At 42.7% G+C, this 57671-nt stretch carries 42 protein-coding genes, 2 tRNA genes and 1 pseudogene (2 of these 45 cut by a window edge); 40 read left to right on the forward strand and 5 right to left on the reverse strand.

Features of this window, described 5'->3' with window-relative positions; translation table 11 throughout:
* The 8 genes from LIQ05_RS09630 to LIQ05_RS09670 form a co-directional block, all read left to right on the forward strand.
* Window positions 1–200 carry the end of a glycoside hydrolase family 2 TIM barrel-domain containing protein gene (locus LIQ05_RS09630; protein ID WP_226820290.1) on the forward strand. Its footprint begins 2425 nt before the window's first position, so the window shows 200 of its 2625 coding nt (coding positions 2426–2625); the start codon falls outside the window, past its left edge; it ends in the stop codon at window positions 198–200.
* Between the two features lie 42 nt (window positions 201–242).
* The gene (locus LIQ05_RS09635; RefSeq protein ID WP_226820292.1) at window positions 243–1283 is read left to right on the forward strand and encodes an alpha/beta hydrolase; all 1041 of its coding nucleotides are present in this window, start codon (window positions 243–245) and stop codon (window positions 1281–1283) included.
* A gap of 327 nt (window positions 1284–1610) precedes the next feature.
* Window positions 1611–4988 carry an EAL domain-containing protein gene (locus tag LIQ05_RS09640; protein ID WP_226820294.1) on the forward strand — a complete coding sequence of 1126 codons (3378 nt, stop codon included), beginning with the start codon at window positions 1611–1613 and terminating at the stop codon, window positions 4986–4988.
* 308 nt (window positions 4989–5296) lie between these two features.
* Window positions 5297–5584, forward strand: coding sequence for a nucleotidyltransferase family protein (locus LIQ05_RS09645; RefSeq protein WP_226820296.1), 288 nt, complete (start codon window positions 5297–5299; stop codon window positions 5582–5584).
* Entirely contained in the window at window positions 5556–5960 is a 405-nt protein-coding gene (locus LIQ05_RS09650) for an HI0074 family nucleotidyltransferase substrate-binding subunit (RefSeq protein ID WP_226820298.1), read from the forward strand. Before LIQ05_RS09645 ends, LIQ05_RS09650 begins: the two co-directional genes overlap by 29 nt.
* Window positions 5961–6011: 51 nt before the next feature.
* A complete protein-coding gene (locus LIQ05_RS09655; protein WP_226820300.1) occupies window positions 6012–6254 on the forward strand; it encodes a 2Fe-2S iron-sulfur cluster-binding protein in 243 nt (80 codons plus the stop codon).
* A gap of 55 nt (window positions 6255–6309) precedes the next feature.
* Window positions 6310–6702 carry a hypothetical protein gene (locus LIQ05_RS19875; protein ID WP_226820302.1) on the forward strand — a complete coding sequence of 131 codons (393 nt, stop codon included), beginning with the start codon at window positions 6310–6312 and terminating at the stop codon, window positions 6700–6702.
* A 486-nt stretch (window positions 6703–7188) separates the two neighbouring features.
* Entirely contained in the window at window positions 7189–8490 is a 1302-nt protein-coding gene (locus LIQ05_RS09670; RefSeq protein WP_226820304.1) for an alpha/beta hydrolase-fold protein, read from the forward strand.
* Here the strand turns inward: LIQ05_RS09670 and LIQ05_RS20630 are convergent.
* On the reverse strand, window positions 8438–8566 hold the full coding sequence (locus tag LIQ05_RS20630; RefSeq protein ID WP_416385992.1) for a DUF6783 domain-containing protein: 129 nt from the start codon (window positions 8564–8566) through the stop codon (window positions 8438–8440). The genes LIQ05_RS09670 and LIQ05_RS20630 overlap by 53 nt on opposite strands.
* 202 nt (window positions 8567–8768) lie before the next feature.
* On the opposite strand from LIQ05_RS20630, the gene LIQ05_RS09675 reads away from it, so the two are divergent.
* From LIQ05_RS09675 to LIQ05_RS09720, 10 genes are all read left to right on the forward strand, one after another.
* On the forward strand, window positions 8769–11195 hold the full coding sequence (locus tag LIQ05_RS09675) for a glycoside hydrolase family 2 TIM barrel-domain containing protein (RefSeq protein ID WP_226820305.1): 2427 nt from the start codon (window positions 8769–8771) through the stop codon (window positions 11193–11195).
* Between the two features lie 81 nt (window positions 11196–11276).
* Entirely contained in the window at window positions 11277–11972 is a 696-nt protein-coding gene (locus LIQ05_RS09680; RefSeq protein ID WP_226820307.1) for a LytR/AlgR family response regulator transcription factor, read from the forward strand.
* Window position 11973: 1 nt separating this feature from the next.
* On the forward strand, window positions 11974–13248 hold the full coding sequence (locus LIQ05_RS09685; protein ID WP_226820309.1) for an ATP-binding protein: 1275 nt from the start codon (window positions 11974–11976) through the stop codon (window positions 13246–13248).
* Window positions 13249–13416: 168 nt separating this feature from the next.
* Window positions 13417–14736, forward strand: coding sequence for an SGNH/GDSL hydrolase family protein (locus LIQ05_RS09690; protein ID WP_226820311.1), 1320 nt, complete (start codon window positions 13417–13419; stop codon window positions 14734–14736).
* Window positions 14737–15007: 271 nt separating this feature from the next.
* Window positions 15008–18112 (forward strand): glycoside hydrolase family 3 C-terminal domain-containing protein, encoded by a 3105-nt coding sequence (locus tag LIQ05_RS09695; protein WP_226820313.1) that lies wholly within the window; start codon window positions 15008–15010, stop codon window positions 18110–18112.
* A 12-nt stretch (window positions 18113–18124) separates the two neighbouring features.
* On the forward strand, window positions 18125–18523 hold the full coding sequence (locus LIQ05_RS09700) for a hypothetical protein (RefSeq protein ID WP_195391780.1): 399 nt from the start codon (window positions 18125–18127) through the stop codon (window positions 18521–18523).
* A gap of 176 nt (window positions 18524–18699) precedes the next feature.
* A complete protein-coding gene (locus LIQ05_RS09705; protein WP_226820315.1) occupies window positions 18700–19833 on the forward strand; it encodes a hypothetical protein in 1134 nt (377 codons plus the stop codon).
* Between the two features lie 182 nt (window positions 19834–20015).
* A complete protein-coding gene (locus LIQ05_RS09710) occupies window positions 20016–20729 on the forward strand; it encodes a LytR/AlgR family response regulator transcription factor (RefSeq protein WP_226820317.1) in 714 nt (237 codons plus the stop codon).
* 11 nt (window positions 20730–20740) lie between these two features.
* Window positions 20741–22057, forward strand: coding sequence for a sensor histidine kinase (locus tag LIQ05_RS09715; RefSeq protein ID WP_226820319.1), 1317 nt, complete (start codon window positions 20741–20743; stop codon window positions 22055–22057).
* Window positions 22058–22288: 231 nt separating this feature from the next.
* Window positions 22289–25162 carry a glycoside hydrolase family 3 protein gene (locus tag LIQ05_RS09720; protein ID WP_226820321.1) on the forward strand — a complete coding sequence of 958 codons (2874 nt, stop codon included), beginning with the start codon at window positions 22289–22291 and terminating at the stop codon, window positions 25160–25162.
* 69 nt (window positions 25163–25231) lie between these two features.
* Here the strand turns inward: LIQ05_RS09720 and LIQ05_RS09725 are convergent, their stop codons facing one another.
* On the reverse strand, window positions 25232–26257 hold the full coding sequence (locus LIQ05_RS09725) for a LacI family DNA-binding transcriptional regulator (protein ID WP_226820323.1): 1026 nt from the start codon (window positions 26255–26257) through the stop codon (window positions 25232–25234).
* A 253-nt stretch (window positions 26258–26510) separates the two neighbouring features.
* Here LIQ05_RS09725 and LIQ05_RS09730 point away from each other — a divergent pair, with 253 nt between their 5' ends.
* From LIQ05_RS09730 to LIQ05_RS09775, 10 genes are all read left to right on the forward strand, one after another.
* Entirely contained in the window at window positions 26511–27449 is a 939-nt protein-coding gene (locus tag LIQ05_RS09730; protein ID WP_118577563.1) for an ABC transporter permease, read from the forward strand.
* A gap of 12 nt (window positions 27450–27461) precedes the next feature.
* Window positions 27462–28355, forward strand: a complete 894-nt coding sequence (locus tag LIQ05_RS09735; RefSeq protein WP_226820325.1) for a carbohydrate ABC transporter permease — start codon at window positions 27462–27464, stop codon at window positions 28353–28355.
* A 21-nt stretch (window positions 28356–28376) separates the two neighbouring features.
* Window positions 28377–30056 (forward strand): ABC transporter substrate-binding protein, encoded by a 1680-nt coding sequence (locus LIQ05_RS09740; RefSeq protein WP_226820327.1) that lies wholly within the window; start codon window positions 28377–28379, stop codon window positions 30054–30056.
* Window positions 30057–30101: 45 nt separating this feature from the next.
* The gene (locus LIQ05_RS09745) at window positions 30102–31586 is read left to right on the forward strand and encodes a glycoside hydrolase family 32 protein (protein WP_226820329.1); all 1485 of its coding nucleotides are present in this window, start codon (window positions 30102–30104) and stop codon (window positions 31584–31586) included.
* Window positions 31587–31935: 349 nt separating this feature from the next.
* Entirely contained in the window at window positions 31936–32160 is a 225-nt protein-coding gene (locus tag LIQ05_RS09750; protein ID WP_226820331.1) for a hypothetical protein, read from the forward strand.
* Window positions 32161–32387: 227 nt separating this feature from the next.
* Entirely contained in the window at window positions 32388–33491 is a 1104-nt protein-coding gene (locus LIQ05_RS09755) for an AraC family transcriptional regulator (protein ID WP_226820333.1), read from the forward strand.
* 115 nt (window positions 33492–33606) lie between these two features.
* Window positions 33607–34440, forward strand: a complete 834-nt coding sequence (locus tag LIQ05_RS09760; protein ID WP_226820335.1) for a hypothetical protein — start codon at window positions 33607–33609, stop codon at window positions 34438–34440.
* 341 nt (window positions 34441–34781) lie between these two features.
* The gene (locus tag LIQ05_RS09765) at window positions 34782–38363 is read left to right on the forward strand and encodes a family 78 glycoside hydrolase catalytic domain (RefSeq protein WP_226820337.1); all 3582 of its coding nucleotides are present in this window, start codon (window positions 34782–34784) and stop codon (window positions 38361–38363) included.
* 389 nt (window positions 38364–38752) lie between these two features.
* Entirely contained in the window at window positions 38753–39742 is a 990-nt protein-coding gene (locus LIQ05_RS09770) for a guanosine polyphosphate pyrophosphohydrolase (RefSeq protein ID WP_173770274.1), read from the forward strand.
* Between the two features lie 28 nt (window positions 39743–39770).
* Window positions 39771–40775 carry an alpha/beta hydrolase family protein gene (locus tag LIQ05_RS09775; RefSeq protein WP_226820339.1) on the forward strand — a complete coding sequence of 335 codons (1005 nt, stop codon included), beginning with the start codon at window positions 39771–39773 and terminating at the stop codon, window positions 40773–40775.
* Window positions 40776–40990: 215 nt separating this feature from the next.
* On the opposite strand, the pseudogene LIQ05_RS20305 reads toward LIQ05_RS09775, so the two are convergent.
* Window positions 40991–41449: pseudogene (locus LIQ05_RS20305) on the reverse strand (DUF2798 domain-containing protein).
* A gap of 317 nt (window positions 41450–41766) precedes the next feature.
* On the opposite strand from LIQ05_RS20305, the gene LIQ05_RS09785 reads away from it, so the two are divergent.
* From LIQ05_RS09785 to LIQ05_RS09815, 7 genes are all read left to right on the forward strand, one after another.
* Window positions 41767–41851: transfer RNA gene (locus LIQ05_RS09785), tRNA-Tyr, on the forward strand.
* A gap of 4 nt (window positions 41852–41855) precedes the next feature.
* Window positions 41856–41929 (forward strand) — tRNA-Arg (locus tag LIQ05_RS09790).
* A 233-nt stretch (window positions 41930–42162) separates the two neighbouring features.
* Window positions 42163–43614 carry a family 43 glycosylhydrolase gene (locus LIQ05_RS09795; protein WP_226820341.1) on the forward strand — a complete coding sequence of 484 codons (1452 nt, stop codon included), beginning with the start codon at window positions 42163–42165 and terminating at the stop codon, window positions 43612–43614.
* Between the two features lie 109 nt (window positions 43615–43723).
* Window positions 43724–45298: an MFS transporter gene (locus tag LIQ05_RS09800; RefSeq protein ID WP_226820343.1), complete on the forward strand. Its 1575-nt coding sequence runs from the start codon at window positions 43724–43726 to the stop codon at window positions 45296–45298.
* A gap of 197 nt (window positions 45299–45495) precedes the next feature.
* On the forward strand, window positions 45496–46206 hold the full coding sequence (locus tag LIQ05_RS09805; protein ID WP_226820345.1) for a LytR/AlgR family response regulator transcription factor: 711 nt from the start codon (window positions 45496–45498) through the stop codon (window positions 46204–46206).
* On the forward strand, window positions 46203–47531 hold the full coding sequence (locus tag LIQ05_RS09810; protein ID WP_226820347.1) for an ATP-binding protein: 1329 nt from the start codon (window positions 46203–46205) through the stop codon (window positions 47529–47531). The genes LIQ05_RS09805 and LIQ05_RS09810 overlap by 4 nt, the downstream gene beginning before the upstream one ends.
* A gap of 14 nt (window positions 47532–47545) precedes the next feature.
* Window positions 47546–49129 (forward strand): sugar hydrolase, encoded by a 1584-nt coding sequence (locus tag LIQ05_RS09815; protein ID WP_226820349.1) that lies wholly within the window; start codon window positions 47546–47548, stop codon window positions 49127–49129.
* Here the strand turns inward: LIQ05_RS09815 and LIQ05_RS20635 are convergent.
* Window positions 49108–49392: a DUF6783 domain-containing protein gene (locus LIQ05_RS20635; RefSeq protein WP_416385993.1), complete on the reverse strand. Its 285-nt coding sequence runs from the start codon at window positions 49390–49392 to the stop codon at window positions 49108–49110. The genes LIQ05_RS09815 and LIQ05_RS20635 overlap by 22 nt on opposite strands.
* Window positions 49280–49783, reverse strand: coding sequence for a hypothetical protein (locus tag LIQ05_RS09820; RefSeq protein WP_226820351.1), 504 nt, complete (start codon window positions 49781–49783; stop codon window positions 49280–49282). Before LIQ05_RS09820 ends, LIQ05_RS20635 begins: the two co-directional genes overlap by 113 nt.
* A 338-nt stretch (window positions 49784–50121) precedes the next feature.
* Here LIQ05_RS09820 and LIQ05_RS09825 point away from each other — a divergent pair, with 338 nt between their 5' ends.
* The 5 genes from LIQ05_RS09825 to glgB all read left to right on the forward strand — a co-directional run.
* A complete protein-coding gene (locus LIQ05_RS09825; protein ID WP_226820353.1) occupies window positions 50122–51945 on the forward strand; it encodes a polysaccharide deacetylase family protein in 1824 nt (607 codons plus the stop codon).
* A gap of 130 nt (window positions 51946–52075) precedes the next feature.
* Window positions 52076–53377, forward strand: a complete 1302-nt coding sequence (gene tig, locus LIQ05_RS09830; RefSeq protein ID WP_226820355.1) for a trigger factor — start codon at window positions 52076–52078, stop codon at window positions 53375–53377.
* A 22-nt stretch (window positions 53378–53399) separates the two neighbouring features.
* Window positions 53400–54503: an N-acetylglucosamine-6-phosphate deacetylase gene (gene nagA, locus LIQ05_RS09835; protein ID WP_226820357.1), complete on the forward strand. Its 1104-nt coding sequence runs from the start codon at window positions 53400–53402 to the stop codon at window positions 54501–54503.
* Between the two features lie 143 nt (window positions 54504–54646).
* Window positions 54647–55957 (forward strand): polysaccharide deacetylase family protein, encoded by a 1311-nt coding sequence (locus LIQ05_RS09840; RefSeq protein WP_226820358.1) that lies wholly within the window; start codon window positions 54647–54649, stop codon window positions 55955–55957.
* A gap of 275 nt (window positions 55958–56232) precedes the next feature.
* A protein-coding gene (gene glgB, locus LIQ05_RS09845; RefSeq protein WP_226820360.1) for a 1,4-alpha-glucan branching protein GlgB crosses the window boundary here: on the forward strand, window positions 56233–57671 show its 5' portion. The gene runs 445 nt beyond the window's last position; only the first 1439 of its 1884 coding nucleotides appear in the window; it begins with the start codon at window positions 56233–56235; its stop codon lies off the right edge, out of view.

Here is a 57671-nt window from a genome sequence, read left to right on the forward strand (position 1 = left end):
TAAAAGTAACAGTAGAAAATGGTGTCCTGAAGGGACTCGGAAGCCCGGCTCCTTATGTAAAAGGGAATTATACTGACCATACTGTGGCGACTTATTATGGTGAGGCAATGGCAGTTGTACAGGCAGATGGAAACGGACCGGTGAAGGTTACCGTGGCAGATGAAGAACGGTTTTATGTAGTGGAAATTCCATGTGAATGAAGTGAAAAACTTATGATTTAAGGTGGAAAAGAGGTTGAAAAAATGAAGAAAAAAGGTTTTATCATAGGTGGAATCTGTCTCGTTGCTGTAGCAGGTATTCTCGGTTACAATCATGAAGCAGTTCGTGTAGTTTTTCATAATGTATACTCTCCATCAGTGAAATTGGATGATTCTTCCAAATGGAATGGTGGAAAAGCTTATGAGAAGCTGCCATATTCTGAGGCTTCCGAAAATGATTATCTGGATCTGTATGTGCCGGACAGTGAAGAACCTATGCCGTTGATCATATTGGTACATGGAGGTGGCTTTGTATACAACGACAGCCAGTCCCGTCAGGCGCAGCTGATGTACCGCTATTTCCGCGATCATGGATATGCATGTGCATCCGTTAACTATCGTCTTGCCCAGGAAGCAGCCTTTCCGGCAGGAGTGGAAGATGTGAAATCAGCGATCCGTTTTCTTCGTGCAAATGCAGAGAAATATGGATACGATCCGGAGCGTTTCGCAATCTGGGGAGAGTCAGCTGGGGGGTATTTATCAGTGATCTGTGGCGCTTCCAATGATGAGGAATTTAATCGTGTTCCATTTATCGGAGAAGATGAGAACCATCCTGTTTCCAGTGAAGTTCAGGTGATTCTGGACTATTACGGCTGTATGGAATTCGGAACTATGGAAGATGATTACAGGGTGCTGAGGATTCCTAAAATTGTCCGCTGGGCGGCCAGCCTGTGGCTTCAGGGGGCAATTAAAGATACCGGCTACGAAGATGTGGAATCTTATTGGATGCGCAAGGATGTAAAAACTCTTACTGAGGATGAGAAAAACAATTACAGTCCATTATATTATATTGAGAAAAATCTTACGAAGGAAAACAGCCCGGATATATTGATCTGGCATGGTGATGCGGATTTAGATGTTCCGTATCTGCAGTCTGAGAGACTGCATGCGCTGCTTACAAGAATTGTTGGGACAGATAAGGTGGAATTTAAGCTTTTTCATAATTATAAGCATGCGGCAGATCAGCTGTACAGTGATGAAAATCTGGGAATCCTGAAAGAATATCTGGATGAGAAATTTGCATAAGGGAAGTCGCATACATTAATATGAGCGTGATTACCGGAGAACCGGCAGACACATAAGCTGACAGAAACGAAGAAAATATCTGGCACAGGGCAGAATTGCCCCGTCAGATATTTTTTTGCCCTCAAATAAAAAGGTTTTAACAAAATCTGTCAAAACCTTGAAAAAGCTAAATGGGTTTGATATGCTGTCTATGTATATCTTTTGATGAGTTGTAAGTCATTGTTTACAGGTAATATTCTGTGCGGGTAAATTTTGCACAGAATTGCAGCACAAGGTGCTCATTGTGCACTTAGTGAACAGTGCTATTTTATATAGTAGGGAGAAACTATGAAAATAGAAAAGAAACTATGGATCACCCTGTTCACATTTGGGCTGTTTGCCATCTGTTTTTCAGGTTGGATATTCAGTCAGAGTACGGTCAGGGAAAAACTGTTCTGGGATAATACGATTAAGTGTGAAACGAAAGAACTGACGGATGGAGAAATCAAATCAGAGAATATTGCTCTGCCTAAGGATTTCAATGTTCCCAAGTCAATCCTGTTTAAAACCACACACACCATTGCAGAAGTGTGGCTGGATGGAGAAAAAATATACGAATACGGAAATGAAAAGGCTGCTCCCAGCTTTATGAAGTCACCGGGAAGCTGCTGGCACATTGTGGATATTCCGGAAGATAGCGCAGGCAAAAGTCTGGAGGTCAGAATTGTCCCGGTATATGACGACTATTATGGAAATGAAGTCAGCATTGTATACGGAACACGAGGCGACTGCATTCTGAAAATCTTAACGGACAGCTTTGAAACCATATTGCTCAGCTGTGGGATCCTGTTTGCAAGCTTCATCTGCCTGCTGCTCTATTTGGGAGCTGTGCGAAGAAAAAGAAGAGAGAAGACAGAAGCAAAGATAGAGATCTTTTTAAACCTTGGATTTTTTTCATTGCTGATTGCAGTATGGACACTTGCACAATGTGGATTCCTGCAGTTTTTGATCCCGGATGGAAGGACCTTGTATTTTGTGGATTATTTTTCATTCTTCCTTTTCCCGGTACCCTTTAATTTCCTGCTATATGATATCTGCAAAAGCAGATATCACAAAGGCGCATTGATTTTTCCCATTCTTTATCTTGCGAATATGGCAGCTGATGTTCTGCTTCAGTGTACAGGAGTTATTGATATATTCCGGCTGCTTCCCGCAACCCATGTTATCATGGCTGCCAATGCAGTTTACACAGGTGTCATCATTCTTTACGAAGCCAGAAAAGAAGGAAACGATGAAGCTAAGAAATTCCAGTATCCTATGTGTGCAATCATAGTATTCGGAATGGCAGAAATGTTTCTTTATTATTTAAGAAAATTCCAACAGACATCCATTTTGCTTCCCATAGGAACCCTGCTGTTTATCATTATGCTGATCTGGATTCAGGTTTCCCAATATTACGATCAATACATCCAGAAACAAAAGGTGATCTATCTGCAGAAAATAGCCAACATGGATATGCTCACAGAGGCCATGAACCGAAACGCTTACGAGGATATGGTGAAATATCTGGATGAAGGTGATATTAAACTTCGTACAACAGGTGTAGTTCTGTTTGATCTGGATAATCTGAAAGTGATCAATGACAATTTTGGACATGAAAAGGGAGACGAGGCGCTGAAGCTATGCTATCAGTGTATCAGCCAGGCATTTCAGAATGTAAAGAACTGCTTTCGGATTGGCGGTGATGAGTTTGCATATGTATACCATAGTGATGAGAAGGATATGATTCCGGAACGTTTGAAGGCGCTGGAGCTGATTCTGAAAAAAACAGCGGAAACGAACAAGCTGGATTATCCACTCAGCATGTCAGCCGGATACGCTTATTATCAGCCTGATATAGACTTTGACTTTAAGGATATTGTAAGACGAAGTGATACTATGCTGTACCGTCAGAAGCGCAGGAAGAAGGTGGCACGGTCAGCAGGTCTGGACAATCTGTTCTCTCGTATGGGTAAGCAGCCGACAGAGGAGATCACAGATGAGGTGATTCTGCAGGAGAAAAAGTTTCAGAGCATGTCTGTGGATGAGCTTTGCAGTGTGATCGATCTTCTTAGCCCAACTACAGATAATTACCCATATGTGGTTGACTTTCGGTCAGATTTTTATTACATAGCAAATCAGGCGCTTGAACGTTTCTGTATTCCGAAAAATGGTTTTCATAATGTAATTTCGAAGCATAAGGAATTTGTATATGCACCGGATTATGAAAAACTGAAAGCGGAATTTGATGATCTTCTGGAAACAGACCGCTGCACCCATAGCATGGAATATCGCTGGCTGGATCTGAAAAAAAAGCCGATCTGGATTCATTGCAAGGGGTATCTGGTCCGTAACGATAACATGAAACCTCTTTATATGATTGGTTGTGTGAATGAAATTGGAGAGAGACAGAAGGCAGATAATGTAAGCGGACTATTGGGAGAGTCTGGTTTCCGGGAGTATATGAACCAGCTGGATACTCCTTTGGAGACAGGATATCTGTTTCGTATAGGAATCGATCATTTTAAGGAAATCAATGATAACTTCGGACAGGAGTACGGTGACTTTGTACTTAAGAAAACGGCGGAGTGTATTTCCGGCTGCCTGTCAGAAGGGCAGAGGGTGTACAAGCTTGTGGCAGATGAATTTCTGATCCTGGATGCTTCTTCTGATGAGACGAAGGATGCAGATAAGCTTTATGATAAAGTGAGAGAAGCAATAGACAGATTTATTGAAACCAATGAATTTAAAGTCATGTATACGGTTTCAGGAGGAATTGTGCCATTTGCGGCATTAAAAGGAAATCAGTACGCAGAAGCATTGAAGCTGACTGATTTTGCTTTGAATGAGGCGAAGAAGCTGGGAAGAAACCGTTGCTATATATTTAACGGGGAAACCTACAGAAAATTTCTTCGGAAAAGGGAAATCACCCAGGAACTGCGGGAAGCTGTGATCAATGGATTCCAGAGCTTTACAGCTTTTTATCAGCCTGTATTTGCTGAAGATAAAAAAGTGCCTTATGGAGCAGAAGCTTTAATGCGTTTTACCTCTGAAAAATTCGGAATGATTTCACCGGCGGAGTTTATTCCCATTTTGGAAGAAACAGGTCTTATTATTCCTGCTGGCCGTTGGATGATGAAAGAGGCTATGGGAAAATGCAGTGAGATCAGGAAGATACTTTCAGGATTCAGGATGAGTATTAATATTTCCCAGGTACAGGCCTCCAAGTCTGATGTGATCCAGGATTTCAGTGCAGAAATGAAAAGGGCAGGGCTGCCGCTGGAAGCGGTGATCGTGGAATTGACAGAGAGCGATCTTCTGGAACAAAATATAAATGAGAAGCATTTTCTCACAGAACTGAAGCGAATGGGAATCAGTCTGGCGCTGGATGACTTTGGAACCGGATACTCGAATTTCCATTATCTTAGCGAGCTGAAACCAGAGATCATTAAGGTTGACCGCTCTTTTACTGCGAAAGCAGTTGCAGATGAACAGGAATATTATCTTCTAAATCAGTTTTGTACCATGATTCATAATCTGGATATGAAGATTTGCATCGAAGGTGTGGAAAGTGCCCAGGAATGGCTTAAAATCCGAAAGCTGTGCCCGGAATTTACCCAGGGATATTTCTGGGGGAAGCCTTGTGGGTATGAAGAGTTTGTGAGAAAATTTGTACAAGAGAAATAAGAGAAATTCGGTACAAAGTGTATAAAAATACTTTGTGCCGGATTCTTTTTTTATGTGTGCATATAATAATCTGCTACAGCACATAAAATTAAAAAAATGTAAAATACAAACGTTTTTAAAATATATTTTAAAAAATTGAAAAAATATCAGTGATAGCAGTCAGGAAATGAGTGAGAAAATGGAAAAAATGATAGGGATAATTTGATACTGGATATTGATGGAAATAAATTAGATAGATTTTGCAAATTGACGTTGCGTGGGATTTAACCTATAATGAAATTAGTTTTATGAGTGAAATGGGGGAAACTATGCGCGTTGATGAGGTCATGACAGAAATTATACAACGGTGCAGATTGTATGGGGCACAGAGGATAATTCTGTTTGGATCCCGGGCAAAGGGAACTGCGACAGAGCGGAGCGATATTGACATTGCAGTGTCTGGAGTCGCTTCACACGAAATTCTTGATTTGCAGGAGAATTTAGAAGAGATTCCAACATTGTACACAATTGATCTGGTTGATCTTGATACTTGTCAGAATCAGCTGTTGTTGGAGGATATAAAACAATATGGACGAGAAATTTATAAGAAGATTTGAATCGTTTAGAAATTCACTGGACTCTCTGGCAGAGGCGAAACAGCGTGATCTGTCAGATTCTTTTGTACTTAGCGGAACCAGTGCGAAATTCAGCATTACATTTGATTTAGCATGGAAAGTTATGAAAGATATTCTGGTACAGTATTATGCAATAACTGGATTTGTCACGGGCTCACCAAGAGAAGTTCTTAGAGAGTCATTCCAGGCGAATCTGATTACCGGTGATGAGTGGATGGATATGCTGAAAGTAAGAAATCAGCTTGCACATGACTATGATGGAGTGATTGTAAAAGAACATTGCGGGACAATTGTTCATGTGTATATTGATAAATTATATGATTTTAGAAAGAATGTTGAAAAATTGCTGAAAGAATAGTACATCGACCGGGGCGTGCTCGGTCGGTTGTGTTTTGGGGAGGTTTGGGCTGTGGCAAGGGTTTATTTTGTGAGGGAAGAGATCAGTGTGGAAGTTCCGGTGGAAACCAGCGTGCTGGAGGCGGAGATTCTGGCGGGGCTTGCGCCGGATGCGCCTTGCGGGGGGGGGGGGCAGGGAACCTGTGGGAAATGTCTGGTGAAGGTGGATGGAAAGCCTGTGCTGGCGTGTCAGACGAAAGTGGAAAAGGACTGTCAGGTGGAGATTCCTGGGAAGAAAAAAGAGGTAAAATTTTGAGCGAAGGATTTTCCAGAAAGGTGAATTTCCAGCCAGAATTGCAGGTGAAAACAGTGTGGCTGGAGAAGCCGGAGACTGGGGAAAAAAGTCAGAGTGGCAAGTAGCCTATACAGATGAAGAAATCCTTGATTTAAGACCAATTGTTGGCGTCCATGAAGATTCTGTCCATGGAGTGAAGAGTAGTGTTGAAAAAGGTGATTGTATTTTTACTGCGGCAATCGACCTTGGAACGACTACAATTGTGGGGTATCTTCTGGATGGTAGAACTGGGGAAAACTTGGCAGTAGAAAGTAGAATGAATCCCCAGATGCAGTATGGCGGAGACGTAATTCAAAGAGCCAATTATGCGCTGGAACATGGCACAGAAACGCTGAGCAAGGGCGTGCAGAAGACAATAAATAAAATACTGGAAAGTCTTATTGTAAAAACTCAAAAAGCTCCAAAATAGCAAGTGGAAGGAAAAAAGTGAATGATCAAACTGTCAATGGCAAGACGAAAAAAGCTGAATGGATGCCAGGAGTGGAAGATATCTATCAGGTAAGTCTTGTTGGAAACACCTATTGTACTTACCTGTATTCCGGTTGTAATCGTGTATATGATCGGACAGAAATATATTGTGGGCGGCATGACCTCCGGTGCGGTGAAAGAGTGATCTGGGGCGCGCAGCGAGGTAATAATTAATAATTGAAATTCCTTCTAAACCGGAGATGGTTCTTTGAATGTTAGGATTTGGAGAGCTGTTTCCGGTATTTTTTTGCCTAAAAGGTGCCTACATTTGCCAGAATGCTGAAAAATAAAAAGAAATCTGTTATCTTTATCTGTGAAGAATTTTATTGTATGCAGTCTGCGGTTTCTGAGCTACAAATTGCGGATTTTTCAGGAAATGATCCATGAAATGTGGTAAAGTATCTGGAGAAAATGTAGGAGTGGGAAAATGATGAGGCAGAAAATTGAGATGACAGTAGATGAAAAAATGTGGAACCGGATCAGCCAGATTCCCGCAGTTGTTCTGGTGCTGCTTTCCGGAATTGATATTGTCCGGTTTGCAATTTTGGGAGATAAGACAGCATTTATTACATTCAGTATGATCGCGGTGGCTTTTATGCTGGTGGTGTATATGGCATGGAAAAGCAGAATGCCATTTTTATATCTGGTGATTGCAGCGGCAGCTTTCATTCTGTATTTTAATACCAATTTTTCTACCAGTACATATTATTTTAACTGGTTATTTCTGGCAGAGGCTATTGTAGCCGCGCTGGGAGGAATCCTGGGGACAACGGTGATGATATGGAAAAAAATCCCTGTGGGGCGTGTGGCAGTTTTACCGCTTGCGGCAGCAGTTCTGATACTGGCAGGTTTCCTGGGATTTTGGAAAGTAAGGTATGATGCAGGACATGAAGCGCAGGGACAGGCGCGGGATGAGTTGTGGGCAGTTCCGGCGAAATATGATGCGGAAGAATCAGAACAGGTGGGAAATGTGGAAGAGGTAGTGTACGATACCAAGGCATATGCTACTGATGAGCGGGACGTGAAAAAGACAGCTTATGTATATCTGCCTTATGGCTACAGCGAGGAGAAAGAGTACAATATTCTTTACCTGATGCATGGAACCGGTGATGATGAAAAATACTGGCTGAAAACAAATCCGTATAACAAAACCATGCTGGACAATATGATTGCAGATGGAGATATTGAGCCGCTGATTGTGGTGACACCAACCTTTTATGTGGAAGATGACTGCGCAGATGATCTGGATCATCTGACCTATTCTTTTGCAAAAGAGCTGCGAAATGATCTGATGCCTGAGATTGAATCCGTTTATTCTACATATGCAAAATCGGCAGATGATGAGGGATTCGCAGAGAGTCGGGATCACAGAGCCTTTGCCGGTTTGTCAAGAGGGGCGGTAACGATGTATCATTCCGCATTGTGCCAGAGCCTTGATTATTTTTCCTGGTTCGGGGCATTCAGCGGAAGCAGGACAGACAAGACTGCATTTGAAGATACCATTCAGACGGGCGATTTTGCAGAACTGCCAATTCATTATTTATATGTGGCAAGCGGCAACTTCGACTTCGCCCTGCCGGGACAGGTGCAGGATTACCAGGCACTGCTGGATATAGAACCCAGATTGCGGTCTGGTGTAAATACCTGTTTTGATGTATTTCCAATGCGGTATCACTCTATGGGAAACTGGCATCTGGCGCTGTATAATTTTTTACAGAAGATTTTCTAGAGCGTGTTTGAAAAAGGCTTTCTGCAAGATGTGCGTCACAATTTGTGGGAGATTGCGGGAATGATTTTTCAAACACGCTCTAGTGGGAAGCGCGGTGCTGCGTAATAGGAGAACAGCAATGCGCTTTTTGCACAGTTGGCGCGTATTTTTTTGCAGGTTGCGTTTGCAATAGCGCAGCCTGCTTGTTATTTGGTAAAATACGGGTAGAAAATAGCGACTGAGATATAGTTGGGAATTTTAAATTAAACGAAAATTATAGAAAATTTCAGGAGGAAATCATGAAGCAGTCATTTAACGAAAACTGGGTATGCTACAGAACCGGAGAGAAAGAAAAGGCATTTGCAGTGACTCTTCCGCATGATGCCATGCAGCTGGATGAGAGAAGCGAGACAAGTGCCGGCGGTGTGAATACAGGATGGTATGAGGCGCAGGACTACACTTACGAGAAAACATTTATCCTTCCAGAGAAAGCGAAAGACGAGAAAGTAATCCTGGAATTTGAGGGTGTTTACCGTAAGGCAACTGTATATCTCAACGGCGAAAAAGTGGCTTATCATTCTTATGGATATATCGGATTCTATGTGGATGCAACAAAACATGTAAAATTCGGGGAAGAGAATGTGATCCGCGTGGAAGTGATCAACCACGATCAGCCAAATAGCCGCTGGTATTCCGGTACCGGAATTTACCGTCCGGTGTGGCTGTATACAGTGCCGAAAAACCATCTGAGATTTGACAGTGTGAAGATCACTACACTGGATTATAAGGAGCCGAAGATCCGCGTGGAGGCATGGCCGAATGCTGCCGGTGAGGTGAAAATAGAAATCCTGGAAAAATCTGGAAACAAAGAAGTTTCCAGTGTAAATGAGAGCGAAAAGCAGGCTTCTGATAATATTATTGCCTTGGAAATTCTCCAGGCAGATGGTAAATTTTCCAGAGAAATTTCCCTCCCAGGAGCAAACCTGTGGAGCCCGGATGCACCAAATCTTTATACCTGCCGTGTAACCTTTGGCGAGGATATTCAGGAAGAAACCTTTGGAATCCGTGTAGTAAGCTGTACTCCGGAAGAGGGCTTCTGTATCAACGGAAAACGTGTCCTGTTAAAAGGTGGCTGTATCCATCACGATAACGGCCTTCTTGGTGCCTGTGCCTATGAATTTGCAGAACGCCGTAAAATCCGCATCCTTCTGGACGCTGGCTATAATGCAATCCGTTCTGCACATAACCCATGCTCCAAAGCACTTCTTCGTGCCTGTGACGAAATGGGAATGCTTGTAATGGACGAATATATTGATGGCTGGTATATTCATAAAACAAAGTATGACTATGCAGATGAGATTCTGGATAACTACAGAAAAGACTTAAAAGATATGGTGGATAAGGACTATAATCATCCATCTGTGATTATGTATTCTACAGGAAATGAAGTGTCTGAGACTGCGCAGAAAAAGGGAATTGCCCTTACAAAATCCCTTACAGACAGACTTCATGAGCTGGATTCTACCCGTCCTGTAAGCTGCGGAATCAATATCTTTTTTAACTTCTTAAGCTCTATGGGGTTTGGTGTTTACAGCGATAAAAAAGCAGACGAAGCTGCTGAGAATGCCAAGAAGAAAAAGGCTGTGGGAAGTGAATTTTATAACACGGTAGCCGGAATTTTTGGTGCCGGATTTATGAAAACAGGAGCAACTCTTTATCCATGTGATGTGAAAACAAGAGATGCATATGCCAATATGGACGTGGCAGGATATAACTATGGAATCAAGCGTTACCGTCATGACCTAAAGAAGTATCCCAAGCGAATTATTCTTGGAAGTGAAACCTTCTGTGCAGATGCTTACAGATTTATGCAGGAAGCAAAACGTGATAAGCGTATCATTGGTGATTTCGTCTGGGCTGCTCAGGATTATCTGGGTGAGGTTGGAATCGGCGCATGGGAATATAAGGATTATGCACCTCGTTTTGATGGCGGCTGTGGCTGGGTAAGTGCCGGATCAGGCCGGATCGATCTCACAGGAAAGCCTCTTGGCGAGATGGCATATACCAGAGTTGCCTTTGAAATGGAGAATCTGGCAATTGCAGTTATGCCGGTTGATCACACAAAGGATGCCCATTCCCCATCTGCATGGAAAATGACAAATGCAATAGAAAGCTGGTCCTGGGAAGGCTGTGACGGGAATGCGGCAAAAGTAGAAGTTTACACCCGTGCAGATCATGTGAAGCTGTATATAAACGGTAAATGTATAGGCACTAAAAAGCCCAAGAATGACTGTAAGGTATTCTTTGATACAACCTATCAGAATGGAGAAATTAAGGCTGTTGCATATGATGCAAATGACAATATAATTGCAGAAAGGACACTGACAACAGCTGGAAAAGAGACGATTCTTGTGGCAGAACCAGAGCTTACCCGCGTGAATGCAGACACCGATCTTTGTTATGTGAGAATGCGCTATACAGACGAAAATGGTCAGACAAAACCGCTGGCAAAGGGCAGAATCAGGCTTACTGTAGAAGGTGGTGAGCTTCTGGCATTTGGAAGCGCCTGCCCATACTATCCGGAAAGCTACCAGAGCAATGAGACAGATACTTATTATGGAGAAGCGCTGGCGATTATCCGTCCACAGGCTGGAGCTGGTAAAGTAGTTGTGAAAGCTGAATCTGAGCTTGGAAATGCAGAAGCAGAGATAGCAATCATTAGATAATTTCTTAAATAAGGGCTGGATAATAGATCTCAAAACCTGTATACTTCAATAGAGAGTGATTATTAGGAGGTATTCAGCCCGATGGTTTCTATTGCAGTGGTAGAAGATGATCTGGAATATCAGAAACAGCTTTTACAATATATAGAACAATACAAAAAAGAGCATAAAGTACAATGCAAAGTGACCGTTTTTTCAAACGGCTTGAATTTTCTGGAGGATTATAAAGGGGGCGGTGACCTGATTTTTATGGACATTGCAATGCCTCATATGAATGGATTGGAAGCTGCTGCTGCATTGAGAAAAAGAGATGCAGAAGTATGTCTGATTTTTATTACGAGCCTGGCTCAGTATGCCTTGAAGGGCTATGAAGTGAATGCTTTTGACTTCCTTGTAAAGCCTCTTTCTTATGAGCTTTTTTGCATAAAATTTGAAAAAGCACTGGCGCATCTTGATCGAAATGAAGCCTATTATATTAAAGTTCCCAATGGAGGAAAAAAGGTTTCACCAGGACAGATTGCATATGTAGAAAGTAACAAGCATTATCTGGAATTCCATGTTCATGGTGATGTATATCGGATGCGTGGAAGTATGAAAGAGATACAGGATTACTTTCTTGCAGGTCATTTTGGGTTGATAAACAGTTCGATTTTGGTGAATCTTTCCATGGTGGATGAATGGAAGGGAAATGAGATTAAGGTTGAGGGACAGACCTTTACTATTTCCCAGAAATACAAGAAGGAGTTTTTGGACAGACTGACTGTTCAGATGGGAAAATAATATGAAGGAAGCAGGTCTGTTCAGAATTACTCAGGCACATGGCTATATTTTGCAGATTCTACTGGCAGAAATACTTTGTACAAGATATCTTCCCCGGAGAAAGAATTTTCTGCTTCGTATACTTATGGGAGGATTGATTTTTCTGGGTCTTGCAGTAGTGATGCCAAATATGATCAGTCAATATATTTCCGGGACATTTTCCCTTACGGTATTTCTTCTAAGCTTAGGATTTTGGCGTTTCTGCTGCGCAGCGGCTTCCCAGGAGATTTTGTATGGCTGTATGCTGGCATTGTTTATCCAGAATCTGTCTTCTAATGTGTATAATCTTATTTTATACTCTATGTTCAGTAATCCATCTGTTGGAACGCAGTTTATTCTTTCTGCTGTTTTAATGGTATTGCTATACAGTCTTTTTTATGTGCTGATCGTAAAAAGATTTGTGAAAGAAAGGCTGGATAATATGCTGAATAATATGGCATGGATCTGGCTGATTGCAGTTGGAATTTTTGTGTTTTTCCTGCATTATCTATTCTGGATTTATGGAATCCGAGAGGTATGGGTGGTATATCCACCGCTGATTCTTTGTGATATTCTGGGGATTGGTATGGCTCTTGGATTCGTGGAATTACGTACGAAAAATGCAGATAACGAAAAGCTGCGTCAGCTTCTTGAACTGGAAAAGAAACAGTTTGAAATGACCAGAAGTAACGTGGAATTTGTAAACAGAAATGCCCATGATCTAAAGCATTACATTCATAAAATCCAACGTATGGAAGCACCGGAAGCAGAGGAACTGGAGGCAGTACTGATAAAAGTAGAGGCTTATGAGAGTGCATTTCAGACAGGAAATGCCACTCTGGATATTATTCTTACAGAGAAAAAAATGCTCTGCCAGCAGGAGAAAATCTCCTTTTCCTGCATGGCAGATGGTGTGGCACTGGAGTTTATGAAAGAACTCGATCTGGCTTCTTTATTTGGAAACAGCCTGGATAATGCCATTGAGCAGGAACGAAAAGAAGCAGTGGAGAAGCGGTATATTTTTCTTAAGGTACAGCGAAATGGCATGCTTGTAAGCATAAGAATAGAAAATTACTGCGAGATTTTTCCGGAGATTTCAGCAGATGGATTACCTGTAGCTTCCTCAAAAAAAGATGCTGTATTTCATGGATATGGAACGAAAAGCATGCAATATGTTGTGGAAAAATATGGAGGTAATTTCAGGATTTCCAGGGAAGGAAAGCTGTTTGTAGTTAGTATGTTGTTTCCGATGTCATAGATAGAAATAATGTCCGCTTTACAAGGTGACGAATTTATATGATGAAAATGGTAATTTTGCCAGAATATCATATGAATTTGCCACCTTTTTTTGTCTCTATATGTTTTATGGTATTTTACTGTATAGAAAAAACATGCAGATCATGCAGTGAAAAAAGGAGACAAGGGAATGAAAAAAAAGGTATTTATCATGGCTATGACAGCTTGCCTTATTGGTGCTTCTATGGGAACAACAGGAGTAACTATGGCACAGGCAGCAGAGGAAAACAGTGTGGAGACTGGCAGCACAGAAGCAGAAGAAGGTGTGGAAGAAAATCAGGTCCTTCTTCCTGCCTCTGATGCCGTATTCACGGAGGGAGAAGGAGTAGGACCAGACAACGAGAAAGAGCCAACTTCCTATGATGAAGAAACAGGGATGATCCGGGCTGCGGCTCAGGGAACTGAAATTGTATATACAGTACCGGAGGGAGTGGAAGGAACTTATGATATGTATCTCACTGTATCCAAGGTTCTGGCAGCATTCAGTTCCCAGCCTTTTACTTTTACTATTAATGATGGAGATACATTCTCCGTACCTGTAGATTTACAGGTTCCTGCTGATTCTCCGGCATCCTACAAAGAGGATGGAGACTACGACAAAGGCAGCATTACAGATTCCGGAAGATTTCTTATTAAGCAGAGCCTGGAATTAAAGGCTGGTGATACGATTAAAGTGACCTGTGCATTTGGTTGCAAAGCACCAACCTTGAAGGGCATGGTTTTCCCATATGTTGGAGATGTTCTTCTGGCGCCAGCTGGAAGTGAAGTGGCAACCGGATATGACAATACCGTGAAAACAGTACCAGAGGCAGATCCTTCTGATCCACTTGCAGGCCTTGACATTATCTGGCTTGGTTCCTCTGTAACTTATGGAGCACAGGCAGGCGGTCATTATTCCATGGTGGATGCAATCCAGGACAATCATCCGGGAACCGTATGCGAGAAATATGCCATCAGTGCAACTACTCTGGTAAACGAGAAGGAAGATTCCTATGTTGGAAGAATGAAGCTAATCAGCAAAGATGAAACTCCGGATCTGTTTGTGGTTCAATTGTCAACCAATGATGCAACTACAGGAAAGCCAATGGGCGAAGTGACAGACAGCACAGATCCGGCTGATTTTGATGATACAACAATTGCAGGAGCTATTGAGACTATCATTTCTTATGTGCAGGAAACCTTTGGATGCCCGGTTGTATTCTACACAGGAACTTACACAGAGAAAGAAAACTATGATCAGATGGTAGATCTGCTTCTTCAGATTCAGGAAAAATGGGGAATCGGAGTTGTGGATATGTTCCATAATGAAGAAATGACAGCAGTTTACGGAACCGATCTTTATAACGAATACATGCATGACGAAGTTCATCCGTTCCGCAAGGGATATGTGGAATGGTGGACACCAGTGATTGAGGAGTATCTGACAGAGTATATTAGCAATAATAAATAAGAAACATAATGATGTGTCTCAAACCTGTCATTTTTGAATACGATTCTGTCATGATTGGACAACATGACCACTGAATATTGTGCTATACTACCAAAAAATCACGGTAATTTTTGTGAAAATACACAAAAGCGATTGCAATTTGCGTATGAAAATTGACAGTCTGCGCATGAAATGAACCGCGAACAGTAAAATCTGTTATAGTATCACCATAAGAGATAAGCTTAAACGTTGGCACCGGAAGGGCAGCGTAAATGATAAAAGGAGGGAGCTTATGAGCAACAAGAAAAAGTCCACAGGCTTGTGGAGAGGACTTACATCAGTCTCAGCCAGTCTTCTTGCAGTAACTGTGGGCGCATCGGCTATCGTGGATACCAATGCGGCATTTATCAATGCACGTCTTGGAATTTCCAGCTACAAGATTGTAGACACAAGTAACGGAGAGAAAACAGATTCCACTTATTTCAAATCTGAGTTCTCAAGCCTTGATGAGGTAATTGCAGCAAAGGATGCTCTTGCAGCAGAGATTGCATCTGAAGGAACTGTATTATTCAAAAATGAAGATACAACCCTTCCGCTGAATACTTCTTCTGACAAGGTCACTCTTTGGGGATTAAACTCCATTAATCCTACACTGGGTGGTATGATCGGATCTTCAGTTTCCCTTGATGGGGAAGCTGGTCAGAAGCAGTATGACATTCAGACTGCACTGACAGAAAAAGGCTTTACATTAAATCAGGATATGCTGGATCTGTACAGCAGTGAGGATGTAAACGGTATATATGGAAGAAAAGGCGGACATTCCTTACAGCCATCTTTCGGAACTATGTATGAGAATCCGGCAGCTTACAATGTAGGTGAAGCACCGGAAAGCATTTACGATGAGGATGTTCTGAAGTCAGCAGATGATACGGTTGCGTTGGTAGTAATCTCCCGTGACAGCTCTGAGGCATCTGATTATAACCCGAATATGAAAAGTGCAAATGAGGAAGACAGCTATGAACGCCCGTTGGCACTTTCTGATAATGAAAAAGCTATGCTCCAGCTTGCGAAAGAGCACAGCACAAAGGTTGTAGTTCTTCTGAATACAAACAATCCAGTTGAAATCGATGAGCTGAAAAATGATGATGAAATCGGTGCAATCCTGTGGGCTGGTGAGCCAGGTGCGAATGGATTCCTGGGTGTAGCAGATGTTATTTCCGGTGAGGTTAATCCATCCGGTCACATTGCTGATACTTATGCGGTAAATTCCACATCTGCTCCTGCAATGGTAAACTACGGTGTATATCTTTACACAAATAATTCCCAGGCTGGTTCCGATGCAGAGCTTACAGAAACAAATAAAGCAGACTGGTATCTGGTAGAGTCTGAAGGAATTTATACAGGTTATAAATACTATGAGACAAGATACGAGGATGAAGTTCTCGGACAGGGAAATGCAGATACTGCAGAAGGTGCTACAAGCGGTGATGCATGGGACTATGCAGCAGAAGTTTCCTATCCATTTGGTTATGGACTTTCCTATACTACCTTCGAGCAGAAGCTTGAATCTGTAGATGTACAGGTTGGTGGAACTGCAACAGCAAAGGTAAATGTAACAAATACCGGTGATGTTGCTGGTAAATCTGTTGTTCAGCTTTATGTACAGGCTCCTTATACAGAAGGTGGTCTTGAGAAATCTGCAATTCAGCTGATTGGTTATGGTAAGACTGCAGTTCTCGAGCCAGGTGCTTCCGAAGAGGTTACCGTTGAGTTTGATCCTCTTTACATGGCAAGCTACGACGAAGATGCTGTGAAAGAAAACGGTACACAGGGTGCATGGTCATTGGAGTCCGGTGATTATTACTTCGCAATCGGAAATGGTTCACATGAAGCATTAAACAACGTTCTTGCAAACAAAAATGGCAATGAAGACGGTCTTGTAAAAACTGCTGATACAGATGAGATCAATGCAGATAATGCAATCAAATGGAATCTTGCAGATACAGATATTGAAACCTATTCTGTTGGTGTAGAGAATCAGCTTCAGGATATGGATATCAACAATCTGATCGAGAATACCGTTGAGTATACAACCAGATCTGACTGGTCAAAGGGCTGGGAACCGATAGAGTCCCTGACACCTACTGAGGCAATGATGGTTGGTCTTACCGATCAGCTGTATGAGCTTACAGAAAATGACGGTGATGGAAATGGTATTACCTGGGGAGCTGATAATGGTCTGAAACTGATCGATATGATGAAGCTTGATGAAAACGGCAATTATGCCGGAGCAGTTGACTTCGATGATCCTATGTGGGATCAGCTAATGGATCAGATCACCCTTGATGAGGCAATCCAGTTTATTGAAAAAGCGGGTGATGATTTCGAAAACATCGATTCCATCCAGCTGGCAAGAACATACGCAAACGATGGTCCTCTGGGATATACTGGTGACCAGGTTGGCGGCTACTTCGTAAGATGGTCCAAAGACCTTTCAGACGAAGACTATTACACAGAAGAAACAGATGATAAGGCTACCTATCGTATGGCAACAATGCCAACAGAGCCGATTGTTGCAGCGACCTTTAACAAAGAGCTTGTTGAAAGAGAAGGCGAGCTTCTTGGAGAAGACGGTCTGTGGGCAAATGAGAGTTCTCTGTTTGCACCAGGTATGAATCTTCACAGAACTGTTTACTGCGGACGTAACCATGAGTACTATTCAGAGGATTCTGTGCTTATTGCTTATATGGGAAATGCTCTTACAAGCGGCCTGAAAAGCAAAGGTACCATGGCTGAGCCGAAGCATTTCGCATTTAACCATCAGGAAGCCAACCGTTCCGGTGTATCTACATTTATGACAGAGCAGGCAGCCCGTGAAAACGAGCTTCGTGGCTTCATGATGTGTATGAGCAGCAATAATGCACAGGGTGTTATGACAGCATTCAATCGTGCGGGAACTTCTTTCGTAGGTGCCTACAAGAATCTTCTTGAAGGTATTGCAAGAAACGAGTGGGGCTATCAGGGCTGGTTTGTAACCGATATGATCAACGGTGCAGACTACATGAACTGGAGAGATGTAACAGCAGCAGGCGGCGGTGGAACACTGACAACTTCTGCATATGATACTTCTGAAATCGGAGCTATGGCAAACTCTAAAAAGACAATTGAGAAGGATGTAAGCTTCCAGCAGATGATGAAGAAGAACATCAAGTATTTCCTGTATCAGCTGGTACAGAGTAATGCGATGAACGGAATCAGTTCCACAACTGAGATTCAGACGGTAAGAACCTGGTATCAGAATGCACTGACAGGTGCAGAAGCAGCATTTGCAGCACTTACCATTCTGTTCCTGATTATGACCATCCTGAAAACTGTTAAATCCAAAAAAGAAGCGTAATCGGAGGTGCGGATGATGAATAAGAATAAAAAATCAATCGGACTGTATCTGACGCTTGTAGCAGGCATTATTGCTATCGTAGAGGCTGTTTACTACGGTAAAGTAATGTACACATTCCAGCCGGTATATTATTTCCTGGCAGCAGCAATCGTCCTTGCGGTACTTTCCTTTGTACTGGTTGGTTTCAATAAAGTGATTACCGGTTTTATCCCGGTTGTAAATGCAGCATTAATGGCAAGCGCAGCAGTATGGAGCGCTTCCGTAATGGTAAACCAGATCGGATATGTAATTTCCGGACTGGACGGAATGGATACAATTATAAGCTTTATTATTTTCTGCAGTCTGGCAGTGGTTGGTATGATCCTTAACATCGTAGCTTCTTTCCTGCCAGTTGCCAAAGAGGCTGAGTAATAGAATCGGCAAAATATCTTCTGGAGACAGGCGCGTGGCGACCTGTTTCCGGGATGATAAAAGCTGGAAAAATGAACTACAGCAATTGCAAATATGTCCGGCATGATGTATTTGCCCAATGATTGTAAAAGGTTAACTGCACGGCATGCAGTTACAATAGAAAAGGAGAAAAAATCATGAAGAAAAAAGTTTTAGCACTTGTACTTGCAGCATCTATGGCAGCATCCATGGCAACAAGCGTTTCTGTATTTGCAGAGGCAGCTACAGCAACTGTAGCAGATCTTCCGGCTGAGGCACAGTTCGAGCCGAACGCAGACTACGATGAGTATACAGTAGTAGAGTACACTATCGAAGATATCCAGGCAGATCTTGTATGCACAGTTTCCACAAACAAAGATCACACAGAATTTTATCTTGAGTGCAACTTCTACGGCGATGACCAGATGACAAAGACAAAATACGACGGAAAAGAGTATACAGTAGAAGAAGACAAAACAGGCTTTATGAAAGGTGATACACCGGCAATCCTTGACAAAGCTCTTGAGCAGAACATCTGGGTTCCGATTGGTGATGCAGCAGCATCTGATGATGCAAAAACTGACGACACAAAGGCTGATGACGCTAAAGAAATCAAAGGCGTAACAGAGGATAAGCTTCCTGCAGAGCCAATGTTTGAGGCAAACAAAGACTATGACAAATGGACAGTAGTAGAGTATACTATCGAAGACATTCAGGCAGATCTTGTATGCACTGTATCTGCAAAAGAAGATAACAGCGAATTCTATCTTGAGTGCAACTTCTACGGTGACGATCAGATGACAAAGACAAAATATGATGGAAAAGAGTACACAGTAGAAGAAGACAAAACAGGCTTTATGAAAGGTGATACACCGGCAATTCTTGACAAAGCAATTGAGCAGGATCTGTGGGTATACTTTGACAATGGCGCTGACGATGCAGACGCAGCAGCTGCAGATGATGCAGCAACAGACGGAGCAACAGCTACAGCAGCAGACCTTCCTGCAGAGCCACAGTTCGAGCCAAACAAAGATTATGATGAGTATACAGTAGTAGAGTACACCATCGAAGACATCCAGGCTGATCTTGTTTGCACCGTATCTACAAACAAAGATCATACAGAGTTCTATCTTGAGTGCAACTTCTATGGAGATGACCAGATGACAAAGACAACCTATGATGGAAAAGAGTACAAGGTAGAAGAGGATAAGACTGGTTTCATGAAGGGTGACACACCGGCAATCCTTGACAAAGCTCTTGAGCAGAACATCTGGGTTACAATTGAGAAATAAGTGTTGACCATTTGGTAAAAAGATAAGCTTACACTTAAAAAATAATATACAGCATTTCGGCAATTGAGATGCTGCAGCGAGAAAGGTGCCTTTGCCATGGGGCACCTTTTTTGGTGACAAGATAGCTGCAAATATGATAAGATATATGGTAGTTACAAGCGATGATTTATGGGGGATTTGCTATGCTTAGAGTGGCAGTTGCAGAAGATAATCCGAAGGATCTGGAACGGATTTTAGGTTTTTTGAAGCGATATGGGGAAGATAGGAATGTACAGATAGAAGTTTCTGAGTACACAGATGGAAGTGAGCTTTTAGAGCAATATCGTCCCTGTTATGACGTAGTATTTCTGGATATTGAAATGCCTCAGCTGAATGGCATGAAGACAGCCGAGAAAATACGTGAAACTGATGAAGAAGTAATTCTGATTTTTATTACCAATATGGCGAAATATGCGATTCGGGGATATCGGGTACAGGCATTGGATTATGTGTTAAAACCGATGAAATATGAAGCCTTTGTAGTAAAAATGGATAAGGTAAAACGACTGGCAGAGAAGAAAAAAGATACCAGCATAACTATAAAAAGTGGTGTGGCAATCCATCGGCTTCGAGTTTCTAATATTCTGTATGTAGAGGTGGTGCAGCATTTGCTTATTTTCCATACAGAGGAGGGTGATTTTACCACAAGAGGCGTTTTAAGGGATGTAGAAGCTATATTGGAAGAAAATGGATTTTTTAAATGTAATAAATGCTATCTTGTAAATCTCCGTCATGTGCGAAGCGTATACGACGGAATGGCACTTGTGGGAAACGACCAGCTACAGGTGAGCCGGGCAAGGAAGAAGGCTTTTGCTGAGGCTGTGGCAGATTATATTGGGAATATGCAGAGTATCTGAAGGAGACGAAAATGGAAAATTGGCTGCAGGGAATGGATGGATTTTCTTATTGTATGGAAATGCTGGCAGCGGCGTTTGGTTTCTTTATTTTTCTGAAAAAAAGAAATGGATTCTGGATCAGAATGGTAATCAGTATAGGAATTCTATTCCTGGGAAGCCTGTTGATTTATCCATATTTTACAGATATTACTAATGTTTATAATTGGGTCTGGTTTATTTTTATTTTTGGACTTATTATAGTTTTATGTTATTTTTGCTGTGATATTATGTGGAACGATGCAATTATGGCGGCTTCCTGTGGGGCACTCCTTCAACATACAGCTTCCTCTTTGTTTATTGTTGTTTTTTACCGTGGAATCGTTCCGGAGTTCTCAGGAGTAAGATATTGGGGAATGTATTTATGTGTTTATCTTGCCGGAGTTGTTTTAATAGCACGGAGGCTGCCTGATGGAGGACATTATAATGTAAGCCGGGCAAATGCAGCAATTATGGCTGTTACAGTTCTTACAATTGTATTGGTTTTAAGCTTATTAGTAAAAAGCACAACCATTGATGTAATTGGAACAGGAATTGCGAATAAGGAATATATCAAATTATTTCGCATCAATCAGATTTATGCACTTGGAGCCTGTGTTATGGTTCTGGCATTGGAGACTATTTTGCAAAGGGAACTGCGTGTTCAGAAAGCCCTTTCTGAGAACAAAAATCTGTGGATTCAGCGTCAGCTGCAGTACGAAATGTCCCGTGAAAATATTGATATGATTACCCGAAAATGCCATGACATGAAGCACCAGATCGAGGCACTGATCCAGACGGAAAGCCACTCAGAAAGACGAAAATCTTTCATTGAAGATATGCAGGATATGATCGAAGTTTACGACAGTGACGTGCACACTGGAAATGAAGCGTTGGATACAATCTTAATGGAAAAAGGACTTTACTGTAAGGTCCATCACATTGACTGGACCTGTGTGGCAGATGGAAAATTGCTGGAATTTATGGACGTAGTTGACCTTTTTACAGTCATGGGAAATGCCCTTGACAATGCAGTAGAAAGCGTAGAAAAACGCGGCGAAGACCAGTTCAAAAGCATTGGTGTACGAGTGTGGAAAAAAGATTTTTTTGCTGTGATCCAGGTGGAAAACACCTTCGATGGCGAACTGAAATTGAAGGATGGACTGCCCCTTACCAGTAAAGCAGACAAAGAAAATCATGGAATCGGAATCCGCAGTATTAAGTCTATTGTGGAGAAATATCAGGGAACAGTCAGTGTTCGTGTACAGGACGGTAACTTTGTTTTAACCATTGTTTTACCGATCATGTCATGAAAATGACAGTTCATTCCAAAGCCCTTGCGAGGGCTTTTTCTTTTGCTATAATGACTTCATAAGAACAGCAGAAATGGGAAATTATGTATATGCCGGCATACAAAATCATATCATCTCTGGCTGTTAAAATTATAAGAATTGTGACTGTTTGTTATCTTTACAGTTGCAGCTAATCTAAGAATAAAATTAGATATTGGTTCAAGTATGAATAGTTTAGTAGGAGAGGAAAACATGGAGAAGAAAGCTAAAAAGCGAATGAGCAACAAAGCTTTTGCAGGAATCTGGGGAACTGTTCTTGCAATCCTTCTGGTAGCAGTTCTGGTAGGTAACTATTTCGCAATGAAATACACCACTATTATTACCAGATCTTTAGGACACACAACAACAAAAGTTACCACAACAGGTGATGGCAGTGGCGACAATGAGTATTTCAAAAGTGACTACAGCAGCCACGACGAACTGGTAGATCATGAGACTGAATTCAGTAAACAGCTGGTAGCTGAGGGTATCGTTCTTATGAGAAATCAGGACAATGTATTGCCTCTGGAAAGCGGCAAAAAGATCAGTCTTTTCGGAATTGGTTCTGCGAAATTTGTATACAGCGGACTTGGTTCCGGAGCAATCGATACCTCCAAAACAACCAGTCTGAAGGACGCTCTTGAAGCAGAAGGATTCCAGGTAAACCCGGATCTGTACTCTGTATATGAGAAATCTGAGGCCCGCGTTGGCAAGGAGGAGGATCCTTCTACATACCTTGACTCTGTGGAAAAATCCATAAAAGAATACAATGACGCAGCAATTGTAGTTATTTCTAGAAACGGTGCAGAGGCACAGGACCTTAGCGAAGATCAGCTGTCCCTTTCCGATGCGGAAATGTCACTTGTGAAGTATGCAAACGACAATTTTGACGACGTAATCGTTATGCTGAACACAGCAAATGCCATTGAAATGGGCTGGTCCGATTCCAGATTTTTCCCGAACATCAAGGCTTGTATGTGGGTTGGATATCCAGGACAGGAAGGAATTTCATCTATCGCAAAAGCGCTGACGGGAGAGGTAAATCCATCAGGACGTCTTGTAGATACCTATGCATATGATTCCACGAGTGCACCTGCAACTCAGATCTTTGAGTACGGTGAGTGGACTAATACAAACAACGAAGAAAATGGGCCGAAAAATGCTTACACTGTTTACGGCGAGAGTATTTATATCGGCTATCGTTACTATGAAACACGTTATGAGGACACTGTTTTGGAACAGGGAAATGCGTCCACAGCAGACAATGAATACGACTATACAAAGCAGGTTCAGTACCCATTTGGATACGGAATTTCCTACACACAGTTTGATTACAGTGACTTCTCTCTGAAAGAAAACGGAGATAATTTCACGGCTCAGGTAACCGTTACAAATAACGGTGATGTAGCTGGAAAAGATGTGGTAGAGGTTTATTTCCAGTCTCCGTATACTGACTATGACAAAGAAAATCTGGTAGAAAAATCAGCAGTTGAGCTCTGTGGATTTACAAAAACAGGCGAGATCCAGCCAGGGGAAAGCGAGACTGTAAGCGTTGATATTCCGAAGGAAACTCTTCGTGCATATGATTACACAAATGCAAAAACATACATTGTAGATGATGGTACTTATTACTTTGCAATCGGTGACGACTGCCACCAGGCATTGAATAACATTCTTGCTGCAAAGGGTTACACAACAAAAGACGGCATGGATGCTGACGGAGATGATTCCCTTGTTGGAACCTATGAGCAGAAGGAATTTGACAACACTACTTATGCAAAAGATGCCACAACAGGAAACGAGATCACAAACCAGTTTGATTATGGAAATATCCAGACTTATGATGATTCCTATGTATATTTGACAAGAAATGACTGGACTGGAACATGGCCGACTATCTATGGCGAGCCAAATGAAAAAGGCAGATACAATGCAGAGGCAACTGATGAATTTGTACAGTTAAGCCAGAATAATATTTACCAGGATGACCCAGATGCAGAGATGCCGACAACAAATTCCGGCGACAACATTAACCTGATCACCATGCGTGGAAAAGATTATGATGACGAAGGATGGGATGCAATCCTTGACTGTCTGACTGTTGATGAAATGGTAGAAATGGTTCGTCTCGGCGGATGGCAGACCATGGCAATTGACAGCATCAGTAAGCCAATGTCCAGCGACCAGGATGGTCCTGCTGGTATTTCCGGTGAGCTGATTATGAGCGATGTAGACTGCATGGGATATCCGAATCAGGAGCTTCTGGCAGCTACATGGAACAAAGACCTGGCACTTGAATTTGGTAAATGTATTGGCGAGGACGGTCTTTCTGTAAACGTTCAGGGATGGTATGCACCTGGTGCCGGAACCCACAGAACACCGCTTGGCGGACGTAACTTTGAGTACTATTCAGAGGATACTTATCTTGCAGGATCTATGTGTGCAAATGAAGTTGCGGGTGCACAGAGCAAGGGAATGTACTGCTATCTGAAACATTTGGTACTGAACGACCAGGAGCAGAGACGTTATGGTATTTCTACATTTACCACTGAGCAGGCACTTCGTGAGCTTTATCTTGCACCATTTGAAATGGCTGTAAAAGATGCTGACTGCCACGGAATGATGGCCGCTTTTAACGGAATTGGTGGTATCTGGTGTGGCGCAAGCAAAGAGCTGATCACCAATGTTCTTGGAGGTGAGTGGGGATTCCATGGCATTATTGTAACCGATTATGCTTCTGCAAATGAAGGCTACATGTTCATCGATGCTGGCCTTCAGGCAGGTACCGACCTGTGGCTGAACACCGACTCCGATGTATACAAAATGGGCGATGTTTCTGATAATGCAACCATTGTCACAGCACTTAGAAACGCTTCCCATGATATCCTCTACACCGTTGTAAACAGCTCCGCCATGAACGGAATCGATGAAAATGTAGTGGTCAAAAAAGTACTTCCATTGTGGCAGTACTGGCTGATCGCATTCGATGTTGTGATGGCTGTGGTCATTATTGGCTGTGGGCTTCTGGTGATCAGAAGATGCAGAAAGAATAGTGGAATTGAGATTGTGGTAGAAGAAAATAAATAATGTGAAATGGAAAGGGGCTGTCCTATGTTTTCAGGACAGCCCCTTTTAATAATATACGATAGCAATAAGTTAACTGGTAGTATTCCGGCGAATCAGCACCGGAGTGATCTGTTTGTGAATTGGCTTTTCCAGTGGCTTAGGCGCTCGCTTTTTTTGCTCTTCCATCTGCTGCACCAGAAGCTCCATGGCAGTCTGTGCAATAACATCAATTTGCTGACCGACAGTTGTGATCGGAAGGATTGATTCACTGGCAATTGGAGAATTATCAAAACCTATAATTTCGTAAGTAGGTGGTAATTTACCATATTTCTGGAAAATTAAATTGAGAAACATATTGGCATAGGTATCATTCGCGAGAAAGATACCTTTTTTTTGATTCGGATACTTTTCTTCAATTCTTGTAAAGATACGTCTTATCACATTTAAAATCTCTTGATAAGAATTGCCGCTTACGCTTAGATCAATGTCATAAGGAACCTGATATTCTTTACATGTTTCCTCAAATGCACGTATACGATCATAAGCCGGGACTGTTTTTTCAACATTGGCATTGATATGAATCAATATATCACATTTATCACGAATTAACAGGGAGGTAGCCTGAAGGGAACCCATATAATTGTCAGTGGTAATGCTGCTGATATATTCTGCCTCTCGCTCAATGGCAATGACAGGAATCTGATAGGAAGCCAGCTTTTTGGATGACAGTGTATGGCTTAAAACAATAAGCCCCTCAATCTGATAGGAAAGAAGCTCTTCAATATACTGTTGTTCCTCTTCGGCACCGTGTTCACTGGAAAAAACAAGAAATTTGTAATGGTAGTTACTATAGCTTGAAAGAAGCTGTGTCAGCATTTCAGAGTAGTAATGCAAGTAGAGATTTGGAATAATAATTCCGATAAACTCACTTTTACCATTTGCCAGAACTTTTGCAAGTTTATTTTTTTTATAGCCAAGGGTATCAAGGGCCTGTGAAATCTTTTCCTGATTTTCAAGCGTAAGAGAATCGGGATGATTGAAATACCGTGATATTGTAGTTTTTGAAAAATGAGTATATTCTGCAATATCTGCAAATGTCACCTGTTTTTTTGCCATAAAAATTTAATCTCCTTATAAATAAATGAGAATAATATTGGGGAATCTTTTAATTACTGGGATTATATTATTTTTTTAGTATAGCAATTATTTAAAAAAAAGGCAATGATAAAATAACCGATTACGTAACCGGTTATTTTAGCTTGAAAAAGTGTTGACATATGAACTTGGATGTAGTAACATTGAGCCATAAAGTAACCGGTTACTTAACCGGTTCCAAGAACGGAAAAGGAAAGGAATGGAGGAGAAGTGCATGAAAAGAATGCAGAACCAAACAATGCCCGTGAAAAAGCAAACGTGGAGAGATAAGGCTACATATGTGAAGAAAAACTGGCAGTTATATCTTTTTTTCTTAATGCCAGGACTTTTACTGACAATCATTTTTAAGTATCTTCCTATGGGGGGACTTCTGATTGCATTTGAGGATTACAACGTAATCAAGGGAGTGCTTGGAAGTCCATGGGTTGGACTTGAATATTTCAGGCGGTTTTTATCTTCACCGGATTTTATGAACTACCTGTTGAATACGTTAAAACTGAGTATTTATGGACTGTTGTGGGGCTTTCCGGTTCCGATCATTCTGGCATTGCTTTTAAATCGTATCCGCAGAACCGGAGTTAAGAAGAAAGTACAGCTTCTGGTCTATATGCCGAACTTTATATCTGTAATTGTACTTTGCGGTATGGTACGAATGCTGCTTTCTCCGGTTGGACCTCTGAATAAGCTTTTAGGAATCAGTACAAACTGGATGACAATGCCATCTGCTTTCCGTACCATTTACATAGCAAGTGGAATCTGGCAGACAGCAGGCTGGGCCTCTATTATGTACACTGCTGCTTTATCCAATGCAAGCAAAGAACTGGAAGAAGCAGCTATTATGGATGGTGCAAATCTTCTGCAGCAGATCTGGTATGTGGAGCTTCCTGCAATTAAGAATATTATTGTAATTCAGTTTATTCTGCAGGCTGGAAATATTATGAGTATTGGATTTGAGAAAGCCTATGCATTACAGACAGATATGAACCTGCCGGCATCAGAAATTTTATCAACATATGTATACCGTATTGGTCTTTTGAACGGCGATTATGGTTATTCTACGGCTGTTGGTCTGTTTAATTCAGTAGTAAATGTAATTCTGTTAGTTTTTGTAAACTGGGTGGTAAAGAAGCTGAACGACGGAGAAGGATTATAGGAGGAAGCGAAGATGGAGAAAATAAAGAAAAAATATTCGAAGACAGACTGTATGATCCTTGGAATTGGATTTCTGATTCTTGGACTGTTTGTACTTTCTATTGCAATTCCAATCGTGTATGTAGTGCTGGCCTCTTTTATGGATCCTACAGTTTTGAATAATCAGGGACTGAGTTTTCATATTAAGGACTGGACTTTGGATGCATATCGCAGAGTACTGGAAAATGAGATGATCTGGCGTGGATTCCTGAATTCTTTTCTGTATTCACTTGCATTTACAGCTATTTCTGTTTTTATAACATTGCTGGCAGCGTATCCATTGTCCAAGAAGGAATTTGTGGGAAGAAAATTTTTCAATCTCATTTTCCTGATTACAATGTTCTTTGGCGGTGGAATGATCCCGACTTTTATTTTAATCAATCAGCTGCATATGGTAAATACAGTCTGGGCAGTTTTGATTCCTGGAGCATTTAATGTATGGAATATGATCCTTGCAAGAACATACTACCAGTCAATCCCGGCAGAATTAAGAGAAGCTTCCGCAATTGACGGAGCCAATGAGATCCAGCATTTCTTCAAAATCATGATGCCGGTATGTAAGCCGATCATTGCAGTACTTGCACTGTGGTCATTCGTAGGAATGTGGAACAGCTATTTTGATGCAATGATTTATCTGAATGATGCAAATCTTCAGCCTCTGCAGTTAGTACTTCGTTCCATTCTGGTACAGAATACTCCGCAGCCAGGTATGATTGCAGATATTCAGAGTACTGCTGAAATGGCAAAGGTAGCGGAACAGCTGAAATATGCAACCATTGTAGTATCAAGCTTACCGCTTTTAGTAATGTACCCATTCTTCCAGAAGTATTTTGATCAGGGAATTATGGTCGGATCAGTAAAAGGCTGATAAGAAAGGAACGATACAGATATGAAGAAAAACAGAGTAAAAGGTTTACTTGCACTTGGACTTTCTTTGACGATGATGATAAGTACGGCAGGGTGTGGAAAAGAGCAGCAGCTTAATGCGGAGATCAACCCGGACACACCAGTATCTGAGGTACAGTTTCCATTAAAGGAAACAGAGGAGCTTTCTTTTATTACAAGTGCACCGGCTACTTCCACACAGGATCCCAATGAAAGAGTGATTTTCCAGCGACTGGAAGAACAGACAAATGTTCATATTGACTGGACCTGTTTTGTATCAGATCAGTTTTCCGATAAAAAGAATCTGGCATTGGCTCAGTTTGGAAATCTGCCGGATGGTCTGTTTAATGCAGGTATGAGTGATTATGACCTGCTGCGTTATGCCAAGCAGGGAATTATTATTCCATTGGAAAATCTGATTGACAAATATATGCCGAATCTTCAGGCTGTGTTTGAAAAATACCCAGAGTACAGGACTATGTGCACAGCACCGGATGGACATATCTATTCTTTCCCGTGGATTGAACAGCTTGGTGCAGGAAAAGAAGCAATTCAGGCGATTGGAGATATTCCATATATTAATAAAAAATGGCTTGACTACCTTGGACTTGAGATTCCTACAACAACAGACGAACTGGAACAGGTACTGATTCAGTTCCGCGATCATGCAGAAGAACTGGAGAAAGAATTTTCCATTGAAGGTGATGTAATTCCAATGTCCTTTATTATCAATAACGGAGATCAGGATCCGGCGATTTTAATAAACGGATTTGGAGAGGGTTACGGAGACACAGGAGATCATTTCGCGGTAACAGATGAAGGAAAGGTAATTTATACAACTGTTCAGGAAGGCTACAAGGAAGGAATTGAATGGCTTCATAAACTGGTGACAGAAGACCTTATAGATCCGGAAGCCTTTACACAGGAGTGGTCTACTTATGTTGCAAAAGGAAAGAATCACCGTTACGGACTCTGCTTCACATGGGATATTGCGAATATAGATAACAATACAGATTATGTGATGCTTCCGGCACTGACCGGGCCGGATGGCATGAGAAATATTACCAGACAGAACAACAGTGAAACCAGTGGATTTGACCGTGGAAGATGTGTTCTTACATCCAGCTGTCGTAATACAGCACTTGCTGCTGCATGGATTGATCAGATGTATGCACCCCTCCAGTCTCCGCAGAATAACTGGGGTACTTATGGCGAAGAGGATTCCTTTAACATTTTTGAACTGTCTACAAACAAAGACGGCGGCGAAATGTTAAAACATATGGATTTGGGAGAGCAGTCTCCAGTGGAAGTGCGTGAGGCGCAATCTGTAAATGGCCCTCTGGCCGTGCTGAATGAATATTATGATGTATATGTGACACAGCCGGAAGATGCAAAATGGCGTCTGGATAATATGCACGAGACATATTTACAGGATATGAACAGCAAATATGTTTATCCGAATGTATTTATGAGTATTGATGATACAAACAAAGTATCACAGTATGATACCGATATTAAAAAATATGCAGAACAGAAGAAAGCTGACTGGATCCTGAATGGAGGAATAGAGGAAGAATGGGATTCCTACCTGGAAAAAATGGAGAAGTACGGACTTTCTGATTATCTTTCAATCAAACAGAAATATTTTGATCAGTATCAGGAATCCTTAAGCGCGGAAAAGTAACAAAAGATGTAAGAACTGAACAACGACTTTGACAGGAGATTTTTCATGAGCGAAATGTTAGAAAAGGCAAGAAAATATGAATTTACACAGGGACAGCAGATTAAAGCGGAAGACAGACCGGCTTTTCATATAACTCCTTATGTTGGATGGATGAATGATCCCAATGGATTTTCCTGCTATAAGGGAGAATACCATTTGTTTTATCAGTACAATCCATATAACACACATTGGGACAGTATGCACTGGGGGCATGTGGTAAGTAAGGATCTGCTGCATTGGGACTATCTCCCGGCAGCATTGGCACCAGACCAGGATTACGATAAAGTGGGCTGCTTTTCCGGAAGTGCCATAGAGCTGGAGGACGGCAGACAGCTGCTTATGTATACAGCTGTGGACCGGGAAATACTGGAGGACGGAACCGCAAGGGATGTTCAGACACAGGCGGTGGCTGTGGGAGATGGAAAGGATTACGTGAAGTATGACAAAAATCCGGTCCTGACCTTTAAAGATTTGCCGGAAGGTGCAAGCAAAGCAGATTTCCGTGACCCAAAAATCTGGAAAGAAAAAGATGGAAACTTTTATTGTGTTATAGGAAGTCGTCCTGCTGATGGAAGCGGACAAATTCTTCTTTACAGAAGTAAAAATGGTTTTGAATGGGAATTTGTAAGTACTTTGGCAGAGAATAAAAACCGCTATGGAAAGATGTGGGAATGTCCGGATTTCTTTGAACTGGACGGCAAATATGTGCTTCTGACAAGCCCACAGGACATGATTCCGGAAGGATTGGAATATCATAATGGAAATGGAACCTTATGTATCATAGGAGATCTGGATTCTGAGACACATACTTTGAAGGAACAGTCTTATCAGAGTGTGGATTATGGAATTGATTATTACGCAATGCAAACACTGCTTGCTCCAGATGGAAGAAGAATTATGATTGCCTGGATGCAGAACTGGGATACTCTTGCTTATCGCAGGAATGATTCTAAATGGTTTGCACAAATGAGCCTTCCAAGAGAGTTGTCTGTGAAAAACGGAAGATTGTATCAGGTTCCGGTCAGAGAACTGGATTCCATGCGTGCAAATAAAGTCGAGTACAGGGATGTTGTGATTAAAGACACCAGAATCACACTTGACCAGATTGAAGGACGTACCGTAGATCTGGAGCTTGTAATACGACCAGTAGATAAAGATAAGCTTTATAAAAAATTCGAACTCTGTTTTGCAGAGAATGAAAAATATCATTCCACTTTACGATTCCGTCCAGATGAATCAGTTTTGAAAATCGACAGAAGCTTCTCCGGAAGCGAACGTGCAGTGGTTCATCAGAGAGAATGTCTGGTAAATGGTGACTGTAATGAATTGAAATTACGAGTAATTCTGGACAGATTCAGCGCGGAAATATTTATCAATGACGGAGAACAGGTTATGTCTGCTGTTATTCTTACAGAGCAGGATGCAAAGGGAATTTCTTTTGCTGTGGATGGTGCTGCCAGAATCGATGTAGTGAAATATGATTTGGTATGAAAGCTCCAGATGTTTGCTTGCGGTGAGAGATGTGTGGCAGAAAAATAAATAATATAAAATGAAGATGAAAGGCGCTTTCCTGGTGATGGGGAGGCGCCTGTTTTTGTAGAATGGTGGAGTAGGTGTTTGAAAATTACATATAATAATATTAAAAGTATATAATATAAAAAATAAATATTAACAGAACATTGATTGCAATATAATTCGATGCTATAATTTTGAATAGATAGGAAGCGGAGGATGAAGGTATGTATGCAATGGAAAGTGTTCCAGATAGCTTAAGCTTTATGGGAAAAATTCATTTTGCGTAGAAATGTGTGCACTTGGCGTGAAATATGATTTCCTGGTCATGAAAATGGTAATATTTATTTTAAAGAAGTATCTCAAATTCATTGTAGATGTACTGGAAATCACAGCTGATGAGGAATTCCTGGATGAGAGAATGAATTCTATTAAGTCTGTATTTAATAATACCTTCTGGAATGGAGAGGCTTATTATTATGAGACTTCCAACGAGCTTCCGGATGATCGTGCACAGGCAATTCCGGTTATGGCGCAGGTGTTTATCCTATAGAAGCAGGCTATGAGACCTGGCGGATCGCACCTCAGATGGAAATGCAGAATTTAAAGGTGAGCAGGAAAAATACAATAAAAAGTATGCAGTGTATGAAATGACAGAAGCAGGAAGCTGTTCTTTTAAAGCGGAATAATTTCTGTGAAATGCATTAAGGGGATGATATTCCGCAGTTTACAGGGTGTTGCTTTGAAAAAAGCAGCACTCTGTTTGTTAGGAGATGTATTATGAAACGTGAAGATATTGAAACATGGCTGTATTTTGATATGCCTATTGAGAATGAACTGAGACAGTATTATAAGAAGAATGGGAGTATGATGTCTGAAAATCAGTTTTTCCGTATAGCCCAGAAGCTTCATGGAGTCGATCTGAATGTAAGCGATGCCTTTCGAAATATTGATCCATCATACATACCGGAGAACGTCAGTTTTGCGCCATCAAGCCGGAAAAATGGATTTTCAGATCAGCTCTGGCTGACCAAATGTTCTGTTTCTATACGGAAGCATCCCTGCTATTTTCCAGAACTTATCCATGAACACCGATTTATCGAGATTGCTTATGTCTTTAAAGGCTCCTGCAGGCAGAAAATTTATTTTGAAAATCAGAAACCGGAACAAATTGATCTGAAAGAGGGGGAACTTTGTATTCTCCCTCCAGGATTAAAACACAGCATTTCGGTAACGGATGAAAGCATCGTAGTAAATATTCTGATTCGGTCAGAAATTATGCAAAAAAAGCTTACCAGTCTGGTGGCTGGAAATCACATTTTGTTTGATTTCTTTATCTATACTTTATATGAAAACACATTGCCTAATTATATATTTTTTAACACGGAAAAGAGTGATACTATTCGAAATCTGATTATTGATATGATGCTTGAGCTTTGTGAGAATAGAATGTATTCCCAGAAAGTAATTCATCTGATGCTTGGTCTTTTCTTTACCTATTTGCAACGTGATTATTCTCATACCATGCGTTTTTCAGGCCAGTCAGGAAAAGGGATATGTTATGTGCCACAGATTATTGCTTATATGCACGAGAATTATCAGAATACATCGGTGGAGGATGTTGTACAGCATTTTCATATCAGCAAGTCCTATCTGAGTCGAATTTTTAAGCAGCATACAAAAACAACGCCCGTACAGATGCTGCAGGAAATCCGCCTTTCCCATGGATGTGAATTTCTGGAAAACACACAGTTATCGGTACAGGAAATCGCATATAAAACAGGTTATAATGACGTCACCTTTTTTATACGTATATTTCATAAAAAATATGGTGTTACACCGTTACAGTACCGAAAACAGCATTTTGGTGGTATGACTATGTAGTTCAAAAAAAGCCGATTTACATCATGATTAATCGGTATTTTTGTAGGACTTTTATTGCTAAAATTCATTATAGTAACTAAGTTTGAAATTTGCATTTTTGAAAGGAATTACTAAAATGAAGAAAAAAATGATCGCAATGTTATTGACAACAGCTATAGTTGTTGGAAGCGGAGCAACCGTTGTTTTTGCGGAAAAAGAGAATGCGAAAACAGAGACTGCCGCACAGGACGAAAAAACAGAAGACGAGAACGCTAAGGATGAAAAGGCTGAAGACGACAAAAAGGCTGACAGCAAAGACGCTGATAAAAAAGATTCTAAAGAGAAAGATGCAGAAGAAACAAAAGAAGAACTTCCATATGCTCCAAAAGAAGACTATGACGAATACGCTTTAGTAGATTTCGAAATTGAAGATCTGGGACAGGAACTGGAAATTGTAGTTTCCAAGAAGGATGGCGATAAAGAATACAATCTTCAGATGTACTTCTTTGGTGGAGATGCAGATATAGATGTTACTTATGATGATAATGGAGACTGCAAAGTAACCAATGACGACGGATTTTTCCAGACTGAGGGGCCGCTTGTTGTAGAAAAAGCAGAAAAAGAAGGAAACTGGAAAAAAGTTGCTGATTACGGTAAAGAAGATAGTGCTAAATTTGATCTCTCCACACTGGAGTATCAGCCAAAGGCAGATTATGACAAATTTACTGTAACAGATTTTGAAATGGAAAACCTTGGACAGGATCTGGAAATCGTAGTCAGTGCAACGGATGATGATAAATCCTTTAACCTCCAGATGTACTTCTTTGGAGGAGATGCGGACATTAATGTGACTGTTGATGATGATGGAAACTACGAGGTAACTAATGACAGTGGATTCTTCCAGACTGAGGGACCGCTTGTTGTACAGCAGGTTTTGGAGGAAGACAACTGGCAGGCAATTGAGAAATAATTGTAATTTATAGTATCGCCAGTGGATGTCGACGCTGGCGATATAGAGCAATTTTATTTTAAGTGTTAAAACTTAGAAGTAAAGCCACAGGGAAAGGGTATCTCTGTGGTTTTGCTTTTATAAAGAAAAAATTGAAATTCATTTTACGTATAAATATGCACACTTTACGCCGGAAACGATTATTTTACTGTAAAAATGGTACAATGCAAAATAAGCAAGGTAAGAAAAAATAGTTAAAATAACGGACATCGCAAAATATGAAAGCCATCTGATCTGCATCAATGACACTGATTAGATGTTGTCCGGGATTTTCACAGAAAAATCGAGGAGGAGAGAAATTCATGAGTATGAAACGAGTGCTTGCTGCATTCATGGGCGTGACGCTTCTGGTTGGCAATGGACCGGTAAGTGTGTTCGCTGAAGAAGTGACAGCTGAGGCAGCAGCGGAAACTGCAATTGTAAATCTGGAAACTCAGGGGCGTACAAATCCCATTGGCGTAGACGAGGCTAATCCTGCATTTTCCTGGCAGATGCAGTCAGGCGAGATCGGGGCAGCCCAGAAATCGTATCAGATCGTTGTCCAGGACAAAGGCGGAAGCGTGGTCTGGGATTCCGGTGTGGTAGAAAGCAGTCAGTCAAATGAGATCAAATATGAGGGAAGCGGTCTGACTCCGGCGACTCAGTACAGCTGGAATGTGACTGTGACCGATAACAAGGATAATTCCATTCAGTCTGAGACTGCAACTTTTGAGACTGGTTTGATGGATACAAGTTCAGCATCCTGGGACGGAGCCAAATGGATCGGAGCAGGAGAGCTATCTCTTGATGCAGCATCTAAAGCAGTTTTTAATATTTCCGCAGATGTTCAGGTGGCAGAGGGCAGTAACGGGGCATCCTTTATTCTTGGTGCAGATGATTTCCGTTTGGAGAACAAAGTGTTCAACAGCGAAATGCAGGAAGGCGAAAACTATGTCCGCGTAGAACTGGATCTTTCCGGTGTTGGCGCGAACGGTGGTGCGAAGATTAACGCTTACCGCATGGGCTATGCAAAAGACGATGATCCTACAACTCCATTTTTCACAATTGAAGATGATGAAGATTTGAACACTCTGATTACAGACAAGAACAAAAACGATATTCACCACATTAATATTTTCTGTACTGCAAGTACATTGTCCATCACAGTTGACGGAACCAAGGTGGGAGATGACATCCTGGTAAACACCATGGAAAATGGAAATACTTTCCCGAACCTGAACTCCGTAGGTTTTGCAGCAAATGCAGGTGACAGCGCCACATTCACAGATTATAAGATTGAGAACGGCGGGAAATATGCAACCGGAACTCTTCTGGATGCAGAGACAGGTGCAACTTATTCTATTTTTAACGGAATGGACGGCGTGGCTGTAGATGGAAATACAATTACTGTAAATGGCGGTGACACAGGTATTCTTGGATATGCAGATCCTTCCTATGCAGCAGCACCGATGGTTCGTACAGATTTCGAAGCAAAATCAGAGATTGAGTCTGCAAGACTTTACCTGACTGCACAGGGTATCTACGATTTCTATATTAACGGACAGGAAGTTGCACCGGAAGAATGGTTTAATCCAGGTTCCACAGAGTATGATTCTATTCTGGCATACAATTCTTATGATGTAACGGATTACCTTCAGACTGGCAAGAATGCAATGGGAGCAATTCTCGGCGAAGGCTGGTGGACTGGTATGACTACCTTCGAGTGTACAAATAACAATTATTATGGCGACCAGCCTGCACTGATGGCGAAACTGGTAGTGAACTACACAGATGGTTCCAGCGACACAGTAGTAACCGATGACGGCAGCTGGACTTATTACAACAATGGCCCGGTACGTCTGGCTTCCCTTTTCCAGGGTGAAAGATATGACGCTACAAAAGAGGCGGCTGTAGAGGGCTGGACAGAGGCTGGATATGATGACTCTGCATGGACAGCTTCCTCTGAAATCGAGACAAGAAAACAGTTTGCAGATTATCAGCTGGTTTCCCGCTATGATGAGCCGGTTCATATAATCCGTACTAACGATGTAAAAGAGGCTCTTGGCGAGACAAAAGAGGGATCTGGTTCTTACATTTACGATATGGGCGAAAATGTTTCCGGTGTTCCGGTGATCACAATTCCAGAAGAATACGCAAAGCCAGGCGAGACAGTAACAGTTCGTTTCGCGGAGATCCTTTACCCGGAACTGGATGAGTACACCAGTGAAGGTGTTGACGGAATGCTGATGGTGGAGAACTATCGATCTGCAATGGTAACGGATTTCTATACCATGAAAGAGGGGGAGAATGTATTTGCACCAGACCTTACTTTCCATGGATATCGTTACATTGAGATCACAGGTCTGGATCAGGAGCTTCCGGCAGACTGCATTAAAATGCAGGTACTTTCTTCACTGGACGCAAGTGCTGAATATGAGTCCTCCAATGAGCTGACCAACCAGCTTTTTGCAAACATTACAAACTCTACAACAAGCAACTATATTTCCATTCCGACAGACTGCCCGCAGCGTGACGAGCGTATGGGATGGACGGGTGATGCACAGATTTATGCACTGTCTGGTTCTTATGTAGCAGACACTTACAACTTTATGCGTCAGTGGATGGATACCGTCCGTGCTGATTGTGGTGAAACAGGAATGTCTTCCCAGTATTGCCCTGCTTTTGTGAATTATGATCTGGAAGCAGATGACAAAATCCCACATAACGGACAGAGCTTCGGTATTACCTGGAACTGTCTGGTTGTAACTATTCCGTACAACTTGTATATGCAGACTGGAAAACTGGACATTGTAAAAGATAATATTGATAATATTTATGCGTATGTAGACCACCTTGCTTCCACACCGATGAGCTACAAGGATGAGAACGGGGACAAGCAGGAGGATGCACGTCTAACTGGTGAAACTGGTACACTTTGCGACCACCTTTCCAGAATCCCGACTGACGGTGTAATGCTTGGAAATGTGCTTTATATTAACTGTCTGGATCAGGCAGCAGTTCTTGCTGATGTTATGGGCGATACAGATAAGGCAGAAAGCTATCGTGAGACAGCTGCAACTGCAAGAGAAGCATGGAATGAGTTTTTCATTGATCCGGATACTGGAAAAACAAAGAACACTAAGGGCGAGATTCAGGATACACAGGCTTCTTATGCAACTCCTCTTCGTTTCCATGTGGTAAGTGATGAGAATCTGGAAAAAGTTCTGGAGAATTATAACGCAACAATCGCAGAGGCTTCCGGTGAGGACAGTGATGGAATGCCGATTGTTCCTTACACTTTGACAACTGGATTTAATGCAACTGGAAACCTGTTAAATGCACTTTCCGATTATGGCTTAAATGATACTGCTTACAAGCTGTTTGAGTCCACAGACTATGCTTCCTGGCTCTATCCGGTAACACAGGGTGCAACCAGTATCTGGGAGCGTTGGAACGGTTATACAAATGAGCTTGGATTTAACGGAAACAACAGCATGAACTCCTTTAACCATTATTCACTTGGTGCAGTTTACGAGTGGATGGTAGCTTACCAGCTTGGAATCAAGTCTGACGAGACACAGCCTGGCTATCAGCACTTTATCCTGCAGCCCACTGTTGGAGGTGATTTCACAGAGGCAAAGGGAAGCTATGATTCTGTTTACGGAACCATTAAGAGCGGCTGGACAGCAGCTGACGGTGCGATGACATCCTATGATGTAACCGTTCCAGCGAACACCTCCGCAACCTTGTACCTGCCAGTATCTGGTGAGGTAACTGCATGCGATGGTGTGACAGTAACAGGTGCTGTAACACATAATGCAATTGAAACACAGCAGATGGAACTGGTGGCTGGAACTTATCATTTCGAAGTTGTGGATGGTAATGTGACTGTGACAGCTGCATAAAAATTTATGATGGAATGCTTTACTACAGAGTATTGCATAGATAGCTTATCATAGATAAAATCCTCCGTTTTATTATGAGTGAGTGATGAAAAGATCAGTACTGGGAGAGAGTTTTTGAGAATCAGAAAATTGAAATTTCAGCTACTGGTCTTTTTTGTAAAAAACGTTGTACCAGAGCATGTTTGAAAAGGTTTTTCGCAAAGTGGGAACGTACAGATTGTGAGAATGATTTTCAAGCACACTTTGGTATCTGTCTTAAAACTTTTCCTTGCTAAATCGTAAAAGTCTGTTAGAATATGTATAAAATATGGGCAGATATGTCAGCAGATAGAATTTTTCAGACTGTTTGACTGATATGAGAAAGAACGCCCACAGGCGAGGTGACAGCTATGATTACACTGAACGATTATTTATATTCCGGAGATACGGTTTTAAAGATTTTACAGAAATATACAGAGGATCTGCGTAAGGAAGCGAAGAAGAACCATAATGAGGTTGATTTAGTGCACAGCAATTTTCTGCTCCAGATCACGGAGCTTTTGGAGCACAATGATTTCCTTACAGCCCAGTCCCAGAAAATTCGGGAATTTTATAAATATATGGCCCATGAATATCCATTTCTTGCTTTTACATTTAAAGGTAGGATTAAGTCATTAATCCGGGCAGAAGAGAAATTTAATGGATATGTAGTGGAATATATTTACGATTATTACAGGGAAAATGGTACTTATCCGTCGGTTGCAGAGCTGAAAAATAAGCTGAGCTGTTTCCGTGATTTTATTGCTTACCGGATTGTGGTCTGTATGCCAAGATGTCACTTGAAGCCAGGGGAAGACCAGGAGCAGGCGTCTATCCGCTATCTTTATGAGATTGCAAATGTGCTGCCAGGATTTCTGGAAGAGAGAGGCTTTACAGCAGAATCGGCTCAGGGAGTGAAATTGAGTACTTCTGATCAACTGAATGATGATGTGAAGCCTTATTACAGAGATTATATTTGCGGTACCAGTGAATATGGGTATCAGTCTTTACATATCACGTTCTATGATAACAGCTCCAGATCCTACATGGAGGTACAGCTCCGTACCCAGAAAATGGATGATACTGCGGAAATCGGTCCTGCCAATCATCTGGGCTATGAGAAACGCCAGCAGGACGAGCGCGCCAGAAGAGATGTGATCCCGGAAGGGGAATGTGTTTACTTCGACGAGGCTTATGAGCGGGGAATGAAGCTGCTTTCCCTGGAATTAGCAGATCTTGATGTGAATATGTTTTCTGCGGTAAATAACAGCCTGATCAACGATGGCTGTGGGTTGTTCAGAGGAAGGCTGATTCTGCCCTATGAGCATTTGTCAAGGTTTCAGAATGATGTGATCGATTGACAATAGAAATGTAAGTGGAGAAATAAAAATGTTAAAGAAAAAAATGTTAATTGCGTTAGGAATGGCAGCAGTATTAAGTGTGGGCTGTGTAAGTGCAACTGTCTGGGCTGAGGAAAATGCAGAAAAGCAGACAGAAGAAGCAGAGAACAGTTCTGATCCCGAAGAAGAGGAAGATGTTGATTCAGAAGAGTTTGACAATCCGGAGATCGAAGAGGGATACACCACAGAATTAGAAGACTGTACAAAGGTGGTTTCCTGGTGCAAAAATGGAGACAATAATATTTACGGACAGTTCTATTATCCGGAAGATTTTGACGAGACAAAGACCTATCCAGTAATCATTATGAGCCACGGAATTGGTTCCACCTCCCAGATGGTAGAGCGTGCAAAATGGCCGGAAAAAGCAGCTCAGGATGGATATGTGGTTTATACATTTGATTTTTGCGGAGGCTCCTTTAACGGAAATAGTGATGTAGATTTCATGGACATGACAGTGATGACAGAGAAAGAAGATTTAAGTGCTGTTATGGATTTTGTGAAAACAAAGGATTTTGTAGACCAGGATCACATTTTCCTTCTTGGACAGAGCCAGGGCGGTCTTGTAAGTGCCCTGACTGCAGCAGACAGAAAAGATGATGTGGCTGCTATGATCCTGGTTTATCCGGCACTTTGCATTGCGGATAATGCCCGGGAAATGTATGCTTCCGCGGATGATATTCCGGAAGACAGAGCTGAGATGCCGGTAGGAACTGTGGGTTCGGGGTATGTGAAAACAGTTTATGATCTGGATGTATATGATACCATCAGTGCGTATGAGGGGGATGTTATGATTATCCATGGAATCAATGACAGCCTGGTGCCATACAGCTACTCTGAAAAGGCAATTGAGGAAGCGTATACAGGGGAAGGTTCCGTTCTGGTTCCAATTTATGGAAAGAAGGCTACCCATGGTTTCGAGATGAATTTTGAAGAGGGAAGAGATTACGCAGAGAGTGTTGGATTGGAATTTTTGGATGCGCATTTGAAAGAGTGACACATTGAAGACACTATAATCATGTACACAGAATTGTGTATTTACCCAAAGAAAAGTATATAAAGAATTAAAAAAAGGCATTGCAAGGAATTATATGGCGCCTGTAAACGATTTGATTTTGGAGTCAAACGTTAGGGAGAGGCTATATCCTGCAATGCCTTTTAAAATCCTTCAAATATTTATATGAAAATTGCTAACAGGTACGCTTATGCTCCTTATTTCTCTGGAAACATTTTTCCGAAGAGAAAACGGATCAGCGGTCCACAGTACATCAGCTGCCAGAAGAAGGCAACCGGGAAGTTCATGAAAGTGGTCTGGAGCCATACGGCAACGAACTGGGAACCTGCATTTTTAAATAAGATTGTGGCAATTAAGCTCATGATCGGGCACATAATGCAGATGATCATAACAGAAATTGCAACTGTGATTGCGAAAGGTCTGTCTTTAGGTGTGACAATACGAAAAGCAAGCTTATGGGCAAGGTTATCAACAATAAAGAACTCCAGCACAAATGCAACCGGCTACATGATCTTCATTTCGCCGAAAGCCATGAGAAATACCTGGTTGCTCATTCCACCGATATTCAGGGAAATGTTGTAGCAGATCATGGCGTAGACCATAAGGAAGGCCATCATCAGAGTGAAAATAACATTTTGAAACTTAGTTTTTGGCATAAAATTGTTCTCCTTTTTCTAAAAATGGGTACAAAAAAGACACATGTGTTGTTCGTTATCAAGCGTACACTTGTGTCGTTTCCAATTTTATACCAGAGCTGATTTGTTATTAAATTGTTTACCGAATGATTATTATACCAGATAAATGAGAAAATGCAATAAGAAAATCGATATATAAGATGGACTAAGAAATGATAATGGGGATTTTTTATAAGTCAGAATGCAGTTTTATTTATGTTCCTTGGTTATATTAAACTAGTAGTTTATTGCAGAATATGTAGTTCTTCTGGTAATATAAAACATGTAAGAAATCATATCGGTCATTATCCCGCTAAGGAGGCGGAGCGGACTGTAAATCCGCTGTTATCATAACACGAGTGGGTTCGATTCCCTCATGACCGAGCATACTCCTGTAGCTCAGCTGGATAGAGCACGCGTCTACGAAGCGCGGTGTCGAGAGTTCGAATCTCCCCAGGAGTGCTTCCAATGGCAGATGTCTTGGAACAAAGTGAATTAGGTAAGGAAATGGTGCAAAGGAAGAAAGCTGTCTGTGACTGGACGGCTTTTTTTTATTGAGATTCAATCTCTGGACTTTAAAAATGTGCTATTTGCGATAAATTTATTACACTTTACGTTAAAAACAGGTATGGGAATTGCAGAGTGTTATAATAAATCTATAATATGAAACATGTAAAAAATTGGAGGATGAAGGTATGAAAACAAAGCAGGCTGTAAATCCGTACCTGCCAAGCTGGGAATATGTGCCGGATGCAGAACCGCATATTGTAGACGGGCGTGTATACATATATGGTTCTCATGATCTTTTTAACGGCTTGAATTTCTGTCTGGGCGATTATGTATGCTGGTCAGCACCGGTGGACGATCTGGGCAACTGGCGTTATGAGGGTGTTATTTTCAAAAGAGAGCAGGATCCGGCAGCACCGAAGATCCGTCTTACAAATGGTCTGGCAGCACCGGATATGATCCAGGGACCGGACGGAAGATTTTATCTTTACTATTTCATGGGCGGTACAAAGATGATCTCTGTGGCTGTCTGTGACAAGCCGGCAGGCAAATATGAATTCTATGGTTATGTAAAATATGCAGACGGCACACCGATCGGTAAGAAGAATGAGCCGTTGCAGTTTGACCCGGGTATTTTCATGGACGACGACGGAAGACTGTATCTCTACAGTGGCTTCGCCCTTCAGGGAAATCCACTTCTGCTGGACGGTTCCAAGCCAACAGAGCATGGTTCCATGTGCTTCGAGTTGGATCCTGCAGATATGCTCACTGTAAAAATGGGACCGAAATACATCGGAATTGCCAGTGAGAAAGAAGCGCCGGGAACCTCCTACGAGGGACATCCGTTCCTGGAGGCAAGTTCCATGCGTAAATTCAATGGAACCTATTATTTCATCTACAGTTCCCTGAACAGCCATGAGCTTTGCTATGCAACCAGCGATAATCCTACCGGTGGATTTGAGTTTGGCGGTGTTCTGGTCAGCAACGGAGACATCGGCCTTCCGGGAATTACAGATGTGAAAAACGCAAGAAACTGCACTGGAAATACTCACGGAAGTCTGATCGAGATCAACGGAAGCTATTACGTTTTCTATCACAGACACAGCAACCGTAAGCAGTCCTCCCGTCAGGCATGTGCTGAGCGGATCCGTTTCGAGGAAGGCAAATTTTATCAGGCAGAGATGACCTCCTGCGGTCTGAACGACGGACCACTTAAGGGAAAAGGAAACTATCCTTCCTACATTGCCTGCAACATATATGGTAAAAAAGGAACCCGTTTCTTAAGCATGATCAAGCATCCAAAGTCTGGTCATCCATATCTGACTCAGGATGGAAAAGACCGTGAGCTGGGACCAGACCAGTATGTGGCAAATATGTGCGACGGAGCTGTTGCGGGCTTCAAGTATTTTGATCTGCGTGAGACTTCAAAGGTTCGCATTAACATTAAGGGAAAAGCAACTGGAGTTGTTTATGTGACTACAGAGGAAGGCGGCAAGCCAGTGGCAAAGATCCAGGTGAAGCCTTGCAAAGAGCAGCATGGCTTTGCAGCTGATTTAAGCGGACTTGGCGAGAAGGAAGCTCTGTATTTCAGCTACAAGGGAACTGGTGCGTTTGACTTTATGTCTTTTGACCTGAAGTAAAAACACCTTAAAAAGCAAGAAATACTTTATCTGCTAATAGCAGACAAAGTTTAAATAAAAGGGAAAAGAGTTTATCTTAAGAGTCAAATAAACCCAGGAGGCGAAACACTTGAACATTACTAATTTTGCAAAAAAAGTTGCAGAAAAGCCGGTTTTCAAAACCCGTATCAAATCCAGTGAGGTAAAGATCCCGGAGATGATCATCGGCTATTTTCTGGCTCCGTTTTGCGCCATGTTTGCCAACTCCATTTTTGGTGCTTATCTGAACCGTTATTATGTGGATGTACTTGGCTGGACAAAATTCGGGGCATTTGCCACACTTCTGCCTATGGTATCCGTGATCTTCGTAGTTCTCGGAAACCTGATGATTGGGCAGTGGATCGACAATACCAGAAGCACCCAGGGAAAAGCAAGGCCATACCTGATTCTTGCTGCTCCTATGCTGATCGTGGCGATCATTCTTATGTTTATGACACCAACCAGAGGCAACAATGCCATTCAGATGATCTGGATTGCAGTGTCCTATAACCTGTATTATGCACTTGCATATCCATGCTTTTACTGTGCACACAGCTCCATGGTTTCTCTTTCCACCAGAAATTCTGAGAGCCGTGGACTTCTTGCAACACTGTCAAACGCAGCCATGGTTGCTTCAGCAGGAGTTGGAGCCAGCATTCTGGTACCAATCCTTCTTCAGAGCTACCTGTTCGTGACAAAGGATGGCGGAATCGATGTGGATGCCAGCTATGCACATTGGAGAGTGATTTCCATCGTGCTTTGCCTGGTAAGTGCGTTTGGATGTCTGCTGGAGTACTATTTCACAAGAGAGCGTATTACAGAAGAGACCATCGACCTGAATGTGAAAGAAGAGAAGCTTCCGCTGAAAAAGCAGCTGGAGGGCTGTATCCACAACAAATACTGGTGGATCATCATTCTCTACTTCCTGATTTTCCAGTTTGGTCAGCTGATCAAAAACAGTTCCATGAGCTTCTATGTAAGATGGATGTTTGACAACGTAATTAATTCTGCCAATCCGGAGCAGACTTCCGGAACGCTGATGTCCACACTTGGTCTGGTTGGCGGAATTCCGACTGCAATCGGTATGGTGGTGGCCTGGCCCATCGCCCGTAAGCTGGGTAAAAAGAGAGCTGTTGTTTCCGGACTCTGCTTCTCCGTTGTAGGAGGTCTGGTATGCTTCGTAAATGTCAACAGCTTTGGACTGGTTGCTACCAGTATGGTTCTGAAGGGAATTGGAAGCATCCCGGCTATGTACGTAACTATGGCACTTCTTTCCGATGTACTGGATCATCTGGAAGCGAAAAATGGTTTTCGAAGTGACGGATTTACCATGTCTGTTTACAGCTCTATTATGGTAGGCCTTAGCGGACTTTGCATCGGTGTGCTGAACAGCCTTCTTACATTTGCAGGCTACAGCAACACAGGTATTGCCTGCAATCCGCAGACTCTGGAGATCATCGACAATGTGACAAATTACACAGGCCAGATCGTGTACCGCCAGATGGGCGGCGTGGAGCAGGTACTTGCATTTGCATTCCTTGCTGCGGACGTGATCACATATGCGATCGTTATCATTCTTATGAGCCGCCTGGATGTGGAAAAACACATCGAAGAGGACCAGAAAAAGATCAAAGAGAATCAGAAGAAAGCAGCAGAAGGAAAGTAAAAAAAGGCGACTGCCGTACGGGACTTTCATTGAAATTATAATTGTTTCAGAACCTGTTTCCTGTTATACTATTACTATCTTTAGTTCGTGCAAGTGCTTCCGGCCTTCTGGTGCAGCTGTCACTGCACTGGAGGGCTGTTTTTTGTATAGCGGCATTTTCATATAACAACGATCAACAGGACGGGTGAGAAACAACTATGATAAGAATTGCAATTGTGGAAGACGACCGGCACGACCGGGAGGCTTTGAAAAAATGCCTGAGCCGTTATGAGAAAGAGAATCAGGTGAAATTTTCTCTCACGGAATTTCAGGATGGGGAAGATATTGTGACGGATTACACTGCCAGCTATGATCTTATTATTCTGGACATTGAGATGGCTTTTCTAAACGGAATGAAGGCGGCGGAGAAAATCCGTGAACTGGATACAAACGTGATCATTATTTTTATTACCAACATGCCCCAGTACGCCATTCAGGGGTACAAGGTGAATGCGCTGGATTATATTCTGAAGCCCATTTCCTATTTCTCATTTTCTGAGAGCATGGCAAGGGCCCTGACTAAGGTGAAGACACCGGAGAAAGAGTATATTACCATTGTCTTAAAAGGTGGGAAAAAGAAGCTGGATGTGGCGCGGATCTGCTATGTGGAGGTGCAGGATCACGTTCTGATCTATCATACACTGGACGGGGATTTTGAAACAAAGGGCACCATGCGTGATACAGACAATCAATTTGACCCGAAGAAATATTTTCGGTGCAACCGCTGTTATCTGGTAAATCTGGAATTCGTGGAGACCTACCAGGGCAGCGATATTATGGTAAATGGCGACACTATTCAGGTGAGCCGGAGCAGGCGCAAGCCGTTTTTGGATGCCCTGAATGAGTATATGAATGAGGTGGGAAAATGAGCGGCACAGTGGTGAATACTCCGGGGTATTATTACGCCATTTCTTACTGGCTGTCTGCGTCGGTGATGATTTTTGTGCAGGGGTGTGGAAAAATAGACCTATGGAAATATCTGTACAGTGTGCTTAGTTTTATCAGTATTTTTACAGTTATGTTTTTCACGGATGGAATAAAACAGATCTTTTTTATGCCTCTTATGATATGCGTTTTTGGGCTTATGCTATTGTATATGAAGATGGCAGGAGAGCTTCCATGGCGTGAAACCGGATTTTATTGTGCGAAAGCATTTATCAATGCGGAGTTTGCTGCTTCTTTGTGCTGGCAGATCCATTATTTTTATACAGGGGATTTCAGCGGCCTGATGAAGGGAACTTCAGAGCAGACTGCCTGGCGGCTCCTGCATATGGTAGTGATTTATGCAGTGATGTACATTTTGGTCTACCTGATCGAACGCTACCTAAAAAAGGATATTGAGGAATTACAGATTACCCGCAGAGAATTGCTGGTTGTGTATTTTGTAGTGATCGTTGTGTATTGCATCAGCAATGTAAGCTATGTGGATGTAAAAAGTATTTTCAGCGGCGGTACAGCCATGGACGTTTTTATCATCCGTACCCTGGCTGATCTTAGCGGAATGGCAGTGCTTTATGCCTATCACATTCAGGTAAAAGAAATCCAGATGAGATTCGAGAAGGACACCCTTCAGAATATTACAAATATGCAGTACCAGAACTACAAGCTTTCCAAGGAAAGCATTGATATTGTCAATCAGAAATATCACGACCTGAAGCACCAGATAAACCTTTTGAAAACCGGCGCAGACACGGAAAAGGCAGGGGAATATCTGGAGCAGATGGAACGGGAAATCAAGATTTACGAGACACAGAATAAAACGGGAAACAAGGTTCTGGACACGATTCTTACCAGTAAGAGCATGCATTGCCAGCGACATGGCATTGAATTGAAATTTATGGGTGAGGGACAGCTTTTGAATTTTATGGAAGATATGGACATTAGTGCCCTTTTTGGAAATATGCTGGATAATGCCATTGAGAGTGTGGTGAAGATCAAGGATCGCCAGAAGCGCCTGATTTCCATTCATGTGATACAGGAAAGGCAGTTTATCCGTATCCGTACTGAGAATTACTGTGAAGAGGACGTTCAGTTTCAGGATGGACTTCCCGTTACCACAAAGAAGGATAAAAGGTTCCATGGATATGGGACGAAGAGTATAAAAAAAATCGTGGAGAAGTATGGCGGATCGGTTATGGCTGGCAAGACAGATAACTGGTTTGAATTGAAGATACTGATTCCGATGAAAGGTTAATGGAGGAATAATAAATGCCATCATATAGTATTATTGATAATTTTGAAATCCACAAAAACAACCGTTTTCTGGAGATTGCAGAGTCTCTGAAACCGGAGCTTTATCATAAGGAAATAAAAGCGGCAAAAGAGATCATGGTGGGAAAAGACCGCCAGATGCGGACTGTGGTGGCAGAAGAGCACCCAATTGAAAACCTGTATGTAAAATCCTTAAAAAGAGATGACACCGTATTTGTAGATTTCGGGGATCACGCAGTGGGCTATGTGACTCTGGAACTGAGCAAAACCGGAAGTCACCAGGATGCGCCGGTTTATTTTTACCTGAAATTTGGTGAGCGCCTGGAAGAGATGACCGATAAGACCGCAGATTATGATGGCTGGCTCAGCCGTGGCTGGATCCAGGAAGAATATATCCATGTGGATGTGCTTCCGGCGAAGGTGAAGCTGCCAAGAAGATATTCCTTCCGTTACATGGAGCTTCGTGTGATCGATACTTCTGCCAAGTTTCAGCTGAAGATTGACGGAATTTCCTGCGACACCGTTTCCGCGGTTAATATGGATTCTGTAGAAAACATTGATTTTGGTGATCCTCTGCTGAACCAGATCGACCTGGTAAGCCGCAAAACGCTGAAAGAATGTATGCAGGATGTTTTTGAGGACGGACCGAAGCGTGACCGCAGAATGTGGCTTGGTGATCTGAGGCTTCAGGCCAGAGCCAATTATTACACCTTCAAGAATTATGACCTTGCGAAACGCTGTATGTACATTTTCGCAGGGCTGCTTTTTAACGAGGGAAAATTAAGCGCCTGTGTATTCACAGAGCCGGATATGGAACCGGATGACACTTACCTCCTGGACTATGCTCTATTTTTCACGTCAGTGCTTCTGGATTATTATGAGGCAACTGGTGATCTGGAAACCCTCAAGGATCTTTATGAGGTAGCGGTTGATCAGATCCGCATTGCCATGACACAGCTCAATGAAAAAAATGTTGTGGAGGATTTAGGAGATGCATTCTGGTGCTTCCTGGACTGGGGCGATGGCCTGAATAAGCAGGCTGGTGCCACTGCTGTGCTGATCTATTGCATCCGTTATGGAATCCGCCTTGCCAGGATTCTGGATAAGCAAGAGGATATCAAGTTGCTGGAAGAGAAGCAGGCCATGCTGAAGCAGGCTGCTGTGAAAGAGTTCTGGGATGAAAACCTTGGAATGTTCGTAAGCGGTCCGGATCGTCAGGCTTCCTGGGCAACCCAGATCTGGATGATCCTTGCCCGCGTCTTTGACAAAGAGACCAACCGCAAGCTGATCCACCATGTTATGGAAGTAAATCCGCGAATCCGCATGGTAACTCCATACATGTATCACCATTATATTGATGCGCTCATCCGCTGTGATGAGAAAGAGCTTGCCTTAGAAGAAATGAAACGTTACTGGGGCGAGATGATCCACGACGGCGCTGACACCTTCTGGGAACTGTATAATCCGTACAACCGGGAGGAATCTCCCTACGGTTCCAGCATGGTCAACAGCTATTGTCACGCGTGGAGCTGCACACCGACGTACTTCCTTAGAAAATTTTATATGGGTGATGGGAAATAGAATTGAGAAAGAGGGTCTTGCAGAAATGCAGGATCCTTTTGCACACCCCACTTTGCGGTATGTTTTGTCCGGATTTGGTTGTCGCAGTTAGTATATGGAGAGGTTAGCATTAAAATAGCCCTGCCATTTATGAAGGCAGGGCTGAAATAATTATTTCTTCTTATTTTTCTTAGATTTCCTGCTCTCGTTCTGAGCAGTCTGAGCTTCCTCAGCAGATTTCTTAAAGCGTGCGAAAAATCCTTTTTTCTTTTTAACCGGAGCATCCAGGTTACCACGGATACCTTTCACACCTACTATGTAAAGTCCGCTTACTTCAGCCTTGATCTCCTTCTTTACAGGAATAAGGTCGAATACCTTCTCGTCTGCAATGAGAATGGAAATCTTCGGTCCAACCTTTGCCTTAACAATGGGCATCTTGGAACGGCGGAGAAGCTTCGGTGTCTGGTCAATGACCATCTGTGGGAGACCAGATTCCTTAAGTGGCATTCTCTTCTTATCAATAACGAGCATGGAAACGGTCTGTTTACTTGCCTCGATCTGTGCCTGCTGTTCTTCCTGTTTCTTCTGGGTCTTCTTGCCAAAAAAATACAAACCAATCAGTAATCCAATGAGGATTACGAGAATCACCAGAAGGACGATTGTTACTGGATGCATACTTATCCTCCTACATATAAAGTTTCTTAATAACGATTCAGCCTGCATGATTCCGCAAAGTGTGTAACGGGAAATGCACTGAACAGTTACGTTTCTTATTACATAAGTTACATTTTAACATCATTTTTTACAAAAGGCAATTACAATTAGAAAATATTAACACCAGATAATGCAAAGGAGAGGTAGTAATTAAAGGAAATTTCATGTATAATGAAATCTGCTGGTTACAAAATGGATAAGATTGTCTGATATGGTTAAAATGTTAATGTCAGAGAAGGTTTGCACAGGGTGTGAACAGCAGCATATGAGGGGAACTGACAGATAAGGAGTTATAGAATATGAAAAAATCTGATACAGAGCAGGATACCTCTGCTCTGGAAGAGAAAATAGTTCCCGAAAGACAGACAGACGAGGAACTTGATAAAGAACTACAGCAAATAGAAGAAGAGAACCGCCGGGAAGAGCAATATTATGAGGAACGCCGCCGTGAACGTCATGAGCGTAATCTGAAGAGAAAAAAGAGGCAGATACGAAATCGTAATCTGGCTCTTATTATTACTGCTTTGGTGATACTGGGCGGGGTTGGTTATTATTTCAGAGACCAGCTGGGACTGCAGGATAAAGCAGAGATGCTGGTGGCAAAGGCGAAGGAAGTAATTCCGGGAAATAGCACACAGAGTCAGGAGAATACGGGTTCGGCAGATGGCGAACCAGAGACAGAAGGAAAGACAACTGGAGAAACACCGGAGGCAGATGCAAATAGCACTGACGATTCCGAAAATCAGGAAAATGATGGAAGCGATACCGGTAAAGCTGGGCAGGAGGGAAACAGTACCGGGGAATCATCCGATACCCAGAACCAGCCGGAACAGGAGGTTACCCAGGCCGCTGCTGAGGATGTGAACAGAGTGATGCCTCAGGCCGCAGCAGCAGGAGCGGGTATTATCAGAAGACAGATCCGCCATGAGAAAAAGGTGCTGACCACCGCAAAAGAAAAAGCGACCCAGTATGATTATGACGGCGCCATCAGCCTTCTTCAGAAAGACAATGCATACGTGCGAAACGTGCATTTTCAGAATGCAGTCCAGAAATTCCAGAAAACAAAGGATAAATGCGTAGCGTGGTCTCCGGAACAGGTGACACATATTTTTTATCATTCACTGATTGCAGACACCTCCAAGGCATTTGACGGAGACTATAAGACGGATGGTTATAACCAGGTTATGACCACCATGACAGAATTTAATAAGATCACCCAGATCATGTATGACAAAGGGTACGTAATGGTAAATCTCTACGATCTTGCCGAACTGGATGAGGATGGCAGGATGAAGGCGAAACAGATTTATCTGCCTAAGGGAAAAACGCCTTTTGTACTTTCCCAGGATGATGTGTGCTATTACCATTCACAGGATGGTGACGGCATTGCCACCAGGCTTGTGGTAGATGACGAGGGCAAGGTCCGGAATGAGTATGTGCAGGACGATGGAAGTACTGTTGTGGGAGACTATGACGTGGTACCGCTTATTGACCGCTTTGTGGAAGAACATCCCGATTTTGCCTACCATGGACATAAGGGAATTGTGGCGCTTACCGGCTATAATGGAATTCTTGGATACCGTACAGATATCAGTTACCAGACAAGACCCGATGATCTGAATGACGACAAAAAGGCATGGCTGGATGCCCATCCGGATTTTGACCTGGATACGGAGCGTGCCGGGGCGAAGAAGGTTGCGGATGCCATGAAAGCAGAAGGATGGACTTTTGCAAGCCATACATGGGGACATAAGAATATGTCTACGGTTTCTATGGAGCGTCTGCAGACTGATACTGAGAATTTCAAAGAAAATGTGGATCCGCTTATTGGCGGAACAGATATTATTATATTTGCTTTTGGAGCAGATATAAATGGAGGCGGAGAATATACCGGGGATGAGAAGTTTAATTACCTGAAATCTCAGGGATACGACTATTACTGCAACGTGGATTCCAACAAATACTTTGTGCAGATCACAGACGAGTATTTCCGGATGGGACGAAGAAATGTAGATGGATACCGCATGTATTACAATCCGGAGCTGCTTTCCGATCTGTTTGATGCAAGTGAGGTGTTTGATTCTTCCAGACCGACGCCGGTACCTCCGATGAATGGCGGCTGATAAATAGCTGCTGGTCACGGAGTGAACAGTAACCGATAAATAGAAAGATTAAACAGAATTCCGCCAGCAGGCTTTCTTTTTGGAAGAAAATGTGATAATTTTATAGAAGAGAAACTGAAGGGAGTATGAAATGAAAAGAAAAGCATATTTAGCAGCTCTGGTAATGTGTATGGCACTTGCCGTAAATGGCTGTGGAAACGATAAAGAAACTGAGAATAAAGCTGCGCAGGAGCAGACAGAAACTACAACCGATACAACAGACACAGCAGATTCCCAGACGCAGGCAGAACCATACACCGATTCTACCGGTGCTACACGCCTTGTTTCTGTGGATAATGTGGAGAAATATATTACCATTGCAGACTATAAGGGGATAACTCTTGACAATTCTGTACAGGAAGTTACAGATGATGCTGTAGAAAACCGTGTTGCCGAGAATCTGAAGGACAATTCCGTAGAAGTGACGGATGAAAGCGCTGTTGTACAGGATGGGGATACCGTTACCATCAACTTCGTAGGAACCAGGGATGGCGAGGCGTTTGAGGGCGGAACCGGAAATAATTACGATCTTGTGATCGGAAGCGGAACCATGATCCCCGGATTTGAAGAGGGAATTGTTGGCATGAAGAAGGGAGAGACCAAGGACGTACCGGTTACTTTCCCGGAGAGCTACCGCAGCACAGAACTGGCTGGCAAGGACGCTGTTTTCCAGATCACAGTGCAGAGTTTCAAAAGACCGCCGGAACTGACCGATGACTGGGTAGCATCGAATACCGATTATACCACAACAGATGACTATAAAGCTTCTGTCCGCACACAGCTTGAGCAGGAAGCGCAGGATCAGGCGCAGAGCAGTCTGCGCAGTACAGCATGGACAACCATCTTTACCAATTCCGAGGTTGTGGAATACCCGGAGAAGGATGTTGAAGAGGCAGCGAAGACTTTCCGGAGCCAGGCTGAAGCTTATGCGAAGCAGGGAAACATGGAACTTAAGGATTTTGTAGAATCCCAGGGTGTTTCCATGGATGATTTTGAAGCGCAGTGCCAGCAGTATGCACAGGCGAAGGTAAAACAGGATCTGATCATCCAGGGAATTATGGATGCTGAGGGAATGACACTGGAAGACGAGGAAAGCCTTGCAATCCAGAACCAGCTGGTTGAGCAGTATGCATCAGGAGATCTGGCTGCGCTGATCGATACTTATGGACAGGTAGCTGTCGACGAAAGCATTGGACTTATGCGGGTTCAGGATTTCATTATTGCAAATGCAAATTATGATCAGCCTGCAGCAGATACGGCAGACAGCCAGGCAGCAGATGAGGCAGAGACTACAGATACAGCAGAGAATACAGATAATACCGGTGCAGCGGCTGACAGCGCATCAGAACCGGATGCCAGTGCAGATGCACAGGACACAGATTCAGAGAATTAATCCCGGGAGAGGAACTTAAATCATGATTATCAGAAATGGAGAAGTATTTCAGGAAGATGGAAGCTTCAAAGTCCAGGATCTGTATGTGGAAGATCATAAGATCGTGGCCTCTGAGGATGAAATAGCAGATAAAACAGTGATAGATGCAGCTGGGCTTAAGGTACTTCCAGGACTGGTTGATGTCCACAGCCATGGAGCATTCGGGCACGATTTTTCAGACGCAGATCCGGAAGGGCTTAAGATGATTCTGAAATATGAGAAAACGCATGGAATTACATCTTATTGTCCCACGTCCATGACATTGCCTGCGGAAGAACTGAAAGAGATTTTTTCCACTATTAAGACAGTAGGCGTTATGGAAGATGGTGCCACTGTGAGGGGAATCAATATGGAGGGACCGTTCCTGGATCCGAAGAAAAAGGGCGCCCATGTAGAAGGATATATCCGCAGAGCGGATGCTGCTTTTTTCAGGGAACTGAATGCCTATTCCGGAAATATGGTGAAGCTGGTAACTCTGGCTCCTAATATGGACGGAGCTATGGAGTTTATTGATGAAGTACATAATGAGGTTTGTATTTCACTGGGACATACAGCTGCTGATTATGAGACGGCCCGTGAGGCTATGCGAAGAGGGGCACATCATGTCACTCATCTTTATAATGCAATGCAGCCGCTGGCACACAGAGAACCAGGACTTATTGGAGCCGCATCCGATGATGAAGCATGTATGGTGGAGATGATCTGCGATGGTATCCATATCCATCCGTCTGTGATCCGCGCCACATTCAGAATGTTTGGACCAGAGCGGATCGTGCTGATCAGCGATTCCATGATGGCGACAGGAATGGAGAATGGAACTTATCAGCTGGGCGGACAGGAAGTAACCATGAAAGACTGTAAGGCCACTTTAAAGGATGGCACCATCGCTGGTTCTGCAACGAACCTGTATGACTGCATGCGCAAAGTGGTATCCTTTGGCGTGCCGCTTAAGGAAGCTGTCTGGGCTGCTACACGAAATCCTGCGAAAAGCATTGGAATTTACGACGAAGTAGGTTCTCTTTCCGTTGGAAAAGAAGCCGATATCCTTCTGGTAACAGATGAACTGGAATTGAAGAAGGTATTATAAGATCAGAGCGAGTCTGAAAAAGGCTTTCTGCAGGATGTGCTTCACAATTCATAGGAATGATTTTTCAGACAAACTCTAGGGTAACAATAGGTGTAGCTGTGGAGGTAATGAACAGCTACACCACAGATAAAGAGGGAAGATAAATGGATAGAAGGGTATTGCGCGAAAGAATGCGCAGGAAGCAGCGCCAGATCAGGAGACGTAAGATTATCAAGCTGGTAACTTACGTAGTGGCAATGGTGCTGGCTGTGATTTTTGTAATAAGGGGCGTGATTTTCCCAATTGTAAGCCGTATTGGAGGGAAAAGCACTGGAAGTTCCCAGCAGGTGCAGGCGGATGCCGAAGGAGAGGATACGTCAGATAGCGGAACGGATTCTACAGAGGCGCAGCGCCAGCCGTTGAAGGGACAGAGTGATGTTACAAAGGTGGCCTCCCTGACACCAGGCTGGCATGAGGATGACAATGGCCGCTGGTATCAGAATGCGGATGGTACATATTACACAAATGGTTTTGCAGAAATTGGCGGAGTGGAATATGCTTTTGATTCAAACGGATATATGCAGACCGGATGGGTTACAAAGGGTGTCAATGACTACTACTTTAATGATGACGGTTCTTATAATCCAGAAAAGAAACGTCCTTTGATCGCACTTACCTTTGATGACGGGCCGGGTCAGTACACAGACAAGCTGTTGGATTGCCTGGAAGAGAACAACGCCCACGCAACCTTCTTCATGCTGGGCCAGAATGTCCAGAGCTACCAGAGTGAAGTAAAACGTATGCTGGATATTGGATGCGAGATTGGAAACCATTCATGGGATCATAAAAATATGTTTGAACTGAGTCTTGATGATGTAGCTAAACAGTTCAATGATGCGGACCAGGCTCTTATTGATGCCTGTGGACAGGCTTCTACTGTAGTGCGTGCACCATATGGAAACTGCGATGATGATATTATTTCAACTGTTGGAAAACCATTTATCATGTGGTCTATTGACAGTCTTGACTGGAGTTACATGGATGCAGATCTGGACTACAACGGAATTATGAATGACAGCGGACTGCAGGATGGTGCTGTGATCCTGATGCATGATATTCATGAGCCATCTGTGGAGGCAGCGATTCGGCTGATCCCGGATCTGATCGCGCAGGGCTATAAGCTGGTAACCATCAGTGAGATGGCACAAGCCAAGAATGTTACACTGCAGCCTGCAAGATATGCAGAGTTCTGGCAGAGTGCCCTGGATGAGGGACTGGTACCTGGATATGCTGGAAACAGTTCTTCTGAGGATGCTTCTTCTGAAGACAGCTCTGGAAGCGGCAGTTCGGATGATAGTTCAGAAGATTTCAGCGACGGTTCCGGAGATGGAAGCGATGAAAGTGACGGAAGCGACGGATACACGGACGGCAGTGAAGATGGAGATGAGGATTTCAGCTCTGATTCAGGCGAATAAAGTTTGCGCATCAACTGCTGCTTCCTGAGCACTGCGCAAGAAGCAGCGGCTCTGTTATACATTGCAAAGCTGGTCATTTTGAAAGAATTGAACAGTAATATGAAATACGCTTGTACTTAAGAGAAACATGCAAAGTACAGGCGTATTTTTTTACAGGAAAAATTGGTTTAACTGTATGTTTTTTATAAATAATAGACAATTTTGTGGTGACATGGACAGAAAGAATATGCTATAATGTGCATAAGAAATTGAAAGTTTAGGGAGGTAACTTTCGGATGGGAGAGAAATTACAGTTTACAGAGCTTGACCAGTATCTGTTTGGTCAGGGAACCCATTATGATGTTTACAGGAAGCTTGGCGCGCACCCGGTGAAACAGGGGAAAAAAGAAGGCGTTTATTTTGCAGTATGGGCACCTAATGCACAGGCTGTTTCTGTAATTGGAGAGTTTAACGACTGGGACGAGCAGGCATCCCCAATGAAAAAGGTAGGTCCGATCGGTGTATTTGAGGCATTTGTCCCTGGGGCGAAGATTGGACAGCTGTATAAGTTTTTCATTATAGGAATGCATGGGGAGCAAATTTATAAGGCAGATCCTTATGCAAATGAGGCAGAATTAAGACCGGGAACCGCTTCCAGGATCACGGATATCGGAGCGTATAAATGGAAAGATGCCACCTGGATGAAGAATCGCCAGAAGTTTGACGAGAACAAGGATGCCATGGCAATTTATGAAGTCCATCCTGGTTCCTGGATGAGGCATCCGGCTACTGAGGAGAATGAGAAGGGCTTTTACAATTACAGGGAGCTTGCGGTGAAGCTGGCCCGGTATGTAAAGGATATGGGATACACCCATGTAGAATTGATGGGAATCGCAGAGCATCCGTTTGACGGATCCTGGGGATATCAGGTGACTGGTTATTATGCACCAACCTCCCGTTATGGAACCCCTCAGGATTTTAAATACATGGTAGATTATCTTCACAGACAGAAGATTGGCGTGATCCTGGACTGGGTGCCGGCTCATTTTCCAAAAGACGCTCATGGGCTTGTGAATTTTGACGGAACCGCAGTTTATGAGCATGCAGATCCAAGACAGGGGGAGCATCCGGACTGGGGCACGAAGATTTATAATTACGGCAGACCAGAGGTAAAGAACTTCCTGATCGCAAATGCCCTGTTCTGGATTGAAGAGTGCCATGTGGACGGTCTTCGTGTTGACGCGGTTGCATCCATGCTGTACCTGGATTACGGCAAGAATGATGGCCAGTGGGTTGCCAATAAATATGGTGGAAACCAGAACCTGGAAGCAATCGAGTTTTTTAAGCATCTGAATACGGTAGTCCTTGGAAGAAACCATGGAACCGTGATGATCGCAGAGGAATCTACTGCATGGCCGAAGGTAACCGGCAAGGCAGAGGATGACGGCCTTGGATTTTCCCTGAAGTGGAATATGGGCTGGATGAATGATTTCCTGGAGTACATGAAGCTGGATCCTTATTTCCGTAAATTTAATCACAATAAGATGACATTTTCCATGACCTATGCGTACAGCGAGAAGTATATACTGGTGATTTCCCATGATGAGGTTGTTCATCTGAAGAAGTCCATGCTGGAAAAAATGCCTGGAGAGCCAGATGATAAGTTCAAGAATCTGAAGGCTGCTTATACCTTTATGTTCTGTCACCCGGGCAAGAAGCTTCTGTTCATGGGACA

The organism is Blautia glucerasea, assembly GCF_020537505.1.
Classification (GTDB): Bacteria; Bacillota; Clostridia; order Lachnospirales; family Lachnospiraceae; genus Blautia_A.

Excerpts from the sequence above, each read along its gene's own strand:
- LIQ05_RS09635 (WP_226820292.1), top strand. The coding sequence starts at position 243 with ATGAAGAAAAAAGGTTTTATCATAGGTGGAATCTGTCTCGTTGCTGTA.
- LIQ05_RS09640 (WP_226820294.1), top strand. The coding sequence starts at position 1,611 with ATGAAAATAGAAAAGAAACTATGGATCACCCTGTTCACATTTGGGCTG.
- LIQ05_RS09645 (WP_226820296.1), top strand. The coding sequence starts at position 5,297 with ATGCGCGTTGATGAGGTCATGACAGAAATTATACAACGGTGCAGATTG.
- LIQ05_RS09650 (WP_226820298.1), top strand. The coding sequence starts at position 5,556 with ATGGACGAGAAATTTATAAGAAGATTTGAATCGTTTAGAAATTCACTG.
- LIQ05_RS09670 (WP_226820304.1), top strand. The coding sequence starts at position 7,189 with ATGATGAGGCAGAAAATTGAGATGACAGTAGATGAAAAAATGTGGAAC.
- LIQ05_RS09675 (WP_226820305.1), top strand. The coding sequence starts at position 8,769 with ATGAAGCAGTCATTTAACGAAAACTGGGTATGCTACAGAACCGGAGAG.
- LIQ05_RS09680 (WP_226820307.1), top strand. The coding sequence starts at position 11,277 with ATGGTTTCTATTGCAGTGGTAGAAGATGATCTGGAATATCAGAAACAG.
- LIQ05_RS09685 (WP_226820309.1), top strand. The coding sequence starts at position 11,974 with ATGAAGGAAGCAGGTCTGTTCAGAATTACTCAGGCACATGGCTATATT.
- LIQ05_RS09690 (WP_226820311.1), top strand. The coding sequence starts at position 13,417 with ATGAAAAAAAAGGTATTTATCATGGCTATGACAGCTTGCCTTATTGGT.
- LIQ05_RS09695 (WP_226820313.1), top strand. The coding sequence starts at position 15,008 with ATGAGCAACAAGAAAAAGTCCACAGGCTTGTGGAGAGGACTTACATCA.
- LIQ05_RS09700 (WP_195391780.1), top strand. The coding sequence starts at position 18,125 with ATGATGAATAAGAATAAAAAATCAATCGGACTGTATCTGACGCTTGTA.
- LIQ05_RS09705 (WP_226820315.1), top strand. The coding sequence starts at position 18,700 with ATGAAGAAAAAAGTTTTAGCACTTGTACTTGCAGCATCTATGGCAGCA.
- LIQ05_RS09710 (WP_226820317.1), top strand. The coding sequence starts at position 20,016 with ATGCTTAGAGTGGCAGTTGCAGAAGATAATCCGAAGGATCTGGAACGG.
- LIQ05_RS09715 (WP_226820319.1), top strand. The coding sequence starts at position 20,741 with ATGGAAAATTGGCTGCAGGGAATGGATGGATTTTCTTATTGTATGGAA.
- LIQ05_RS09720 (WP_226820321.1), top strand. The coding sequence starts at position 22,289 with ATGGAGAAGAAAGCTAAAAAGCGAATGAGCAACAAAGCTTTTGCAGGA.
- LIQ05_RS09725 (WP_226820323.1), bottom strand. The coding sequence starts at position 26,257 with ATGGCAAAAAAACAGGTGACATTTGCAGATATTGCAGAATATACTCAT.
- LIQ05_RS09730 (WP_118577563.1), top strand. The coding sequence starts at position 26,511 with ATGAAAAGAATGCAGAACCAAACAATGCCCGTGAAAAAGCAAACGTGG.
- LIQ05_RS09735 (WP_226820325.1), top strand. The coding sequence starts at position 27,462 with ATGGAGAAAATAAAGAAAAAATATTCGAAGACAGACTGTATGATCCTT.
- LIQ05_RS09740 (WP_226820327.1), top strand. The coding sequence starts at position 28,377 with ATGAAGAAAAACAGAGTAAAAGGTTTACTTGCACTTGGACTTTCTTTG.
- LIQ05_RS09745 (WP_226820329.1), top strand. The coding sequence starts at position 30,102 with ATGAGCGAAATGTTAGAAAAGGCAAGAAAATATGAATTTACACAGGGA.
- LIQ05_RS09750 (WP_226820331.1), top strand. The coding sequence starts at position 31,936 with ATGAAAATGGTAATATTTATTTTAAAGAAGTATCTCAAATTCATTGTA.
- LIQ05_RS09755 (WP_226820333.1), top strand. The coding sequence starts at position 32,388 with ATGAAACGTGAAGATATTGAAACATGGCTGTATTTTGATATGCCTATT.
- LIQ05_RS09760 (WP_226820335.1), top strand. The coding sequence starts at position 33,607 with ATGAAGAAAAAAATGATCGCAATGTTATTGACAACAGCTATAGTTGTT.
- LIQ05_RS09765 (WP_226820337.1), top strand. The coding sequence starts at position 34,782 with ATGAGTATGAAACGAGTGCTTGCTGCATTCATGGGCGTGACGCTTCTG.
- LIQ05_RS09770 (WP_173770274.1), top strand. The coding sequence starts at position 38,753 with ATGATTACACTGAACGATTATTTATATTCCGGAGATACGGTTTTAAAG.
- LIQ05_RS09775 (WP_226820339.1), top strand. The coding sequence starts at position 39,771 with ATGTTAAAGAAAAAAATGTTAATTGCGTTAGGAATGGCAGCAGTATTA.
- LIQ05_RS09795 (WP_226820341.1), top strand. The coding sequence starts at position 42,163 with ATGAAAACAAAGCAGGCTGTAAATCCGTACCTGCCAAGCTGGGAATAT.
- LIQ05_RS09805 (WP_226820345.1), top strand. The coding sequence starts at position 45,496 with ATGATAAGAATTGCAATTGTGGAAGACGACCGGCACGACCGGGAGGCT.
- LIQ05_RS09810 (WP_226820347.1), top strand. The coding sequence starts at position 46,203 with ATGAGCGGCACAGTGGTGAATACTCCGGGGTATTATTACGCCATTTCT.
- LIQ05_RS09815 (WP_226820349.1), top strand. The coding sequence starts at position 47,546 with ATGCCATCATATAGTATTATTGATAATTTTGAAATCCACAAAAACAAC.
- LIQ05_RS20635 (WP_416385993.1), bottom strand. The coding sequence starts at position 49,392 with ATGCTCCGGTTAAAAAGAAAAAAGGATTTTTCGCACGCTTTAAGAAAT.
- LIQ05_RS09820 (WP_226820351.1), bottom strand. The coding sequence starts at position 49,783 with ATGCATCCAGTAACAATCGTCCTTCTGGTGATTCTCGTAATCCTCATT.
- LIQ05_RS09825 (WP_226820353.1), top strand. The coding sequence starts at position 50,122 with ATGAAAAAATCTGATACAGAGCAGGATACCTCTGCTCTGGAAGAGAAA.
- tig (WP_226820355.1), top strand. The coding sequence starts at position 52,076 with ATGAAAAGAAAAGCATATTTAGCAGCTCTGGTAATGTGTATGGCACTT.
- nagA (WP_226820357.1), top strand. The coding sequence starts at position 53,400 with ATGATTATCAGAAATGGAGAAGTATTTCAGGAAGATGGAAGCTTCAAA.
- LIQ05_RS09840 (WP_226820358.1), top strand. The coding sequence starts at position 54,647 with ATGGATAGAAGGGTATTGCGCGAAAGAATGCGCAGGAAGCAGCGCCAG.